Below are 48,278 nucleotides of genomic sequence, written 5' to 3'. Positions count from 1 at the left end.
AAGCTTAAGGTTTGCTTAAATTTATGGAGTGTTTTGAAAAATGTGCTGAAGTTGGAGGGTGTTTAGGAATTGAACCTTATTACAGAAGGCTTTTCTCGGGGGTTCTGATAAATTTCATCAATCTTTTGCAAGTAACGATTAAAATTGAATTTTAGGGCAAGAAACTCCAAAAATCTCTAAAACCACAAAAATATCCTACATCATTTTGCAAGCCCCATGGCTTAAATCTTTTTTTAAAACACCCACCCATAGTTAAAGAACACATTAAAATGACTAACCCCCTCTTTTAAAATAACATGCCCATAAGCATTAGGATTATTAAAGGCTACTTTCATATTCCTTTGAATCAAAGGTAAAGAAACCCCTATAGAATATTTTGATTTTTTACCCCAAAAATTAATCCCTCCTACGAATTCAATATTGCCGGTATTTTTATTTTGGTTTAATAAACTATAGCGATTGTATAGCCCTCTAAAACCACTAAAGATTCCAAAGTTTTTAGTAAAGTCTAAGAGAGCCTCAACTCCTATGCCTAATCCTACTTGATTGATTTTTTTAGCAAAGTTATTGGCTTTAGCATAATTGTATTTCACTATTCCATAATAAGATAACCCAAAATAGTTGTTAAAATATTGTTGGTAACCTAGTTTGAAGTTAAAGCCTAGGGTGGCGGAACGAGCGTTCTTGTTATTTATGCTTGTTGTAACTTCATTTAATTGCGTTTTTAAAGCACTAAGCATGAGATTAAAGGGTTGTTGATTAGAAAGTTCGTTATAGTTTATAGGGAGCTTGTTTTCTTTAGCTAGAGTTGTCCAAGCTTGAGCACTAACTCCTACAAACCCAGGAATCACACCCTTATTATTAATGCAATAATCCCCTTGCGGGCACGATGGAGTGGGGTTTGGGTTTTCAGGCACATTAGAATAGGTCATGTTGCCAGCCTTATGGTCGCTATCATAACCTTTAGTGTGAGAATATTCATGTAAAAATACTTCTAAATTAAAACGCTCATTAGCATCGCTAATCAAATTGGGGTCTTTTAAAATTTTGACATAATCAGGGTTTAAATATTCAGCTCGCATGCTCAAAGATAAAGTGGTTGAAAGCCCGCTAAAATTAGATGCATCCAAGATAGAAAGGTATAAAGTTTGGTTTCTAGGGGCTTGAAATTTATCAATAATTGTTTGTGGGGCTATAGTCTCTCCGCTACTAACTAATTGCCCATTAAGACCAACAGAAGAAGAGTTAGAAAAAACAAAAGGGGCTTTTAAGATAGCTTGCTCCCATGTATTAGAGCTTAATACATAGGCTAAATTGGCAAACATCTCAGCGTATTCTTGAGCATCTTTTTGCGTTATGGGGGCATACACGCTTTGACCATTTGGCTTCGTATCGCTTGTAAAACCTTTATCGCTAAAACCTAAAGGAATATCCACTTTAATCTGTCCTAAAGAATCAACAACACGCTTGGTAATAGAATCAGCAATTTGAGATGGCACAAGCTCTAATTCATATTCGCTATTAAACTTAGTGATATTATTAAGATAGGTTTTAAGGTCATTAGAATCAATTTTTGAATTGATAAAATCAAATTGAGACACATCTAAAGTGGTTTTAGAAAAATCTTTCAAACTCTCTAATGTTGCTAAAACAATCGGTTTATCCCCATTTCTTGGTCTTGCAACTAGATTAAGCCCATTTAGAGTATAAGGCAAATAATTAGACAACTCAATGCCATTCATTGTAAGCACGCTTTTTATTAAATGCATGGTGCTAAAATTATTGCTCGTATCGCTTAATTTTGTCTTAGAAAAAACGCTTTTTTGGTCGCTTGAAAGCTGTTTATTAGAAAGTAATGGTGCTGAAAGCATAGGACGAGAAATAACTTGATTGCGTTTGATTCTTTCTTCGCTCTCTAACATTCCGGTTTCAAACCCACCCTCTATAAAAAACCCATTCCTAGGGCTTGCCTCTAAGCCACTTAAACTCGCTATCATCAAAACGATACTTCTATTTAAAAACCCCATTTTTGTATATCTCACTAAAACACCCACCCATAGTTAAAAAACACATTGAAATGGCTCACCCCCTCTTTTAAAATAACATGCCCATAAGCATTAGGATTATTAAAAGCTACTTTCATATTCCTTTGAATCAAAGGTAAAGAAACCCCTATAGAATATTTTGATTTTTTACCCCAAAAATTAATCCCTCCTACGAATTCAATATTACCGGTATTTTTATTTTGGTTTAATAAACTATAGCGATTGTATAGCCCTCTAAAACCACTAAAGATTCCAAAGTTTTTGGTAAAGTCTAAGAGAGCCTCAACTCCTATGCCTAATCCTACTTGATTGATTTTTTTAGCAAAGTTATTGGCTTTAGCATAATTGTATTTCACTATTCCATAATAAGATAACCCAAAATAGTTGTTAAAATATTGTTGGTAACCTAGTTTGAAGTTAAAGCCTAGGGTGGCGGATTTATTGGCTTTTGAAACCGATTGCATCGCCGAAATACTTTCATTAATGGTGCTAATAAGCGTGTTAGCAGATGCTTGTGAGGGAAGTAATAAATCTTGTTGTTTGTCTAAATCTTTATAATTGATAGGCAGAGCGTTTTTGCCTAATAAATCATTCCATACAGAGCGAGTAACCCCTACAAACCCCGCAGGCACTTTCGCACAATTTGGGTAATTAGGGTGCGTAGCACACACATCATAAGTTGTATCATCAACTGGATAGGTCATGTTGCCATTGTGCGAATAACCTCTAGTGTGCGAGTATTCGTGTAAAATCACGCTTAGAGCGTATTGGATTTGCGTATAATCAGCATTATAGAGTTTGGAGGGTAAAAGATTGTAAGTTTCTATAGCCAAAGCCCCCCTAGAAGAATTACCCAAAGGAGTTCCATACCCCTCAACATTACTATCTTTTAATAAATGCCCCTCAATTGTCATGGTGTCCGTAAAATTTTTCACAATACTTTCTGGGGATACAAAGTATTCTTTGCTAGTGCCACTAGGTGCAAGCCCATTATCTTTAGGAGTTACGCAAGTGGATAAATCATCTTTATTGCAATCTGAGGGGCTATTTCTATTGGTAAAATCAAAAGGAGCGTTTAAAATGGCATTTTTCCATTCATCAGTGCTATAGACATACGCCATGTTTAAGACCAAATCTGTGTATAAACCCGCCCATTCCTTATTAAAAACCGCATTACAATCTATACCCTCCTTGCAATATAAGCCCGGACTATAAGACTGATTTTTATATTCTAAAAAAATATTAGCGCTAACTGCGTCAATAGCCCTAAACACCCTTTGAGTCATCTCGCTAGATTGACTAGAATGATTGACATTAAAATCAGCTTGATTTAAATCCACCCCCTTAAGGCTTTCAAAAGTCTCTTTAGGAATACTCATAAGAGATTGCTTAGGCAATGTTTCTAAAATACCCACATAAATCTCATGACCTTGAATATCTGTAACTTTAATTTGCACTTTATCTAAATTATAAGGCAGAAAGTTTTCTACTACAATAGCATTCTTTTGTGCATCAAATCTTATTTGAATAGGCTCTCTAGCTGAGAACTTAAGCTTTGCAATGCTATCAGCCGTTGAAAAAAGCTCAGAACCCATTTTTTGAATGGCTCCTAAAGGCACAAATGGCTCATTAATAGTCTTGGTAACTCTTTGGAGCACTTGTTGTTGTGTTTCTAACATTCCGGTTTCAAACCCTCCCTCAATAAAGACCCCACTTCTAGGGCTTGCCTCACATTCGCCAAAGAGACTTGCCAAAATCAAGCACATACTATTACTAATTCTTTTCAAAATATTTCCTTATATTTAGGTTTATCTATTTAATATCCATTTATTCTTATAATATTTTGATTGTCCTTATTGTATTGAAAAAACTTTAAAGTAGCTTTTAGCGAGAAAATTATTTAATGGGTTAAAAATTTTAAAGTTTTAAAATACCCATCCATAGTTAAAAAAGAGATTAAAATGGCTTACCCCCATATCAAAAGATGCCACACCCAAATAAAAAGGGGTTTGAAAATCCATTTTCATGTTTTGCTGGATAAGTGGTAAGGACGCCCCAATGCTATATTTAGAATGTTTATGGCGGTAGTTAAAGCCAAAAACAATGTTGATATTACCCCTATTTTTGGCTGTATTCATTAGCTGATAGCGGTTATAAAAAGCCCTTAACCCCATAAAAGTCCCCAATGAACTGATAAAATTACTTTCTTTATGATGCCTACTAGATGTATAGCTATTTAAAAAATCTAGCAATAAATCTGCCCCCACTCCATAACCATATTGATTGATAGTGCCAATATCTCCCTTAGCATTCGTGTGGTTATATTTAAAAATACCATAATACCCTAGACCTAAAAAATCATTAAAATATTGTTGATAACCTATCTTAATATCAGCACCTACTATCCCATTAGTATTTTGCGAAGAATTAAAATTCAATAATCTTGGTAAGCTGTATCCAAAACTTGGATTTTTTTGCAAATTAGGCGCTAAATTCAAATTGTAATGAGGGGCTTTTTGAGCGCTAAGCGTAGCGTAATTGATAGGTAATTTATCTTGCTTGGCTAGTTGCATTAAAACTTCTTCGCTTAAGCCCGCATAGCCCGCATGCACTTCATGGCAATTTGTATGGTCTGCCCCCTCACAAATATCATACATTGTTTTATTGTTAGGATAAGTCATATCGCCATTATGGCTATAGCCTCTTGTATGTCCGTATTCATGAAAAATATCATACAAAGGAAAACTATCTTTCCAATCCCATGTGTGCCAAATTTTATTGTTTTGATTGATGAAATCTTCATCTAAACCCAAGCTCCCAAACCACCCACGCCCATAGACATTTGCATTAGTATTAATCACGCCTAAGTTTAGTTTCACACTCCCAAAGTCTGTGCTGTTGTCATCTTTTAAACTCCCCTGAATATTCAAGCAATCATTAAAGCTTGCAGAACTATGTGTATTGTATCCGCATTGGTTAGTAAAGTTCTCCCACACTTGCTTAGGCGTCCATATATGACAACCTTGCGAATTAGGCTCTGCACACCATGCAGGAGCTTGTCCGTAGATATTAGGTGTGGCATCAGTTGTGCAAGTATCAAAATCAATCCTTTGCTTATCTTTGTTCAAACAAGGATTAGGGTCAAAAGGTTTCTCAGCGTTTACAAACGCAAAAGGAGCGTTTTCTAAAGCCACCTTCCATTCTTTAGAACTGAATAAATACGCCACATTCAGTAACACATAAATATAATCTCGTGCTAAAGCCCCGGTAACCGGCACATAATCGCTAACATTTACGGTTACTTTTTTACCATTTTTGGTCTCTACCCATGGATAAGTATCGCCTGTTGGCTCATTACTAAAAGTGCCAATGATATTAACCTTAATAGAATTGATAGCGTCTAAAACTCTTGTTGTATCCATAGAAGAATAAGCACTAGGCTCTATACTAAAAGAAATATTTGTATCATTTTTATATTGCTTGAGAATGGGAAAAGTATCTAAATTAAACTTTGCTAAACTAAATTGTGGGAGTTCTTGCAAATGTGTGATAACAATATCCTTACCACCTGCATGCATAACCAAACTGACATTAGATAAATCATAAGGCAAAAAGCTTTCAATTTGCAAGGTGTTATCTTTAATGATTGTTTGAATAATATTTTTTGTGCTAAAGGTTACGCCAGAGGCATTTTGATTAGGGGTTAAAATCTCGCTTGCATGCGATAAATAATAAGAACTATTCACACATAAAGCCTCATTACAAGGAATGCTTTCATGCCTTTGGATTTCTTTATGCTCTAGCATACCGGTTTCAAAACCTCCCTCTATAAAAAACCCATCTTTTTGGTGAGCGTTCAAAAGATTTGCTAATAAAACGCATAAAAATAAAAAGATTTTTAGCAAATAAGCACCCCCCCCCCCCCAAGAAACCTAAAAAAAGAAAAAGAGAATAGAGAGATAAAAGGTCTATAGAGAGATAATAGACTATATTCATTACAACACACCAAGCATTTTTTCATTGTAACCTCAATTTTATGTTTTAAAAAATCCACCCATAATTTAAGAAAATATGCATGTTTTTAGGAGTCTCTTGTAAGGTTACTTCACTGACTAAATCAGCGCTTTTGGCTTGAATCTTTTGATTGATTAAAGGCACACTAATGCCTAAAGAAAATTTTGAATGCTTATAGCGGTAATTCACTCCGGTTGTAAAATGCACATTCCCTAAATTCTTATTTTTCTTCAAAAGCTTGTAATTATTCCACACGCCCCTAGCTCCTGCAAAAATTCCAAAAGAACTCTTAAATTGTTTTCCATTATAGACATTGACAAAATCTAGCAATAAATTACTCCCTACCCCCAAGCCCATTTGCACCACATTACCTACAGAGCCCTTCATAGATGCGTGATTATAATTGAAAAATCCATAGTAAGACAAACCTATAACATTATTAAAATATTGCTGATAACCTAACATGGTATTAAAGCCTAGCATAGGGGCTTTTTGCTGGCTTGTTGTGGGGGTTATTTGAGTGTTAGAGCGAGTTTTTTGAACAATGTCATTTAAAGCAGTAGCAAAGCTTTGAACCGCCATAGAATTTTCTGGCTGTAAGGTGATAGGGTTGTATTGCCTACTTTTAGGAATATCTTTCATGGGGTCATATTGCCCGCTTGGAGCGTCTGTCATAAAGGGCAATTCACCACTACGCGCCATTTCTAGCCATACTTGAGTGGTTACTGAAGTAAAGCCTTCACCATAAGGTTGTAAATAACCACCATTATAAGTCATGTTACCATTATGTTTATAACCCCTAGTATGAGAATATTCATGCAAAAATTGATAAAACCTTTCTAAATACTTGTCTGCTGTCGCATTAGGGTCCCAAAATAAAGGGCTAGAATATTCGCTAAATACCGCACTCTCCAACGCATAAAGAGTAGAGCTACCAAGCCCTGCGATACCATTATTAAGCGAACGATTTAACTCTTGCAAGCGTAAATCTCTGCTATCGCCTCGCATGTTATCAATAACTTCTTGCTTTGGAATCTCTCTCCCTTCATCATGGAAAGTAAAGCTTGCCTGATTGATAGCATCTTCCCATTTTTGCGAATCTAAAACAAACGCTAAATTCAATAAATTCTTAGAAAACGCCTCCGCAAACCAAGGATCTACAGACTGAAAACAAGAACTACCATAAGAGCTACACCAATTCATATTTTGAGGTTGTCTAAGGTCTGTAAAATGCCCATGAATGTTGGTTGTAATCGTATTAAGACTATTGATAACTCTTATTGTTTCTTTATCAGCTTTATCTCCGGGTTTAATCACAAAATCGCTTGGGTCAATATGTCCTTGCAATTTTTCTAACGCACCAATTTTAGAGGCATCAAAAGTGGTGCTTGAATTTTTAGGCAAATTAACAATCGTAGCAATTTGAACTTCTTTGGTTTGTCCTTTTTCATCTTGCACTTTAACATACAAATCCACATCAGCTAAATTAACAGGAATAAAGCTTTCTAAACTCACTTGTTGATTAGCGCTATCATAGCTAAGACGCACCGGCGTTTTAGTAGAAAACTTAATACTCCCATTATTAAGTTTTTCTTTATCGTTAAAAAGTGAGCCTTCTGTTGGGTTATTCAAATCGCTTATACTAAGCTCTACAGAAGTGATTGGTGCACTATCTTTAAAAGTAAGAGAGTCATTAAAACTTGGCGTTTTAGGGATTTTATCTTGCTTTGGAGGAGTAACTTCTACTTTAGCAACCCCTTGAGGAACATTTTGCGTGGTTGGTGTTGGCGTGGTTGGTGTATTAGTTGGTGCATTATTAGGCGTAGTTTGAGGCGTAGTTTGAGGTGCTTTTGAACTCTGCTGATTGATTTTATTACCCACGCTACTAGAAGTATTAGTGGTGCTTGTTTTGGAATGAGATGTTTTAGGTGAGAAAAGGGGCTTAAAAATCTCGCTGTTAGAATAGCTTGTGAATTTAGGATATTTTTGCTCCCTAGTTTCTAGGTATCCACTCTCAAAACCTGCCTCTATAAAAAATCCGCTCTTTGGGTGTGCCTCACATTCGCTCAATAGCCCTACCAAAATAAAAGCTATGCTTTTAGAAAAAATCTTAAAATTCTTATTCAAAACTTTCCTTTTTTTGTTTGTCATTCATTTATCATTATAGTTTTTTACTTTCGTTTTATATTTTAATTCAAAAAACTTTAATTTAGCTTTTATTAAAAATTATTAAACTCTAAAAGACCTAAAATACCCATCCGTAATTAAAAAATACATTAAAATGACTGATTCCCTCTTTCAAAATCATTGCACCTTGATAATTAACATCATCAAAAGCAACTTTAATCTTATTTTGAATTAGAGGCAAATCTACCCCTATAGAATACTTGGAGCGTTTATGGCGGTAATTAAAACCGGTAACAAGATTTAAATTTCCGGTATTTTTAACTTGTTTGATTAAGCTATAGCGGTTGTATAAAGCCCTAAGACCTGTAAAGATACCTAATGAATTTAAAAGATTGTTTTGAGAATATGAATTGACAAAATCTATCAATAAATCTGCTCCAACGCCCAAGCCTAATTGTTGGACTTTTTTGGCAACATGATTTATCTTAGAATAGTTATATTTTACAATCCCATAGTATGATATTCCTAAAAAATCATTAAAATATTCTTGATAACCCATCTTAAAGTTAAATCCTACCATAGATGAGCGATAATTCTTAGTGCTAACACTACTAGAAGCACCTGAGCTAGAGCCTAAATTCTGCACAGCATTTGTTAAACTATTGATAAAAGATTGATTCATACTCGCGCTTGGGGTAAAATCATTACCAATCGTTTTATAATCAATAGGAAGTTTACCCTCTTTACCTAGCGTTTGCCATGCGCTCTGAGTAACCCCTACCATGCCCTTATAGTATCGCTTGCCATCATGGGTGCCATATTGATGGTTATCCCCACCATAACACCAAGTCCCCTTAACACTTCCATCAGCACAAGTTAAATTACCATCATGGTCATAGCCCTTTACATGCCCAAACTCATGCACTAAAGTTTGAAAATCAGTGCGCGAACGCTTATCGCTCATGTTTAACCCCTTTAAAAAAGGGTCAATATTAGGGTCAATAACTTTATCCATAAGCCCAAACATAGAGCAAGGCGGAGCACCTTGAATTACAACCGGACAATTCCCCATTAAACCAGCCTCTCCCCCTGATGCTGGCAAAACAAAGAGAATTAATTTTTCTGTCCTTCGGTATTGATTAACCAAAAAATCTTTATCAATTACTTTACCATTGTCGGTAAAATTTTCTGGGTAGCTCATTACCAAATCAGCCCATTCTTTAGAGCTTAACACATAAGCAAAATTATATAAAATATCAGCATAATATTTAGCTTGCTCTAAAGTGATATTGCCATCTCTGCTTAGATACTGATGCACCCAAGTCAAATCAAAACTCCCCTCTAAATTAACCTTAATATCTTGTAGACTTTGCAACACTCTTTGAGTGTTTTCATCAGAAAATGATGATGCCTCTAAGATTAGGTTGGGCTCATTTACTCCCTTAAGCATTTCTAAAACATTAGTATTTAGATTAACTTGACTTTGAGCATCTAAGCTTTCTAATCCAGCAATTACAATCTTTTTTCCATCGCCTCTATCCCATACCAAGTTAAGATTATGCAAATCATAAGGCAAATAATTTTTAATATTGAGCGTGTGAGTATTCTTATCAAGGCTAAGTTTTAGGGCGTTTGTAGTGCTAAAACCATTATTAGAATCTTGTAAATTTTTTTCTGTCCATATAGGTGCAGTGCTTTTAGAGATTGTGGAATTAGAAAAATAGGCTTTTTGGGGCATTTTTGCTAGCCTTATAAATTGAGGTCGTCTAACAACAGATTCTTTTAGTCTCTTTTCTTCTCTGCTTTCTAATAGTCCTGTCTCAAACCCACCTTCTATAAAAAAACCGCTTTTTTGATGGGTCTCGCATTCACCAAAAGCACCAAGCAAAGTTAAAATAATGGGAAATTTATTAAGATTTATTTGGGGTATAAAAAGTTGCTTTAATATTTTGTCTCCCCTACTCTTTTGCTTTATCATCGCTTACCTTTATAATTATTTTTAGATATGTTTTAACATTTTTGACCAACTTTAAAAATAAAAATCATCAAATAATAAAGATAGTGTTACCCTTTTTATCAAAGAAGTAACACTATGCAAACTAAAACCCTCTATAAAACCTATACATTGTATTGTTTCTGCTTATATGCAAAAAGAGCTTTTAACAAACCATTTTGATAGGCTACAGCTAGGAGTGCCACAACCACACCAAAAATTTGTAAGGCTGATAAGGTCTCGCCAAACAAGAATGGAGCAATAATGGCTACGGTGGCTACAGGACTTAAGATGAGTAATCCTGCTCCTAAAGTCGGATTCAATTTCACACTACCATATTGAGCAAAAGTCCATGCACATGCTTGACCTAGAACACACTCTATAAACATCCAAAACCAGCTCACACCATTAATAGGGTCGCCTGCGGTTACTGAGTGCGTAATGCTAGTTAATTGCTCAATTTCATCTTTAGGCAAGCGCATTTCTCTTAAACCTCTTATCATTTCACTAATATCCAAGCTTTGAGCCGTCTCTACCATAACGCCAGTTGCTATATCAAAACCATTTCCAGTAACTAAGTAAGCCCAAATTAAAGGAGCTATAAGCTGTGCAAAAGATGCAATCATAATAGGCTGAACAATTTGACCTTGATTGATTCTTCCAGCTCTTCTGCTAGCGAATAAATACACCCCATAACAACACCCTGAAGTCAAGCCACAAATCGTGCCTACCGCCATAATACTCATGCCAAAGACTTCTTGGGGTCCATTAGGGTCTACTATGCCATGCTCTAAAGCTCCGCCTGCTAAAATCACCCCTACTAGCATAATAGGAGCCAAAATATAATAGCTTAAAGGAATACGCTCTTTATCTATCATAAACGCTAATGCTGGCAAAATAATCACTTGGATATTTAACAAAATAGAAGCAATTCCTGAGCCTACAAAAAAGATAGAATAATTCCATGCAGTAAAGTCAATCCCCAAAACAAGCCCCGCTAAAATAGAAAGCCAAACACCTTTCTTATTCAGCCAGCCCTTGCTTTTTGCTTCTATAAAAGCAAATGGCACTAAACACAATGCACCCCCTAAGCAACGGATAAACGCTCCTGTAGCAGGGTCAAAATTAGACATTTTCTGCCAAGGGGCTGTAAAAGATAAAAATAAGATACCTAAAAGAAAAATAACATAAGTCATTGGGCTTATGCGTGTATTTGTAACATTATTCATAAAATCTCCTTTAGTTTTTAAGGCTTTCAATTATCTAAAAAGTTTTATTAATCAATTATTAAAAAAGTTGTGAATTTTTTAAGATTTTCTTAGAATAGACATGTTTTTGCTTTTATATTGGAATATTTTGTTTCGTATATACACTTTAAAAAATATTTTTACCAATAAAAATCCACTTTTTATTCTTCATATCATCTAGATATTTTCTAAGATTAGTTTTAGATGAGATTTTCTAACCTTTACAAAAAGATTAGATAAGAAAGTTATTTTCAAAAACTTAAAAAGCTAAATTTAGCTTTTTAACCAACACTAATGCTTTAAAGCAGTCAATGCACGCTCCAAACGATTGATGTCTTCTAGTAACTGCTCAATATTTCTATCTTGTTCTTCTAAATTTTTCAAAACCATTTTGCCATGAGTTTGATGCTTTTTAAACTCAAAACCCAAAAATACCACCACAACAACACTAAGCATGCCGACTACAAACTTCATAACAACTCCTTTATAAATACAATAATAAATTTTTTCAAAAATTGAAAAATGTTTATTATATCAAAAAAAAAAAAAAACAATGCCAACAGAACAACAATAAAAAGCTTTCTATACGAATAACTTTGGCTAAAATTACAAGATTAAAAATAAATATTAGAAAAACATGACTTAAAAAATAATCCCACCACCAATTCAAATACCCCTAGACTAAAATATCTCTTTGTATGACTGATAATAAGATATAAAATTACTAAGATTTAATTGAAATCCCTTTTTTAGGCTTATAAACCATTGATTAATTGTAAAAATTCATAAGTCTTACAAAGCCTTATTAAAAATGATTAGCAGTTTCTAAAAATTATTGTTTTCAAGTGTTAAACAAGTCTTGCAGTCAAATGCCCTATAGTTCTTAAATATGCCATTCAACAAACAAATGCTCAAAGACTTTTTTAAATGCAAAGCATCAAAACATGCCTAACAGAACTAAGAAAAAGTCAAAAATAAAAAACTATTCTTAATATTAAAAAGGCTCTACTTGTTAAAAATATTGATAGGTGTTATTTTAGATCAAATATATATAATTAAAAACTTTTATTTTTTGCGTTTCTTTTATTTGCTAACTTGTATTTGCTTTTTTAAAATTTTACTTATTTTCAAAAGACATCTTAGGGTGGCTAAAAGACTTATGTTTTTATTCGTTGTTTATTAAAAGTGCGTTTAGCACTTTTTAATAACGCTCGCTGATACTCCTTCCCACATCAAAACCCTTGCTTTAAAAGACATTTAGTTTTTAGCTATTTTTAAACAAAGTATTGGTGTTTTAAAAATAACAAAATAGAGTTTAATCAAATAAACTTTAATATAATAAATACTAATTTTTAAAAAGAATTAAAAACTCTTTTTTATAAAATATTTTTTATATTATATTAATAATATTATTAAAAAAGACAAGCTGTCAATACAATGTTTTAACAGAGCCTAGTTTTTTTAAAGTCCCCACACTTCAAAAAATAAAAGGCACTTAATTCCTTTTATATTTTTGTATTGCTTAAGAATTATTGCCTTGCCTCACAATTGCTATTACAAACTCTTTTTGTCATTAGTTCAAAAAACAACACCATTTGCAAATAGAGCCTATTAAAAATTACCAAAGATAAGAGAAACCCCTAAAAAATACCTTTAGGGGTTTAAGAAATTTTATAGAACGCTCAAGCGAGTTTAAGAAAAACTACTTACGCACTTCCTTAATTCTAGCTGCTTTACCCCTTCTATCACGCAAGTAATAAAGCTTCGCACGACGCACTCTACCGATGCGTAACACTTCAACACTCGCTAAACTCTCACTATAGAAAGGAAAGATTTTCTCTACGCCGATATTGTTAGCCCCCATTTTACGCACACAAAAAGTCTTATCCACACCATTACCCCTAATAGCAATACACACGCCTTCAAAATATTGTGTCCGTGTTTTTTCGCCTTCTTTAATGGTGATACCAAGTCTTAAAGTGTCGCCCGCTTTGAATTGCGGCATGGCTTTATCTTTTAATTGAGCGTCTTCAAACTGCTGAATGTAGCGGTTTTTCATCTGTTTTCCTTAATGTAAATTTTATGATTTGTGCTGACTAAATAAATCAAGGCGATGAAACTTTGTCCTTAACTTTGACAAATCAAGTTTTAGTTGCTTGATTTTAGCATGATTTCCTTTAGAATATTCTAAAGGTGCAGGAATTTTATTGATTTCTTTTGATTTAAAGGGTGCGTTAGCAAAATTAGGGGCTTCTAAAGAGTTATTTTCAAAACTCTCATTCTCTAAAGATTGAGCGTTACCTAAGACCCCTTGAATTTGACGAGCGACACTATCTATCAAGCATAACGCCCCAAGCTCACCGCCTGTTAAAATAAAATCGCCTAGAGAAAAGACTTCATCAGCATTAAGTTCTATAGCTCTTTCATCAATGCCATCATATCGCCCACACACTAAAACCACATGCTTTTTTTGAGCTAAACGCATCGCATCCATTTGCTTAAAAGGCTTACCTACAGCACTTAAAAAAATCGTGTGCTTGGGGGTTTTAATAGAATTTAGGGCGTTTTCTATCATCTCAGGGTCTAAAATTTGTCCTGCACCCCCACCTATTAAGGTATGGTCGGCTTTTTGATACTTGTTTGTGCTAAAATCTCTAAGATTTAATACTTCTAATTCAAAAAGATTTTTTTCTAACGCTCTTTTTAAAATGGAGTCTTGAAAATAAGGTAACACGAGCTGTGGGAAAAGAGTAAAAACACTAAATTTCACTTAACTTGTCTCTAAAAGCATTTTTGCATGGCTTGTTATTATCTTTTTGTCTTGCAAAATAATTTCTTTAATATAAAAATCTCTATAAGGGATTAAAAAAGTCTTAGCCAAATTTTTTTCAACCAAGCCAAGCGTGGTTTTTACAATAAAATAGTCAATTTGAGAAATCCTTTGGATTTCTACCACTTCGCCTAAAACTTCATTTTCTTCAACAATACTAAGTCCCACTAAATCACAATAAAAAAACTCACCTTCTTTCAAAACACAGAGTTTCTTGCTCTCTGTTTCACTCATAAAAAGCCCCAAGTTAGTAAGTTTTTTAGCCATTTCAAGCGTTTTTATATTTTCTAAGAATAGCAAGTTTTTAGCATGCTCATAAGAATGAATGATATAATCTTTAAAAGAAGAAGTGCGAGATAAGGCATTTAAGGGAGCGATGCTAACCCTAACGCCCTTTTTCAAGCACTCAGGAAAATCACTCTCTAAATGGAGTTTCAACCCCCCATTAAGCCCCACACTTTTACCAATTTTACCGACTAAGAGCATTAAGAAAGCGTTTCATCACCTAAAACATAAGGGTTTTTACTAGCAAAAACAACTATTTTATAAGAAAACCCATCTTTAGCTTTCACACCTGAAACAAACGCCTTAATCGCACTCACCATTTTGCCTTCTTTACCAATCACATGCCCCATGTCTAAGGGGTGGGTATAAATGGCGATTTGCTTGACTTTATCTTCTAAAAGCGTATGCTCTACACTCAAAACTTGGGGGAAACGCACGACTTTTTTGAGATATTTTTCTAAAAAAGTCGCCACACAATGCGAATAGTCCTTGCATTCAGCTTGAGAAAAAGGCGTTTTGAGAGAATCTAATTCGTGCATTTAATCTCATAAGACCTTAGGCTTTTTGAGAAAGTTTTTCCACTCTCTCACTCATTTTAGCCCCCACACCTTTCCAATAATTCAAACGCTCCATATCAATCTTAATATCCTTAGGCTCGCTTAAAGGGTTGTAATACCCAATAGATTCAATCCAGCCCCCATCTCTTCGTTTTCTAGAATCGGTTACCACCACTCTGTAAAAAGGCTTTTTCTTTCTTCCAATGCGAGTGAGTCTAATGACTGTCATTATAAAAATCTCCTAAAATATTCGTGTTAAATTTGAGATTATACAATAAAAGCCCCTAAAATATGCTTAAACCTTAACGCATTTTAGGGGGCATTTGATTTTTAGCTTGGCTCATTAAGTTCATCAAATCACTAATACCTTTTTTATTGCTTAGGCGTTTTGCCATTTTGCTTGCTTGGTCAAATCGCTTGATAATGCGATTGATTTCAGATACTTCTAAGCCACTCCCTAAAGCAATTCTCTTTCTTCTGCTACCATTTAAAATATCTGGGTTTTCTTGCTCTTTTTTAGTCATAGAATTAACCATGGCCTTGATTTTTTTCACTTCTAAGGAATTTTCTAAATCCGTGTCTTTTAAGGCGTTTGCCATATTCCCTAAGCCTGGAATCATAGAAATTAATGAACTCATAGAGCCTAATTTTTTAACTTTTTCAATTTGATTTAAAAAGTCATTGAAAGTGAATTGCCCTTTTTTGAGCTTTTTACTCAAATCTTTGGCTTCATTAGGGTTTAAAACGCTTGCGGTTTTTTCAGCTAGTGAGAGTATATCTCCAGCCCCCATTAAACGCCCTACAATTCTTTCAGGCACAAACACATCTAAATCAGGGATTTTTTCTCCGCTTCCAATAAAGCGTAAGGGTAAGCCTAATTGATAAGTAATACCTAATGCAATACCCCCCTTAGAATCGCTATCAAACTTGCTTAAAACCACCCCACTAACACCTATTTCTTCATTAAAAGTATTAGCACTTTTTACGCCATCTTGCCCGCTTAATGCGTCTGCCACATATAACACTTCATGGGGGTTTAAGATTTCTTTAACTTCTTTTAATTCATTCATAAGCTCTTTATCAATAGCTAAACGCCCCGCACTATCTACAATCAGCACATCAAATTGTGCTTCTTTAGCTCTTTTTAAGGCATTTTGTGCGATTTCTTTAACGCTTTTATTTTCTTCATAAAAGACTTCTACACCCACCTGTTCGCCTAAAACCTTTAATTGCTCCACAGCCGCTAGGCGTTGCAAATCACATGCACATAAAAGCACTTTTTTATTCTTAGTTTTTAAATAGTAAGCGAGTTTAGCAGTGGTGGTTGTCTTACCACTTCCTTGTAAACCTGCCATTAAAACAACTGTTGGGGGCGTGTTAGCAAAAGTAAAACCACTACTACCTTTGGTGCTTAAAATCTCTAATAGGCTTTTTTCTAAAGCGTCTAAAAATTGTTGCTTGCCAATGCCATTAGCCTTAGTTTGAGATTCCACCTTTTTTAATAGCTCTCTAGCGACTTTATGATGCACATCATTTCTTAAAAGCGTTTTTTTCAATTCATCTAACGCCCTATCAAGCGCTTTTTCATCATCTTGAAAGCGGATTTTATTTAACGCATTTTTAAACCCATCACTTAATGCCTGAAACATTTTTATCCTTCCATTATTGTTCTAGCAAATCTAATTCTTGCTTAATCTTACTTTCTTTTTCTAAAAGCGTTTTTAAATTCTCTTGTGCTTTTTCTAGCACATTTTTAGGGGCATTTTTCACAAAATTTTCATTGTGTAAATTGAGCTTTAATTTTTCTTTTTCTAATTTTTCTAGTTGCTTTTTTAAGCGAAGTATCAAAGGGCTTACATCAATATTCTCTAAATTCGCATGCGTTTGACACAATTCCCCCACATCACTCACGCTTTTTAAAGGCTTAGAGTTAATAACGCTTACTTTTTCTAATCTCGCTAATTTTTGAGCGTAGTTTTCTAAACGCTTCAAGTTTTCTAATTTCTCTCTTAACTCCACGCTTGCTTCTTTTAAAACAATCGGTGGCACTTCTAGCATGATTTTTAAACGCCTTAAAGACACAATGCTATCTTTAATCACTTCAAATTCACGCTCTAATTTTTCATCTCGCTTTAAATCCTTAGGATAAGGCATAACCATAATAGAACGAGCATTTTCTAATCTAGTGTTACTTAGCCTATGGTATAAAAATTCACTAATAAAAGGCATAAAAGGGTGCAAGAGTTTTAAACTCTCTTTTAACACACTCCCTAATTCATCAATGGATTCATTTTCCACTTTAGAAAATTCAATGAACCAATCGCAAAATTCCCCCCATAAAAAGCGGTATAACAAAGTCGTAGCGTCGTTAAAACGATAGTTATCTAAGGTGTTACGCACTTCTTTTGTAGCTAAATTCAAGCGAGATTTCGCATAACGCCCTAAGGGTGTAAGATATTCATTCAAGTACTCTCTGTCTTTAAAAGATTCTTTCTTAAGCTTTAAATAACTTACCGCATTAAAAAGCTTGTTAGCAAAATTCTTGTTATTTTCTAAATGCGTTTGAGAGAGCTTAATATCACGCCCTGTCGCACACAAATTCGCTAAAGTGAAACGCAAGCTATCCGCACCATATTTTTCTATCATCTCTAAGGGGTCTATCACATTCCCCTTAGATTTACTCATTTTTTCGCCCTTTTCATCTCGAACCAGTGCGTGCAAATAAATATCTTTAAAAGGCAATTCGCCCAAAAGCGATTCGCTACAAAAGAGCATTCTAGCCACCCAAAAAAAGAGTATGTCAAATCCTGTAATAAGCGTTGTATTAGGATAGAAGTCTTTTAAATCATTTTCATTAAACAAATCACTTTGTTCTTGACCCCACCCAAGAGTTGAAAACGCCCATAGCCCTGAGCTAAACCAAGTATCTAGCACATCTTTATCTTGCTCTAGTTTTTCACTCTTACAAGTAGGACAAAATAAAGGGGTATCCACACTCACAAATTGATGGTTATTTTCACAAGTAAAAACCGGTATTTGATGCCCCCAAAATAATTGCCTACTAATACACCATGGGCGTAATTCTCTCATCCAAGCGTTGTAATTATTTATCCAGTTAGGGGGGTAGAATTTAGCCAAACCTTTTTGAATTTTTTCAATAGAGTTTTTAGCGATTTCAGGTTTAACAAACCATTGCTTAGACACATAAGGTTCTACCACATTATGACAACGATAGCAATGCCCCACTTGATGCTTATGCTCTTCTATCTTTTCTAATAATTCGCATTCTTTTAATTTCTCTACCACCTTAACTCTTGCAACTAAGCGCTCTAAATTTTCAAACTCCCCACAAAGGGCATTTAAAATCCCTTTTTCATCAAAGATTTTAATCATTTCTAAATGATGGCGTTTGCCTACTTCATAATCGTTAAAATCATGGCTTGGAGTAACTTTCACACACCCTGTGCCAAACTCCATTTCCACATGCTCATCAGCGATAATGGGAATTGTGCGATTGATTAAAGGCAAGATGACATTTTGCCCTACTAAATGCTTGTATCTCTCATCATTTGGATTTACCATAACCGCACTATCACCAAATAAAGTCTCAGGGCGTGTGGTAGCCACCACTAAATAATCTTTTTGATTTTCCAAATAGTATTTAATGTGATATAACGCCCCCTTATGCTCTTCATACTCCACTTCAATATCACTCAACGCTCCATCTTTAGTGCACCAATTCACCATGTAATTATCTTGAGCAATGAGACCTTTTTCATACCATTTCAAAAACGCCACTTTCACCGCTCTTTGTAAGCCTTTATCCATAGTGAAACGAGTCCTAGAAAACGCCGCACTCACGCCTAAGTGCTTCATTTGTTCTAATATCGCCCCCCCACTTTTTTCTTTCCATTCCCAAACTTTTTCTACAAATTTTTCACGCCCTAAATCTTCTTTTTTTATCCCTTGAGCTAGAAGTTGCTTTTCTACAACATTTTGAGTGGCAATGCCTGCATGGTCAAGCCCTGGTTGATACAAGGTTTTATAACCATCCATTCGCTTGTAGCGAGTTAAAATATCTTGTAAGCTTAGAGTGAGAGCATGCCCTATGTGTAAGACGCCTGTAACATTAGGGGGGGGCATCATCAAGCAAAAATGCTTGTTTTCTTGGATTTCTTTATTGCCATCAATTTCAAAATACCCCCTATGAGAGCAAATTTCATAAATCTCTTTTTCTATCTCTTTGGGTTGATAGGTGTTTGTGTCTTGTTTCATCATTATCCTGTAATTTTAGCATTCCTTAACTTTTTAACTTTTGGAATGCCTTTTGCTTTTACGCCTTATGAGTTGCGTATTTTTTTTGAATTATACAACAAACAACATAAGCATTAAATATAAAGGATAGCCTAGTGAATTACTTTTTAAAAGCCCCTATCTTAGGATTTGAGCATATCAACGAGGTGCGTTTAGAAAAAATTGACCCTCTATTTAGCCGCCTGATTAGTCAAAACAATTCTCATCTCACGCTAGATATGGTCTTAGCTAACCCCTATTATTTACGAGAATATAGCTTTACTATACCCAAATACATAGAATTACTGCTAGAATTAGATTTAAATTCCAAAGTAGAGGTGTATTGCGTGGTTGTATTACAAAAAAATTTAGAAGATTCTATGGTGAATTTCTTAGCCCCCTTAGTTTTTAACCCTAAAAATGGCTTTGGGGCCCAAGTAGCTCTCTCTATGATGGATTATCCGGATTTTGGCTTTAGAGACCCTTTAAAAAGCTTTGTGATAAAAGAAAGAGAACGAGCTTAAGGATTAAAAGCTATGAAAATCGCTCTTACAGGGGGAGGCACAGGCGGGCATCTCTCTATCGCTAAAGCCTTAGCTCTAGAATTAGAAAATCAAGGCATAAGCGCTATTTACTTGGGTTCAACCTATGGGCAAGATAAAGAATGGTTTGAAAATAGCCCCCTATTTGAAGCATGCTATTTTTTTAACACTCAAGGTGTTGTCAATAAAAGCTTTTTTAAAAAAATAGGCTCTTTATTCTTGCAAGCTAGAGCCACTTTAAAAGCAAGAAAGATTTTAAAAAAACATAAAATCACCCATACCATTAGCGTAGGCGGTTTTAGTGCAGGTCCTGCGAGTTTTGCAAGCCTACTTAATGACACTCCACTCTATATCCATGAGCAAAATGCCATTAAAGGCACACTCAATCGCTATCTCTCCCCTAGAGCTAAAGCTGTGTTTTCAAGTTATTCCTTCAAGGATAAGGGCAGTCATATCCTAACCCCCTATCCGGTGCAAAACACCTTTTTTGACCTAGCTAGAACACGAACAGAAATCAAGCATATTTTATTCTTAGGCGGTTCACAAGGGGCAAAAGCCATCAATGAATTTGTTTTGCTCAATGCCCCTAAACTCACTAAAAAAGGGATTAAAATCTCTCATCAATGTGGGAAAGAGGCTTATGAAAGAATGCGTGCGTATTACCAAGATTTAGGCATACTTGACCAAATAGAATTGTTTGCTTTCAGCCATGAAATGCCTAAAATTATGTCGCAAGCAGATTTATGTGTTAGCCGTGCAGGAGCAAGTAGCGTATGGGAATTGTGTGCGAATGGCTTACCCACGCTTTTTATCCCCTATCCCTTCGCAAGCCATAACCATCAATACCACAATGTCCTAGAATTTGAAAAAGAAAGTCTCTCTTACATCGTGCCACAAAATGAGTTGCTACCTAAAAAACTCTTTGAAGTGGTTAGAAAACTCAACCAAAAAGACGAACAAGGGAATAAAAATATCGCCACTATCAGCCAGAAACTACAAAATAAAATCGCTCAAAATGGTGCTAAAACGATTATAGATTATGTAATGAATAGTTAAAAAAGGTAGAACTCGCAACTGCGAGTAAAACCCATGATTGTCGGAATTTCCCCACCCCACAATATACCAAAAATTCCCTTACCCCTTACGCTTTTCTACAATTTCCTTAGCAATATTGCTAGGCACTTCGCCGTAGTGGTCAAATTCCATAGAGTAAGTCCCACGCCCTTGAGTGGCTGAGCGCAAATCAGTAGAATAGCCAAACATCTCCACCAATGGCACAAAGGCATTGACAATTTTCAACCCTAATCTATCGTCCATAGAATTGATTTGCCCCCTTCTTCTGTTTAAGTCGCCAATCACATCACCCATATATTCTTCAGGAACCTCTACTTCTACTTTCATCATAGGCTCTAGTAAAACTGGATTCGCTGCACGACTTGCCTCTTTAAATGCCATAGAACCAGCAATTTTAAATGCCATTTCCGAAGAGTCCACATCATGGTAACTTCCATCATAAAGGGTAACTTTAAAATCTACCACCGGATAACCTGCTAGAACACCATTTTGCATAGCTTCTTGGATACCCTTATCCACGGCTGGAATATATTCTTTAGGAATCACGCCACCAGAAATTTCATTCACAAACTCATACCCACTACCTGGCTCTTTAGGCTCAAGCTTAATGAATACATGCCCATATTGCCCACGACCACCGCTTTGTTTAGCGTATTTATGCTCTTTGCTTACACTTGAGCGGATGGTCTCTCTGAAAGCAACTTGTGGCTGACCGATTTCAGCTTCCACCTTAAACTCTCTTTTTAATCTGTCTACGATAATTTCTAGATGTAACTCACCCATACCACCAATGAGAGTTTGTCCGGTTTCTTCTTGGGTCATCACTCTAAAGCTTGGGTCTTCTTCAGCAAGCTTTCCTAAAGCTACCCCCATTTTTTCTTGGTCTGCCTTAGTCTTAGGCTCCACAGCGATGTGAATGACGGGCTCAGGAAATTCCATTCTCTCTAAAACCACTGCATTCTTTTCATCACAAAGAGTATCACCTGTTAGCGTATCTTTTAACCCTACGAATGCACAAATCTCACCTGCATAAACTTCTTTAATATCTTCTCTCTTATTAGAGTGCATTTTGAGAAGTCTTCCTACACGCTCTTTCTTGTCTTTTGTAGAGTTATACACATAACTACCAGAATCTAGCTTGCCGCGATACACACGCACAAAAGTGAGTTGTCCCACAAAAGGGTCGGTCATAATTTTAAACGCCAAACCAGCAAACTCGCCATCATCACTAGACTTAACAAAGACTTCTTCTTCATTCTTAGGGTCAATGCCCTTAATGTCCATAACCTCCGTAGGAGCTGGTAAGTAATCAATTACTGCATCTAGTAAAGTCTGCACGCCCTTATTCTTAAAAGAAGAGCCACAAAGCATAGGAACAAGGCTCATGTTCAAACAACCTGTTTTAATGCCCTTTTTGATTTCTTCAATGCTTAGCTCTTCGCCGCCCAAATACTTCTCCATTAAGGCTTCATCTTGCTCAGCTACGGCTTCTACAAGCTTCTCTCTATATTCCTTAGCTTTCTCTAACAAATCGCTAGGAATTTCTTCCACATCATATTTCGCTCCCATAGCTTCATTATTCCAAACAATAGCCTTCATTTGGACTAAATCAATCACGCCAGCAAAAGTATCTTCAGCCCCAATAGGAATATTAATAGGCACAGGATTAGCCTTTAAGCGTTGCTTGATTTGATTTTCTACATTATAGAAATTCGCCCCAATCCTATCCATTTTGTTTACAAAAACAATTCTAGGCACACCATATTTATTTGCTTGACGCCATACGGTCTCACTTTGAGGTTGCACACCTCCAACAGAACAAAACACTGAGACCGCACCATCTAAAACACGCATAGAGCGTTCTACTTCAATAGTAAAATCTACGTGTCCCGGAGTGTCAATCAAATTAATTTGATAGTCTTTCCAAAAGCAAGTTGTTGCCGCAGAAGTAATGGTGATCCCTCTCTCCTTCTCTTGCTCCATCCAATCCATCGTCGCAGCACCATCATGCACTTCACCAATCTTATGGCTCACACCTGTATAGAATAAAATTCTTTCAGATGTAGTGGTCTTCCCGGCATCAATGTGAGCGGCGATACCAATATTTCTAATTCTATTTAATGGGGTTTTTCTAGCCATTCTAACTCCAATTACCAGCGATAATGTGCGAACGCTTTATTCGCCTCTGCCATCTTATGCACATCTTCTTTTTTCTTAAAAGCCGCACCTTTATCACTAGCCGCATCCATAAGTTCATTAGCTAATCTATCTACCATCATCCTTTCATTGCGTTTTCTAGTCGCTTCTAGAATCCAACGAATTGACAATGATTGTTGGCGGCTTGCCCTCACTTCTACAGGCACTTGATAGGTAGCTCCACCTACTCTTCTACTTCTAACTTCAACTAAAGGACGCACTCTCTCTAGAGCTTTTTCAAAAACTTCAATACCCTTTTCGCCACTTTTTTCTTCAATCTTATCAAAAGCCTTGTAGATGATTTTTTCAGCCACACTCTTTTTGCCATCATACATCATTTTGTTGATGAACTTAGTAACCACCTTGTTTCCATAAACAGGGTCGCCCAAAACTTCCCTAACGGGTGCTTTTCTTCTTCTCATGTCTCTATTTCCTTTTACTTCTTATCTGTTGCTTTAGCTCTCTTGGTTCCATACTTAGAGCGTGAAACCGTTCTCTTGCTAACTCCTGCAGTATCTAAGGCACCACGAACAATATGATATTTCACACCCGGTAAGTCCTTCACCCTACCACCACGCACTAACACGATGGAGTGCTCTTGTAGGTTGTGTCCTTCACCCGGAATGTAGCTAATCACTTCAAACTTACTAGTCAAACGAACCTTAGCAACCTTTCTTAAAGCCGAGTTAGGCTTCTTTGGAGTAGTTGTATAAACTCTAGTACAAACCCCCCTTCTTTGGGGGCATTCCACTAATGCAGGTGATTTAGTTTTTTTAACCACCTTTTTCCTTTCTTTTCTAATCAACTGATTGATAGTAGGCACTATTTTTCCTTATTCTAAAATTTCAAAATATAAGTTCTTCATTCTACCCTAAAATTTCTTTTAAAAATCTTAGGTTAGCTAATCTTTTTTGTTTCAACTTCCTTAGGATTGCTTTCATGCACTTTAACTACAACTTTCTTATTCTTGTAAAGTCCCGTTCCAACAGGAATCATTCTTCCTAGAACAACATTTTCTTTCAAGTCTTCTAAAAAGTCTTTTTTCATCGCAATACTTGCTTCGGTTAAGACCTTAGTCGTTTCTTGGAAAGATGCGGCTGAAATAATGCTATCACTTCCAATAGCCGCTCTAGTAATTCCTAAAAGTACTGGCTCAGCAATCGCTGGCTCGCCACCCAAAAGCTGAACGCGTGCATTCTCTTCCTTAAAGAGTTTCTTGCTAACTAAATCGCCCTCAATAAACTTGCTATCTCCGCTATCTAAAATACGCACTTGTCTTAGCATTTGAGACACAATGATTTCAATATGCTTATCTGCAATGCTTACCCCCTGCCTACGATACACTTGCTGGACTTCACTCACAATATATTTGTGCAATTCTTTTTCGCCACTAATTCTTAAAATATCATGACTAGAGACAATTCCATCAGTCATAGCCTCACCCGCATGCACAAATTCATCAGTATGCACTAAAATTTGCTTACCTTTATCTACAAAATACTCCATGCTACGACCATCTTTAGAAGTTACAATGATGCGTTCTTTATTGCGAATAGGCTTACCAAAACTAACTATCCCATCAATCTCAGAAAGAATAGCAACATCTTTAGGCTTAGGCTTTCTAGCTTCAAAAAGCTCAGAAACTCTTGGAAGACCACCGGTAATATCCTTGGATTTAACGGTTGCTTTAGGAATCTTAGCCAACACTTCAGCTTGCTCCACAAAAGCTCCCTCAGCCACCGCAATAGAAGTTTTTGGCTCTAGGAAATAACGCACTTCTTCGCCATTAGCCCCTTCTAAGAACAAGCTTGGTTTGTATCCACTTGGAATGTAGTCATTCACAACCAAACTTGTTATACCGGTATTTTCATCTTCTTTTTCAGCAACCGTAACCCCTGCAATAATATCTACAAACTTCACAGAACCTTTAAAATCTGCAATGATAGGGGTATTGTAAGGATCCCATGTTGCAATCGTGCTTAAAGCGTCTGTAGTGGGCTTAGAGATAATGCTATCAGAGGTTACTTCACTATCATCGCTAATTAAAATCTCAGAACCTCTAGCGATATAGTGGCGAGTAGCCTCTCTATTATTCTCATCAGCCACAACCGCAAACAAGCCTTTTTCACTAACAATATCGCCCTTTTTAATCCCCTGTGTACGCTCTAAGTGGTTGGCTTCTAGGACATAATACTTAATCACGCCCTTTTCTTTGGCACGAATATTTTGTGCGATAGGGTCATTATCTTTAACTAGCAATTCACTCGCATAAGGGATACGATTAGGCACATTCCAACCCTCTTTGATAATATCAGCGATACTTCCTCCATGCTTTACTTTATGCCCATTGGCATAAGGTAAATACACCTTGCCTTCAATTTTACCGCCAACCCCAGCCAATTCGCTTTGTTTTACAATATCGCTCTTTCTTAAGACAAACTTCGCCTCTTGCTCGCCATTTTTGACGCTCATAATGACCTCTTCATAGACCGTTTCAATATGCAACTCCCCATCAAAAGGTGCTTTAATCTTAGGCTCTACCACTAAAACAGAAGCGTTACGGCGGTTTGCTACAATGCTCTTGCCTTCTTTGTTAGTATAAGTTTTGAGATTGTAAAAACGCACAAAACCTTCTTTGCTTGCTACAATCTCACGCTCATCTTGACTCCTACTTGCCGTTCCACCCACATGGAAAGTTCTTAGAGTTAATTGAGTTCCTGGCTCTCCAATAGATTGAGCAGCTACCACACCTACAGCTTCACCTGGATAACTCATCTTGCCTTCGCCTAAATTTAAGCCATAGCATTTCGCACACACGCCTTTTGGTGCTTTACAAGTGATAGGAGTGCGAATGGTAATTGCCTTAATGCCTGCCTCAACAACCTTTTTAGCACTCTCTTCATCAATTAAAGTGTCTGCATAAAGCAAGATTTCATTTGTAATAGGGTCAATCACATCTTCTAATAAAACACGCCCAAAAATACGCTCTTCTAAAGGCTCAATCATTTCGCTACCTACGGTAATATCAGTGATTTCAACGCCCTCATGCGTGCCACAATCATCAGCTACAACCTTAACATTTTGTGAAACATCAATGAGCTTTCTTGTCAAATACCCCGCATTTGCTGTTTTTAACGCTGTGTCAGCCAAGCCCTTTCTAGCACCATGAGTAGAATTAAAATACTCTAAGACATTCAAGCCTTCTTTAAAGTTAGAAATAATAGGCGTTTCAATAATGCTACCATCAGGCTTAGTCATAAGACCCCGCATGGCTGAAAGCTGGCGAATTTGTGCTGCACTTCCTCTTGCTCCACTATCAGCCATCATATAAATGGAGTTAAAGCCCTCTTTATCCTGTGCGATAGCTGTCATCATTTCTTTACTCATTTTGTCATTGACTTCAGTCCAAGTATCAATAATTTTATTATATCGTTCTTGGTCAGTGAGTAACCCTTGGTCATATTGTTGCTGGATTTTCTTCACTTCAGCCTTGGCTTTTTCTACCATTTCTTGCTTGTCTTTTGGAGTGATAATGTCGTCCATAGAAATAGAAATACCAGCCTTTGTGGCATACCTAAAGCCTAGCATTTTTAAATTATCTAAAAATGTAGCCGTCATGCCAATGCCACCCTCTTTATGCACATAATCTACAAGCACGCCAATATCTTTCTTTTTCATAGGTCTATTCCACAAATCGGTTGGAATAAAATCAGGCAAGATAGATTTAATAATCATGCGTCCTGCACTTGTAGAAATGATTCGCCCTCTATCTAGCACTCTCACTTTGGCATGAATATCTAACTCTTTAGTATCAATAGCTGTAATAATTTCATTCACGCTAGAAAAAAGCTTATGCTCGCCCTTAACCCCACTCTTTTCTAAAGAAAGATAATAAAGCCCTAAAACCATATCTTGGCTAGGAATGGCCACCGCCTTACCACTAGCTGGTAAAAGAATATTCATAGAACTTAGCATAAGCACTTTACATTCTGCGATTGCCTCTTGACTTAAAGGCACATGCACTGCCATTTGGTCGCCATCAAAGTCTGCGTTGAATGCTGAACACACCAAGGGGTGCAATTGAATGGCTTTACCATCAATAAGCTTTGGATGGAACGCTTGAATGGATTGCTTGTGCAAGGTAGGGGCACGATTAAGCAATACCGGATAACCTTCTGTGATTTCTTGCAAGCACTCCCACACTTCATTACTCTTTTGCTCAATCATGCGTTTAGCCTGTTTGAGCGTAGTAGCATAGCCCCTTTCTTCAAGCTTGGATAATAAATGCGGCTTAAAGAGTTCTAACGCCATATTTTTAGGTAGTCCGCACTCATCCATTTTGAGATTAGGTCCTACTACAATAACGCTTCTGCCTGAAAAGTCTACACGCTTACCCAAAAGATTTTGCCTGAAACGCCCTTGCTTACCCTTAATAATTTCACTAAGCGATTTTAAAGGACGCTTGTTAGCTCCCTTGACCGCATTATTGTTGCGTCCATTATCAAAGAGCGCGTCCACAGCTTCTTGCAACATTCTCTTTTCGTTACGCACAATAATTTCTGGAGCGCCCAATTCCATTAAACGCTTTAAGCGTTGGTTACGATTGATAACACGACGATACAACTCATTCACATCGCTTACAGCAAATTTTCCGCCATCTAATGCGACTAGAGGTCTTAAATCTGGTGGCAATACGGGTAAAACGGTTAGCATCATCCACTCAGGTCTATTACCAGAATTTAAGAAACTCTCAACCACTTTCAAACGCTTAATAAGCTTTTTCTTTCTCGCATCAGAGTTGGTTTCTTTAACCTCTTCTTTTAAACTTTGCAACAAGAGCATTAAATCCATTTCTTCTAATAAGTCTTTAATTGCCTCACCACCCATTTGAGCCACAAAGCCCTTATCTTCATATCTTCGTGAGATATTTTGATATTGCTCTTCATTCAAAATATCATATTTCGCTACAAGCTTAGTGCCTTCATTATCGTAAGTAGCCTCACCCGGTTCTTTAACAATATAAGCTTCATAATAAAGCACACGCTCTAAGTCTTTCATTTTAACACCTAAAAGCGTGCCGATACGACTGGGTAAAGAATTGACATACCAAATATGCGCCACGGGGGTTGCTAATTCAATATGCCCCATTCTAAAGCGTCTTACTTTTGAATGTGTAATAGCCACACCGCACTTCTCACATGTGCCAATATCTTTGAAACGAGGTTTTTTATATTTACCACACAAGCACTCATAATCTTTAGTAGGGCCAAAGATTTTCATGCAAAACAAGCCATCACGCTCAGGTTTTAGGGTGCGATAATTAATAGTCTCTGGCTTTTTAACTTCCCCATAACTCCAAGAATGGATTTTTTCAGGGCTCGCTAAAGTAAGTTGGAAAGAACTAAAGTCCTTAGGCCTATCATCTTCTTTAATCACAATGGCTTTAGGTGCTCCATCTTCATCAACATCATCTCCAAAGATATTAATATCTAAAGCAAGTGATTGCAATTCTTTTGTCAATACATAGAAAGTCTCAGGAATTTCGCTCTCGCCTACTTGCTCACCCCTAGCGATAGCCCTATAGGCATTCTCTCTACCCTTAATATCATCAGATTTAATGGTAAGCATTTCTTTTAGAGTATGAGCCGCACCATAAGCCTCTAAAGCCCACACTTCCATTTCACCAAATCTTTGACCTCCAAAGAGTGCCTTACCACCAACTGGTTGGTGCGTTACCAAGCTATAAGGTCCTGTGCTTCTAGCATGGACTTTTTCATCAACCAAGTGGTGGAGCTTAAGCATATACATGTAGCCTACATTCACACGCTCTCTCATCTTCTCGCCTGTGCGCCCGTCATACAAATCCATTTTGCCATCCATGGCAATCTTAGCCAGCTCAAATAGCTTGTGGAATTTTTCTTGCGAGATACCTTCAAACACAGGAATAGCAAGCTTAACACCCTTGCTCCAATCTCTAGCGTATTCTAAAAGCTCTTCATCAGAACAACTTTCAAGAGTTTTAATGGTTAAAGGGTCTTTTTCATTGACAGCGTTAGCAATTTCTAACATTTTTGCACGCAATTCTCTAACAAAATCTTGAGTTTTATTTTCTAGCATGCAAGCGATTTGCTTTCCAAACTCTTTACCCACTAAGCCTAAGTGCATTTCTAAAATTTGTCCGATATTCATACGACTAGGAACGCCCAAAGGATTTAGCACAATATCTACAGGCTCTCCATCAGCGGTATAAGGCATATCAGCAACCGGCACAATATTAGAAACAATCCCCTTATTTCCATGCCTTCCTGCCATTTTGTCGCCCACTTTAAGCTTACGCTTAGTAGCAATATAGAGCTTGACTTTCTTAATCACACCATTAGGCAAAATATCATCTTTTTCTAAAATAGAAAGCTTTTCTTCATGCTCTTCGCCAAGAACTTTCTTTTGCTCCAAGAAATTATTTTTGGTTACTTCATATTGGTTTTGCACTTCTTTAGAATACTTTTTCACCAAACTTGCTAGAGTGAAGCGATTGATAGAGGCGATTTCTTCTTTAGGAACTTGCTCGCCTTCTTTATAGTCTCTACCATTATGACTGAATGGCTCTTCTAAAATCGCTTGTGAAAGAAGCGAGCTAATACGCAGTAGTTCTTCTCTATTAAGCATGGTCAAGCGGTCAAAATGCTCCATATCAAGCTTGGCTTTATCTTCTTCATACGCACTTAAGACTCGCGCATCTTTCTCATAGCCTTTTTTAGTAAACACCTTTACATCAATAACCGTGCCTTCTAAACTTGGGGGGCAATACAAGCTCTTATTGACCACATGCCCAGCTTTATCTCCAAAAATCGCTCTTAAAAGCCGCTCTTCTGGAGTACTTTTAATCTCACCCTTAGGCGAAGTCTTACCCACTAAAATCATGCCCGCACTAACATAAGTGCCTACCTTAACAATTCCGCTTTCATCAAGATGGGCAACTTCTTCTTCTTTCACATCAGGAATATCTGCTGTAAATTCTTCCACGCCATGCTTAAGCTCTCTGGCATCAACTTCTTTTTCATAAATGTGTGTGGAAGTGAAAACATCATCTTTAGTAATGCGTTCACTCACCACAATCGCATCTTCAAAGTTATAGCCATTCCAAGGCATAAACGCTACACGCACATTTTTTCCTAATGCTAATTCGCCCCTATCCATACTAGGACCATCAGCGATGATTTGCCCTGCTTCCACTCTATCGCCCACTCTAACAATAGGCACTTGATTAAAGCTTGTATTTTGGTTGGTGCGTAAGTTTTTTTGTAAAGAATATGCATCAATATAAGCTTCTTCTTTACCTTCGCCTAAGATATAGATATTTTTGGCATCAATTTTTTCTACTATACCGGCACGACTTGCTTTAATCGCTCCCCAAGAATCCCTAGCGATAATCTTTTCAATCCCTGTTCCTACAATGGGAGCATCACTTCTTAATAATGGCACTGCCTGGCGTTGCATGTTTGTTCCCATTAAAGCACGGTTCGCATCATCATGCTCTAAGAAAGGAATGAGTGATGCGGCTACGCCTACAAGCATGCTAGAGCTTAAATCCATCAAGGTAACCTTGCTCTTTTCATTGAGAACAATCTCGCCTTCCACACGAGTCTCAATCAAATCGCCTAAAATATTACCTTCTTCATCAATGGGGGTGCTTGCTGGAGCAATCACATGGCTGTCTTCTTGAATAGCGGTCAAATAAATAGTCTCGCCTACTACCTTGCCATCTACAACCTTCTTATAGGGGGCTTCAATAAAGCCTAAATCATTCACTCTTGTGAAAGTTGAAAGAGTGTTAATCAAACCGATATTTTGACCTTCTGGAGTCTCAATGGGACAAATTCTACCATAATGTGTAGGATGCACATCTCTAGCTTCAAACCCTACTCTATCTTTAACTAATCCGCCTTCACCAAGTGCTGAAAGGCGGCGTTTGTGCGTAACTTCACTCAAGGGGTTAGTTTGGTCCATAAATTGTGAAAGCTGACCACCCATGAAAAATTCCATAATGGTACTAGTAATCATTTTAGAATTGACTAAGTCATGGGGCATAAGCGAATCAAAGGCTCCACTCATGGTAGTAAGCTTGTCTTTAATGGTCTTTTGCATTTTCACTAAGCCTGAATGCAATTCATTGGCTAGCAACTCACCCACCGCTCTAATCCTACGATTGCCTAAGTGGTCTCTATCATCAATTTTACCCTGATTATTTTTAATTCTCATAAGATATTTAACGGTAGTAATGATATCTTCATGTGTTAAAGTCGTAATATAATCAGGCACATGCAAGCCTAATTTGTGATTCATTTTCATGCGGCCCACCATAGTCAAGTCATAGCGCTCTGGGTCAAAAAATAGTTGCTTGACAAATTGCTTGGCTGCATCAGTTGTAACAGGCTCACCCGGTCGCATAACCTTATAAATACGAATAGCAGCTAACGCGTTTTCATCATCAATTTTTTCAGTTTGCTTGAGTAATCTCAAAGACTCATAATCAGCCAAGAAAGAATGAATGATTGAAGCATCATGCCCTAGAGCTAAATCATTGATAATCACAAATTCTTGCACGCCTAAATCGTGGATTTTTTCTAATTTGTTCTTATCTAGCTGAGTGAGCATGTCTAATAAGATTTCTTCTCCTGCCATAATAGGCTCAGCTAAATAACGATTGAGTAAAATATCCATAGGGTATTCAACCCATTCTAAATGATTCTCTTTAAGCTCTTTAATTTTTCTTGAAGTGAGCTTTTTACCCGCTAAAAGGATAGTCTTGCCTTGAGGATCTTTTAAATCAAATTCCATTCTCTGATTAGCATCTAGAGAATCAAAAGGAATCAAATATTTATCATTTTCATAACGCACTTTTACAAGCGGATAAAACATTTTAATAATATCTTGCTTTTGATAATCCATAGCCCTAAATAGAATGGTAACAGGCACTTTACGGCGCTTGTTAATGCGAGCATACAAAACATCTTTAGAATCATATTCAAAATAGAGCCATGAACCCCTATCAGGAATAATTTGTCCTGTATAAATAAGCTTGTTTAAAGAAGTGCTAGACTCTTCTTCTTTAAAGATAACACCAGGACTTCTATGAAGCTGGTTGACAACAACACGCTCTACGCCATTGATAATAAACGAAGTGCGTTCTGTCATCAAAGGAATCTCGCGAATAAAAATACTCTGCTCTTTAATATCTTTAACGCCAACCTTCTCGTTATTTTTTGTTTCCCATAGAACAAGGCGAATTTTAATCTTTAGAGGCACAGAATAAGTAATGCCTCTCTCCATAGCCTCTCTTACGGTGTATTTAGACTTGCCAAACTCGCAACCTGCATATTCTAAAGTAATACGATTTTGCGCATCTTGAATAGGAAAAACAGATTTAAAAACCTTTTCAATCCCACTCTCTCTACCATCTTTGGAAGATAAAAAAGAATCGTAACTATCTCGTTGCAATAACAATAAATTAGGAACTTCTAAATCAGTGGGAGTTTTTGTAAAATCAGCTCTTAGGCGGTTTTTAAGGGAAATTTTTGTTGCCATAACTCATGCCTTTATCAAAAATCTTGAATTTTATATAATGCGTTTTAATTTAAATTAAGTAAGCATTGCAAAAGAATTTTACTTGAACTCAGTAGAGTTCTACAGATGACGAAAAATCAGAGACCAAAACTCGTCTGCAATACTAACCACTTAGGCTACATGCTCACAAACAAAATCATGGAGCAAATTTAAATTGCCATATCAATAGGCAAGGAAAGACTCTCAAGTCTTTCCAAAATTTAGGTTTTATTTAATTTCAACCTTAGCACCTACTTCTTCAAGTTTCTTCTTGATAGTTTCAGCCTCTTCTTTATTTACGCCCTCTTTAAGGACATGGGGGGTCTTTTCTGTAGCCTCTTTAGCCTCTTTCAAGCCAAGACCGGTAATTTCGCGAACTACTTTAATAACCTTAATTTTTTCAGCACCACTATCAGCTAAAACTACATTAAAGTCTGTTTTTTCTTCACTCTCAGCACCAGCACCACCTGCTACAGCACCACCTGCTACAACCGTAGGAGTTGCACTCACGCCAAATTTTTCTTCAAACATTTTTACTAATTCAGAAAGCTCTAAAACGCTCAATGAACCAATGTATTCTAACACTTCTTCTTTTGAAATTGCCATAATTCAATCCTTCAAATTTTATATCAAAGTCATAAATGACTTTTAATTTTCTTCTTTAGCTTTACGCAAATTATCCAAACCAGTAACAAAATATCGTGTTGGAGCTGTCCAAACAGAAAGCAACATTCCCATAAGCTCTTCCTTGCTTGGAAGTTTTGAAACCGCTTCCACATGGGCAACACTGACACTTTCTTTTTCAAATAAGCCCGCTTTCAAAGCAAAATGGTCTTTATGCTCTTTTTGAAAAGCAAACACAAGCTTAGATAGGGCGATTTGGTCATCTCCCCATAAAAACACATTAGTTTCTTTCAAATCTAAATGAGCACAACCAGCCTCTTCCATAGCAATACTTGCAAGAGTATTTTTAATTACTTGCACTTTAATGCCTTGAACACGAGCCTTGTTTCTTAAAGCTTCTAATTTACTAACACTAAGACCTTTATAATCACAAACCAAGATAGCTTGTGTATCAATAAATTGTGCCTTTAAATTAGCAACTAGCTCTACTTTATGTTGTTTTTGCATCTTTTCCTCCTTTCTAGACTAGACCTCTGCAAGGCTATCTTCCCTAAAAAAGATTAAATTAAGCCTCTATGCAAGCCCTTACGATCTTCAGCCTAAGATAAACTTTTAAATTAACTTACTTAATATCCATTAACTCTTGTGCATCTAGTTTTACTGAAGGCGACATGGTAAGCGACAAAGCACCATTCTTAATATACTTACCTTTCGCACTACTAGGCTTTAGGCGATTAATAGTTCTGACAAGCTCAAGCATGTTCTCCTTAATCTTATCTTCTGAAAAGCTTGCTTTTCCAATAGGAGCATGGATATTACCTTTTTTATCTACTCTAAAGTTCACCTGACCACTTTTAGCATTGCTCACTGCTTTAGCAATATCCATTGTAACGGTTCCAGTCTTTGGATTTGGCATTAAACCCTTAGGCCCTAAAATTCTACCCACCTTACCAACGACAGCCATCATATCAGGTGTTGCGATAACCATGTCAAAATCAATGCGACCATTTCTAATCTCTTCAGCAAGGTCATCTCCACCAACCACATCGGCCCCAGCATTTTTAGCCTCATCTTGCTTGATGTCTTTTGCAAAAACAGCTACTCTTACCTTTTTCCCTGTTCCATGAGGAAGCACCACAGCACCACGCACCATTTGGTCAGCATGTCTTGGATCTACTCCTAGTCTCAAAGCTACTTCAACCGTCTCATCAAATTTAGCAGAAGCAAGAGACTTGACTAATCCTACACCTTGTTCTACATCATAAACTTTATCACTCTCAATTTTAGAAAAAAGTTTCTCTAATCTCTTAAACACTTTCTTTGCCATCAAATTATCCTTAAAAAATTTCTACTTAATTACCAAAATAATTTAGAGAGTTAGTCCACAACCTCTACGCCCATGCTCCTAGCACTACCCATAACAATTTTTGTCGCTGCCTCCATTGTGCTAGTATTTAAATCTTCCATTTTGAGTTGAGCAATCTCTTCTACTTGCTTATGAGTTAGCTTTGCAATCTTATTCTTAAGAGGGTTGTCAGAACCTTTCTCAATTCCTGATGCCTTTTTAATTAAATCGGTTACCGGAGGTTTCTTAGTAATAAAGGTAAAACTCTTATCTTGATAAACCGTAATAATAACCGGAATATTAAAACTTCCCATATCTTTCGTTTTTTCATTGAAAGCCTTACAAAATTCCATAATATTGACACCTCTTTGACCTAGAGCTGGCCCTACGGGAGGTGATGGATTTGCCTTACCGGCGGGAATTTGAAGCTTGATTTCTCCGACTACTTTTTTAGCCATAATATCTCCTTAAAAAATTGTTATTTATATAATCTTTTCTACTTGCGAATGCAAAATCTCTATTGGAGTATTTCTACCAAAAATAGAAACATTGAGTTTGAGCTTTCGATGCTCAATATCATACTCCTCTACCGTAGCAGTAAAGTTTGCAAAAGGACCTTCTACCACTCGCACCACTTCCCCTTGCTCAAAAAAGACTTTTGGCTTAGGTGCTGCACGATTATTCATTTTTTCTAAAATATGCTCAATATCAGCCTCGCTCAATGGAGTTGGTTTTTTATTTTCCCCAATAAAGCGACTCACTCTTGGTAAAGATTGTATCTTATGCCACAAAACAGTGTCTAAATCTACTTTAATAAAAACATAACCCGGATAAAGACTTCGCTCTGTTACTTTGGTCTTACCTTTCTTTGAGGCCTCAATAATATCCTCAGTAGGCACAATAATTTCTTGGATTCTATCTTTGATATTATTATCGCTTACTAGGTTCTCAATCGCTCTCTTAACAGCTTGCTCACTTCCTGAGTAAGTTTGTATGGCATACCAATCCATTGTAACTCTCCTTATCTAAAAGCCACCATCTTTTTACAAGATGCTAGAGACAAATGCCCCTAGAGCGAAATCTAATAGAGCCAAGAATAGCGTAATAATGCTTACAACCACTAAAACAGAGATAAACGCATTGCGTATCTGTTCTTTAATAGGAAATATCACTTTAGAAAGCTCTTCCTTAGCTAATCTATACTGCATAAGCCATTTACCCATTGATTTTCGCCTTTATCTTGCATACTAATGAATTTTTAATTATATCTCAAAAAACTTAAACTAAAATTAAAATAAAAGACTTTTAACCAAGCCAACCTTGATTATAAGAAAACTATATGTGAAGTATTTTTATGGCAGGCCAGGAGGGACTCGAACCCCCAACAACCGGTTTTGGAGACCGACGCTCTACCATTGGAGCTACTGACCTATTCTAACAATCCCCCTCCAAAAAGAGAGAAAATTAGCTTTTTAGCTTTACTTCTTTATGGAGTGTGTGCTTATTTTCTCTAGGGCAGAATTTCTTAAGCTCCAGTTTTTCTGTGTTAGTTTTGGCATTCTTAGTTGTGCTGTAATTGATGTCCTCACAATCAGAACACTTCAACCCAATTTTAACTTTCATAATGACTCTTCTTTTCTGTTTCTAAAAAGCAAGATTACTCAATAATCTTGCTTACCACACCAGCACCAACTGTTCTTCCACCCTCACGAATCGCAAACTTTGTTCCTAACTCTAACGCAATAGAACTAATCAACTCTACGGTAATTTTTACATTATCGCCGGGCATAACCATTTCTACACCTTCAGGAAGTGTGATAGAGCCAGTTACATCAGTTGTACGCACATAGAACTGAGGGCGATAGTTTGTAAAGAACGGGGTGTGTCTTCCACCTTCATCTTTAGAAAGAACATAAATTTCACCCTCAAATTTCTTATGTGGAGTAATAGAACCTGGCTTACATAGAACCATACCACGCTCTACTTCCTCTTTCTTTGTTCCTCTTAAAAGCACGCCAACATTATCGCCTGCCTCACCCTTGTCTAGCTCTTTTCTAAACATCTCTACACCTGTTACGGTAGTCTTTTGTGTGTCTCTAATACCAACAATTTCTACTTCATCGCCTACTTTTACTACACCTCTTTCAATTCTACCTGTAACAACAGTTCCTCTACCTGCGATAGAAAATACATCTTCAACTGGCATTAAGAAAGTTTTTTCAGTGTCTCTCTCTGGAGTAGGAATATAAGCATCTACTTCAGCCATAAGCTTAAGCACTTTTTCACCCCATTCACCAACATTACCAGTCTTCGCTTCTTCTAAAGCCTTTAAAGCTGAACCAGCTACGATAGGAGTATCATCACCAGGGAATTCATAAGCACTTAATAACTCACGCACTTCCATTTCTACGAGCTCTAATAATTCTTGGTCATCAACCATATCTTGTTTGTTTAAGAACACAACAATATGAGGCACACCTACTTGGCGAGACAATAAGATGTGCTCTCTAGTTTGAGGCATAGGACCATCTGCTGCAGAAACAACCAAAATCGCTCCATCCATTTGTGCTGCACCTGTAATCATGTTTTTTACATAGTCAGCGTGTCCCGGACAATCCACATGCGCATAGTGTCTGTTCTCTGTCTCATACTCAATATGAGAGGTTGCAATTGTAATCCCTCTTTCTTTTTCTTCAGGGGCATTATCAATATTATCGTAGTCTTTCATTTCTGCAAGACCTTTCAAAGAAAGCACTGCAGAAATAGCCGCACTCAAAGTTGTCTTACCATGGTCAACATGCCCAATAGTTCCGATATTAACATGTGGCTTGGTTCTATTAAACTTCTCTTTTGCCATTTGTATTTCTCCTTAAAATTTTAATGGATTTTAGCGAATCTCACAAAAATCCCTACTCCAATACCATTTGAAGTATTTGGATATTTTAGTTGTTTTTATCACCATTCAAGAGATTATAAAACTGGAGCCTATAAGCGGAATTGAACCGCCGACCTCTTCCTTACCAAGGAAGTGCTCTACCCCTGAGCTATATAGGCGTCTCAAAAAACTTTCCCAAATTATGGAGCGGGAAACGGGGCTCGAACCCGCGACCCTCAGCTTGGAAGGCTGATGCTCTAGCCAACTGAGCTATTCCCGCATCTTAAAAACATGGTGGTGAGACGTGGATTCGAACCACGGAAGACATAGTCAGCAGATTTACAGTCTGCCCTCGTTGGCCACTTGAGTATCTCACCTAAAAATTTTAAAATAACATTCTACTGGAGCTGGCTAAGGGACTTGAACCCCCGACCTGCTGCTTACAAGGCAGCTGCTCTACCAACTGAGCTAAGCCAGCAATTTTATAAAATACGATTAAGACTTGGCATTATACCCACTTTGCATGGTAATTGTCAAGCTAAAAGTAAAAATCACAAGATTTCCTTAAATAATGTAATTAACTAATTCCTCCAAAGCAAACACTAGATAATACTTTTAATCCATTTGGTTTTATGCTGTTTAGAGCAATAATTCTTTAAACGCCTAAAAAAATTAAGCTTTATTATTGTATTCTTAAGCAGAAAATCAAAACGCTATCTTTTTGTTTCAACTAAAACATATTGAGCGTTTCGTAATTCTATCAATAAACACTTAAATTTTAGATTCAAGGGAATTCAATTTAGCTATGGCAAAAAATAAAAATAATATTTTAAAATATTTCTTACGCTCTATTAAACAAATTTCTATGCTAATTACCAAGCGAGATAAAACTATCTTTCTGCTACTTACCCTTATGTCTATAACAGCCTCTCTCATTGAAGTATTCTCTATCAGCATGATTATGCCTTTTATTACATTAGCCTCAAATCCGAGCTTTATTACAGACAATCGTTATGCTAAAATTATCTATGATTTTTTGCATTTCTCTTCTCCAATCCATTTTATGTATCTGTTTAGCTTTATCCTTGTAGGGCTATACTTTTTTAGAATGTTTTATGGTATTTTTTTTGCCTACCTAAGAAGTCGTTTTTCTTATAAAAAAACTCATACCCTCAAACAACAGCTATTTCTCTACCATATTAAAGCACATTATTTAGAACATCTTAACTATAGCATAAGTCGCTTGAATAGCATTATTTATGGTAAAGTCCATGATATCATTATGAGTTTCAATGCTTTTTTAGGCATGCTTACAGAGCTATCTATTATCTTATTTCTTTATATACTGTTGCTGATAACCAATTGGAAAATGACTTTAGTGTTCACTTTAATTTTAGTAGTCCAAGTCTTACTCATTACTAAAAAAGTTACAACCCTCATTCAAAGAAAAGGGAAAATTGTCGCAGTTTCCAAAGAAAATGCACTCAAAATCTTTTCTAGATTCTTTAATAATTTTAAAATCACTAAGCTTAAGGATAACCATGAAGAGGCTCACCATCTTTTTGAGAAAAACAGTCTTGATGCCCATCAAAATGAGATTATCTATTCCACACTACAAGTAATCCCTAGATATATCTTAGAGACAATAGGCTTTAGCTTGCTAATTCTTTCAGTAGCCTACATTCTCTTTAAATATGGGGAGGCTCAAATGGTCTTGCCTGTTATTTCTATGTATGCCTTGGCTCTTTATCGTATGCTCCCCTCCATCACTAGAATTTTGGGTCATTATAATGAGATTATCTATTATCAACAAGCCGTCAATATAGTTTTTAAAAATCTCTCTAGACCAGCTACCAATGAAGATTTAATCCCTATAGATTTTAAAGAGGAAATTGCTCTTAAAAATATCTCTTTCTCATACAAAACCAACCACCCTATTTTAAAAAACTTTAATCTCACTATTGAAAAGGGGCAAAAAGTAGCTTTTATAGGTCCTAGTGGTTGCGGAAAATCCACGCTAGTGGATATTATTATGGGAATCATCTACCCCAAAAGTGGGGAAATTTTTATTGATAACACTCCCTTAACCAAAGAAAATATCCGCTCATGGCGCAAAAAAATTGGCTATATCCCTCAAAATATCTATCTATTTGATGGCAGTGTAGCTGAAAACATTGCTTGTGGGAGCACTCTTAATGAAGAACGCCTTATTAAAGTGTGTAAAATGGCACACATCTATGACTTCTTATGCGAACATGAGGGCATTAATACCCAAGTGGGCGAAGGAGGTGTAAAGCTCAGTGGAGGTCAAAAACAACGCATTGGTATTGCAAGAGCTTTGTATGATAATCCTGAAATTTTAGTGCTAGATGAGGCTACTTCAGCCCTAGATAATGAAACCGAAAGTAAGATTATGGACGAGATTTATCAGGTTGCCAAAGATAAAACTCTGCTAGTAATTGCCCATCGTTTAAGCACTATTGAAAGATGTGAAGTCAAAATTGATATGAGTAAGCATAACAATCAATCTTAATTTGTCAAAATATTTTTTAAAGGGCATTCGGTGGGTTTTTATAATTTTCTCAAATCAAACCCCCTAAAACTCTCCAAATACTTCCCTTTATAGCCCTCTTGATTTACTAAGCTTTTTAAAACTTCGCTGTTATAGCCCAAAAATGCCACTTCATTAGCTATAGCACTTTCATAGTCGTTCTTACTATCGCCTATCATTAGCATATTGCTTGGCTGGTAAGAATATTTTTGAATGATATTGGCAATGATTTTGGGCTTACTTGGCGGACTTCCTTCAATACTCTTAAAATATTTTATAATCCCTAGAAACTCGCATAATACTTGCAATTCACTATGCAGAGCCGCTGAGGCAATATGAAAAGTATAATTTTGATAATTTTTATCAATAAACGACATAACTTCACTATTTAAATGCACCCTATCAAAAAGCTTTTGCTCCATAATAGCACCAAATTCTAAAGCTAATTTATCAATCTCTTCTTGGGCTATGGAAGTCTTTAAAATTTCATTGTAAAAATATTTGATTTTTTCACTCCTTGAAATCCCCCCGCTTTTATAATGATAAATCTCAAATTTTTTTAAATCCTCTTCATTATTTTTTCCATGCAATCTAAACAACGCTTTTAGTCCCTCGCATTTCAAATGCATGCTATCAAAAATCACACCATCAAAATCCCATAGAACCACTTCTATTGCCATTTTTTCTCTCTTAAACATTAATAAAATTAAATTTTACACCATAAAAACAGCACAACCAACTACTTTTTCGGTATTATTATCCTAGTGTGTCTATCACATTATTATAAACAAAGGATTAATATGAAACATATACTAAAAAATAAATTAAGTATTTCTGTCTTGCTTTTAGCTTTTTTTACCCCTAGTGTGATTTTTGCCAAAGAGCATGACCACGCCTACAAACATTCCCAAAAAATGAAAGATTTTTCGCACTATAGTAATGAAGAATTATTAGACTTTTTAGGAAAAATTGAGCCTAAAGATTTTCCAGCCTTTAAAATGGAAATGCGAAAACGCACTTCTGCAATGGATAATGAAACTTACCAAAAGTTCCATGACCAAATGCGTGAAAAAGCCACCAAAAACACTCAAAATCTCAGCGATGCAGATTACAAAAAACGCCAACTTGAAATTAAATCCATGATTAAAAAAACGGCGAGCAAAATGTCTCCAAGAGAGCTAGAAGAAAGCAAACTTTTAAGCATGCGTTGTGATTGTGATGATGAAGAGCATACCCACAGAGAGCCTTATTATTTAGAATACTCTAATTAACATGTTTGCTAATACGACCCTCTTTGTGTTCTGCTATCATCTAAAAAACCAATCATCTCTTTATTATTGATAAAGACAATCAAATACTATTATAAAAAATATTTTTTATAATAGTATAAAAACAAGCCTATTCTCTTAAAACTATTCTGTTATACAAAATAAAATGCAATCCGCCATTTATTCAATGTAGATTAACCAATCAGTTCAGTTATTCAAAGGCGGGTTTTTAGCCCCTATCTTTAAAACACCCACCCATAATTCATAAATACATGCATGTTGTTAATGTTTTCATTTAGAGCCACTTCATTAATCACTTCTTCTGTAATAAGTTGTGCTTTAATGCTTTGTTTAATAAGGGGCATACTAACTCCTAGAGAAAATTTAGAATGCTTATAGCGATAATTTAATCCTGTAGTAAAATACACATTACCTTTATTTTTACTTGCATTGATAATGCCATTAAATTGATAGCGATTATACAAACCCCTAGCTCCAGCAAAAACTCCAAAAGAAGATTTAAAATCTTTTCCTGCATACACATTGATAAAATCTATTAAGAGATTGATTCCACCGCCCACTCCATATTGCTGTGTTTTATTTAATAAGCCTTTTCTTTTAGAAGTGTTGTAATTAAACATTGCATAGTAAGAAAGACCAATGACATTATTAAAATAGTTTTGATAGCCTATTTGAGTGTTAAAGCCTAGCATAGCGTTTTTAGAAGTTTCATTTTTAATGGTTTGGATACTTTCTAAAAGAGTGGCGCTGATAGTATTTAGGGCTTGACTAAAATTATTTAATAAAGGTTGTTGGCTAAAATTTGGAGCTACTGCAGCACAGTTGTATAAACTACGCTCATAGGGTTCGCACTCATCATAAGCATTATTATAACTACCATTATAGCTACTATTACTATCATAATAAGTAGTAGGATTTTGATAGCTTGTGCTTGTGGTTGCAGTGCTAGAAAGCTTTTTATAATCAATAGGCAATTTATTTTCGTTAGCTAAATCCATAAAAATTTCAGCGCTAAGACGGCTAAAACCATTTCCATTCCACCAATCACTACGCCAATCTTTATAGCCATCGTTATAGGTGAAATTACTCTTATGCCCCCAGCCTTTAGTATGCCCAAATTCATGAAAAAAGACATGGAGTGCTTGATGATTTTTGGGGTCGTTTTTATCAATATTTTCCTCTCTAAGAATATTGTCTGCCAAATCAAAAAACCTTGCATATACCGCCATATTCTTAGAACCAGCCCAACCAGAAGGGCCATACTCAACGATGCTTACTTTCAAATCTCTACTATCTTGCCTAAATTGGTCTATTATAGATTGTTTGTCAATATCTCTATGCATCGTTTGGTCAAGGTCATGACCCCAAAATTTAAAATTTGCTTTTAATATAGCATCTGCCCATTCATCAGAATCTAAAGTGCTAGCTAGATTGAGAAACATATTCACATAGCCTTGTGCCTCATTAGCTGTAGGGGTAGCAAGACAGCCTGGGCTAGACATACAATCATATCTTCTTTTATTTCCTTCTACAAAAGTGCCATGAATGTTAGTTGTAATTTTATCTAAAGCGTCTAAAACCCTTTGAGTTTGCTTTTCATCAGTGTTAGCTGCATCAATACTAGCATTAGTTCTAAACTCAAAATTTTGGGTGTTTACTCCTTGCAAATCAGCGTTATTGAACGCTGGAATTTTACTTGTATCTAAAGTGATGTGCGAACTAGCTGAAATATTGTCAAAAGTAGCTAGTTCCACTTCTTTGTAGCCTTGCTTACTATTATCAGCGACTTTAACCACTAATTTTACACTATGCAAATCATAAGGCAAGGAATTTTTAATATGGATTTTTGAATCTTTTGTTTCAAAACTTGTTGCTATAGGATTAGTGGTAGAAAAAGTTTGTCCCACAACATTATCATCTTTAAAGAGGGCTTGTTTTTCACTATCTGTGATAACAACTGCTTTTGAGGAAATATTGTCTGTATTAATACTTGCATAAGGGGGTCTAGGCTCTAATTTTTTAGCAAGGGGTGCACATGTTATGAAACCTGTCCTTCTGTTATAACACTCTTCTTCTTTAGTGGCAACATCATCTTTTGCAATAGGGCTAGACACTTGAGCTACGGGCGTGTTAGCAGTAGGACTTGTATCACTTTCACCAATACGATTAGAATTGTTTGAATTAATAGATTGTTTATTCTCAGCAGAATTTAAATCTTTCTTTAAATTATTATCGTTATTTAAAGATGGTTTAGTCGTTTTGCTTTCAGTGTTTATGACCCCTTGTGGAACATCATAATTATTTGCTCCTTGTGTTTTATGGAGCTTAGAGGATTTTTGCAAATTTAAATTCAAAGGACGCTTTCTAGCGCTCTCACTCATAGAAGTCATGCCTGTTTCAAATCCCGCTTGGATAAAGAACCCATCTTTTGGGTGTGCCTCACATTCAACAAGCACCCCCACTAAAACCAAACAAGCATTTTTGCTCAAAAATCTTAATTTCTTCATATAAAAACCATGTGTTTTTTCACTGCTCATAATAATTAAACCTTTTTTATTTAATGATTGTTTATTATTATAAAAACTTTTATATCCTAAGATTATACTACTCAAGCACCTTAAAAATTATGAATCTTTGTGTAATTCCACAATAATAAACCGATGAATATTAGAAAATACACAAAATTGAGATGGTTTGGGGGAATATTAAAAGGATAAAGAATTATTAAAATATAATATTTTTAAAAAATAATTAATCCCATGTTTTGAAATAAACAAATATGAGCATTAGTCATAATAGGCATCATAAGAGTATTGGCAAAATCTAAAATAGATGTATTAGACCATTAAAACCATTATCTCTTATTTGTTAGCAATATTCTATTGGCTATTACAGATTTTTTTTCTTATTTTCATTATCTACAAACCCTATATAATAACTTATTTGATGCGGACTTAAAATTCTCATAGCATTAATGGCAATCTTAGCAAATCCTTGCACTTCTTTGAGTGAAACCTTACTTGGATTAAATAAGTCCGAGACACTACCATGGCTTTCCTCATGTAAACCTTTTGTTATTTTTAGTATTCTCTCAATAAGCATATTCATATTTTCTATTTTATATGGATAAAATATTGTCTTTGAAAAATCAAATCCAGCATGCTTTTTGACTTTTGAAAATATCTTTAAAAGTTCATCGTGCTTAAATTTACTAAATTCAATAAAATTGATTTTTAAAAAACTTTCCAATAAAATTCTTACCCTATTGCCATAATTAATGGCTCCTTCAAAATCGTTTTGTATCTTTTCCTCTTTCTCTTTAGCAAAAGGTGCGTTATGGTATAAAAAATCGCTATTATAGATTTCAACTTTAAAAGGGATATTATCATTATTGCTGTTTGGTTCTATTGTATAACTACCATTTTCAAATTCAAATTCAATGTTTGGAAGTTCACTAGAAGAAATAGTGCGGTATTTTTCAATGTGATTGTTTTTTGGAATTAACAATTCAAATGCTCTTGTTAAACTTGTTTTTCCACACCCATTATTTCCAAAAATTACATTGTAGTCCTTAAAATTATCCCCTTCAACCTCATCTAAACCACAAAACGCCTTGAGAGATTTTATCTTTTTGATATTGATTGCCATGTTTTTTCTCGCTTTTTCCTTCAATATTTCTTATACAACTCATAAAGTTTTATGCGAGATTATATCACTTTTAATCCCCATCAAACCCTAACTCCAACGCCTTCACTTGCCCTATAGCATTACCAGCAATGCCCTTAATAGAGCCATACATATTAATGGTGTTATCTAACACTTTTTCAATTTGTTTTTCCCTACTTTTCCAAATCCTAGCCATAGAGCGTTTTTCGCTTTCTAAATCCGCTTTCATTTGGCTAAACCCTTCCACAATCGCCTCCACTTGCATAACAAATTCAGAGCTTGTGAGATAATGATAGAGTAAGCTCATTTTATCGCTTTTATTTTCTTGACTTCTTTTTGCCAAACTCACTTTAATAACCCCCTCTCTTAATACCGCACTTAACCCCTTAAACTCTTCAAAAGAACACACCCACACCCCTTGAACTAGCCCCATTCTATCCATTTCTTTGGGTAAGACTTCACTCACAATAACCCCCACATCAGCCCCAATCTCTCGCATATCGCTTTTAAGCTTTTCAATCCAAGTTTTTTGAAACTCTTTGGTGCGTTTGCTCTCATAATAGATTTTTCCACAATTTTGAAACTCATTAGTATGCACCACTTGAATACAATCGCCCCCCCTTTGCCCTTTTTTGACTTCTTCAATACAATCTAGGGGAAATTTTTGAATCAAATACTCTTCAATCGCTAATTCTTGCACTTCGCCTTGGAGTTGCTGTGAGCCTAACTCGGCTTTTCTTTGAGCGTTTTTCAACTCGTTTTTTAGCATTTCTAATTGCTCTTCTTTTTGCTTGAATTTAAGCTCATTTTCTTCAAGCAAGGCTTTTTGTATTTTTTCTCTTTCTAAAATTAACTTTTCATTCAACCTTTTCTCATTTTCAGCTTTTAATTTGCTTTCTACTTCATTATTTTCTCTCTTTAATCTCTCAATTTCAGCTTCTTTTTGGTGTAGTTCTTGGACTTGTTTAGACTTCTCATCTAGTTCTTTTTTTAATAATTCTACGCTCTTTTGTTGCTCTAAAAAAGCGTTTTTTCTAGCTTCTTCAATGATTTTAAGCCTTTCATCTTGTAAAGCTAACGCACTCGCTCTTTTGACCTCATCATCAAATCTTATTTTTTGGTCTTGCTCTTGTTGTTTTAATGCTTGTTCTTTTTGTTCTAAAGCTTTCAAATGGTTTTTATATTGCTGTCTTTTCTCGTTTATTTCTTTTTCAAACTCTTTTTGCTGAGTTAAAAACTTGTTTTGATTTTCTAGCTCCACCTGTTTGTATAGCACTTCACTCACATTGATTAGTGCTTGACACTTAGGACAAGTAATATGATTTTCTTGCATGATTTTTCCTTAGGATTGATAAAGTTTTAAATTTTAACATGTTAGAATAATTGTTGTTTCAAACCATACTCACAACATTAAATGCTAGGACACTTATCATGACAACTTCACTCATACAATTCTTTAAAACTCTTTTTACGCCTAAAAATAGCGTAACCTTAGATAATCGTTTCTTTTTGATGTTCTCAATCGCTATTATCTCTTGTGCTTTTGCCTCGCGAACAAGATACGAATATACTGACTCTTTTTTCATATTCAAAGAAACTTTTAAAATAGCATTTTTTGGGTTTTTTATATTATTTTTATGTTATTTAACTCTTAATTGCATTAAAAATAATCAAGTTAATAATTTTTTGAAAAACACTCTCTTGATTTCCATATGTTTATTAGGTGTTGTAGATATTTTTAATTCTTATTATTTCAACTTGCCTATTTCTACTATTATGATACAAACTATCCTAGCCACAAACCCTAGCGAGAGCAAAGCTTTTTTTGAAAGCGTAATTCTTGCTAGACCTTTAATCCCCATTCTTTATATTTGCTCTTGTATCCTTTTTCTATACTTTATTCGCTTTGAAATTGAAATCACACCAAAGAAAGCTCATTTTATTAATGGCTTTCTTACACTCACTATTCTTTCACATGGTCTTAAAAGCTTAATCACCCAACACACTTTATACTACACTACTAATTCTCTCGTTAACTCCACACCCTTAACAAAAAGTCTTTATGCTTTTTATCAAGCCCAAACAGAACAAGCCGTTGGATTAAAGTTCTTAAAGAACTTAAGCAATTTTTCAAAAAAAGATTATTTAGCAATAGAAGAAAATCATATTCCTAATGTTATCTTAGTCGTCGGCGAGAGTGCGAGCAGAAATTTTATGCAACTCTATGGTTATAACGCCCCCAATAACCCCTTATTAAGCACACTTGCCAACGAGAGAGAGAGAGAGAGAGAGAGTAAAGCACCCTCACTCTTTGTCTTTAAGAATGTTGTTTCTAGCGAGGCTTATACTTTAGAGAACTTCACACGCCTTTTAACTTATAGCGATTATGAAAATAGAGACACCCCATGGTATCAATTTAATAATCTTGGCAATATTTTCAAACAAGCCAATTATAAAACCTTTGATTTAGACAATCAAGAGGGCGTGCAAATGGGGGAGCGAAAATTAACCCCTTTTTATCTATTATCTTTGTCCTTTAATATACCATACAATCCTAACAATGGTTGGTGGCAACTAGATGGCTACCTAGTTAAAGACTTAAAAGATAGGGTTTTACCAAACCTTAAGGCTAAGAACTTTATTCTCCTGCACTTAGTTGGCAACCATTACTACTACAACGAGCGTTTCCCCAAAAACTTTGCTAAATTCAAAATAGACGATTTGGTCTATACTGACTTGCATATCAAAGACGATAAAGACAAGCAAATTGTCGCTGACTATGTTAATTCGCTTTATTATAACGATTATATTCTCAATGAAATTTTTAATCTCTTTAAAGATAAAGACGCCATAGTGTTTTATCTAAGCGACCATGCCCAAGATATTTTTGAAAGTGGCGCTACTTATGGGCATAAATGCTCCAAAGCGGGCGTAGAAATTCCTTTTATGATTTATGTGAGTGATATTTTTAAAGAAAAACACAAAGAAAAAGTAGAATTGATTAAAAGTGCTTTGAATAAACCCTTTATGAGTGATGATTTAATCCACTCTTTATTACCTTTAGTAGGCATTCATACCAAAGACAATATAGAGAGTAAAAATCTTTTTAGCCCTAAGTTTGA

At 35.8% G+C, this 48,278-nt stretch carries 34 protein-coding genes, 5 tRNA genes and 1 pseudogene; 5 read left to right on the top strand and 35 right to left on the bottom strand.

What is annotated here, in order from left to right; translation table 11 throughout:
- Positions 1-233: 233 nt before the first annotated feature.
- The 14 genes from C6H25_RS04330 to valS form a co-directional block, all read right to left on the bottom strand.
- Positions 234-2,042: a hypothetical protein gene (locus tag C6H25_RS04330; RefSeq protein WP_158653871.1), complete on the bottom strand. Its 1,809-nt coding sequence runs from the start codon at positions 2,040-2,042 to the stop codon at positions 234-236.
- The gene (locus C6H25_RS04325) at positions 2,042-3,832 is read right to left on the bottom strand and encodes a hypothetical protein (RefSeq protein ID WP_104748233.1); all 1,791 of its coding nucleotides are present in this window, start codon (positions 3,830-3,832) and stop codon (positions 2,042-2,044) included. Before C6H25_RS04325 ends, C6H25_RS04330 begins: the two co-directional genes overlap by 1 nt.
- A gap of 138 nt (positions 3,833-3,970) precedes the next feature.
- Positions 3,971-5,950 (bottom strand): hypothetical protein, encoded by a 1,980-nt coding sequence (locus C6H25_RS04320; RefSeq protein WP_104748232.1) that lies wholly within the window; start codon positions 5,948-5,950, stop codon positions 3,971-3,973.
- Positions 5,951-6,086: 136 nt separating this feature from the next.
- Positions 6,087-8,186, bottom strand: a complete 2,100-nt coding sequence (locus tag C6H25_RS04315; RefSeq protein WP_104748231.1) for an outer membrane beta-barrel protein — start codon at positions 8,184-8,186, stop codon at positions 6,087-6,089.
- A gap of 118 nt (positions 8,187-8,304) precedes the next feature.
- On the bottom strand, positions 8,305-10,164 hold the full coding sequence (locus C6H25_RS04310) for an outer membrane protein (RefSeq protein ID WP_233707327.1): 1,860 nt from the start codon (positions 10,162-10,164) through the stop codon (positions 8,305-8,307).
- Positions 10,165-10,304: 140 nt separating this feature from the next.
- Entirely contained in the window at positions 10,305-11,408 is a 1,104-nt protein-coding gene (locus tag C6H25_RS04305) for a DMT family transporter (protein ID WP_104748230.1), read from the bottom strand.
- 309 nt (positions 11,409-11,717) lie between these two features.
- Positions 11,718-11,900 (bottom strand): hypothetical protein, encoded by a 183-nt coding sequence (locus C6H25_RS04300; protein WP_104748229.1) that lies wholly within the window; start codon positions 11,898-11,900, stop codon positions 11,718-11,720.
- Between the two features lie 1,228 nt (positions 11,901-13,128).
- A complete protein-coding gene (gene rplS, locus C6H25_RS04295) occupies positions 13,129-13,485 on the bottom strand; it encodes a 50S ribosomal protein L19 (protein WP_104748228.1) in 357 nt (118 codons plus the stop codon).
- Positions 13,486-13,506: 21 nt separating this feature from the next.
- Positions 13,507-14,196: a tRNA (guanosine(37)-N1)-methyltransferase TrmD gene (gene trmD, locus C6H25_RS04290; protein WP_104748227.1), complete on the bottom strand. Its 690-nt coding sequence runs from the start codon at positions 14,194-14,196 to the stop codon at positions 13,507-13,509.
- The gene (rimM, locus tag C6H25_RS04285) at positions 14,197-14,742 is read right to left on the bottom strand and encodes a ribosome maturation factor RimM (RefSeq protein ID WP_104748226.1); all 546 of its coding nucleotides are present in this window, start codon (positions 14,740-14,742) and stop codon (positions 14,197-14,199) included.
- A complete protein-coding gene (locus C6H25_RS04280; protein WP_104748225.1) occupies positions 14,742-15,080 on the bottom strand; it encodes a KH domain-containing protein in 339 nt (112 codons plus the stop codon). Before C6H25_RS04280 ends, rimM begins: the two co-directional genes overlap by 1 nt.
- Before the next feature lie 16 nt (positions 15,081-15,096).
- Positions 15,097-15,327 (bottom strand): 30S ribosomal protein S16, encoded by a 231-nt coding sequence (gene rpsP / locus C6H25_RS04275; RefSeq protein WP_014660035.1) that lies wholly within the window; start codon positions 15,325-15,327, stop codon positions 15,097-15,099.
- 73 nt (positions 15,328-15,400) lie between these two features.
- Complete coding sequence (gene ffh, locus C6H25_RS04270; RefSeq protein WP_104748224.1) at positions 15,401-16,747, bottom strand: signal recognition particle protein; 1,347 nt, start codon at positions 16,745-16,747, stop codon at positions 15,401-15,403.
- Between the two features lie 13 nt (positions 16,748-16,760).
- A complete protein-coding gene (gene valS / locus C6H25_RS04265) occupies positions 16,761-19,373 on the bottom strand; it encodes a valine--tRNA ligase (RefSeq protein ID WP_199768939.1) in 2,613 nt (870 codons plus the stop codon).
- A 134-nt stretch (positions 19,374-19,507) separates the two neighbouring features.
- Between valS and fliW the strand changes: the two genes are divergently transcribed.
- Entirely contained in the window at positions 19,508-19,915 is a 408-nt protein-coding gene (fliW, locus tag C6H25_RS04260) for a flagellar assembly protein FliW (protein WP_104748222.1), read from the top strand.
- Positions 19,916-19,927: 12 nt separating this feature from the next.
- Positions 19,928-20,989 (top strand): undecaprenyldiphospho-muramoylpentapeptide beta-N-acetylglucosaminyltransferase, encoded by a 1,062-nt coding sequence (murG, locus tag C6H25_RS04255; protein WP_104748221.1) that lies wholly within the window; start codon positions 19,928-19,930, stop codon positions 20,987-20,989.
- Between the two features lie 78 nt (positions 20,990-21,067).
- Here the strand turns inward: murG and fusA are convergent, their stop codons facing one another.
- From fusA to C6H25_RS04170, 17 genes are all read right to left on the bottom strand, one after another.
- Positions 21,068-23,146, bottom strand: coding sequence for an elongation factor G (gene fusA, locus C6H25_RS04250; RefSeq protein ID WP_104748220.1), 2,079 nt, complete (start codon positions 23,144-23,146; stop codon positions 21,068-21,070).
- Positions 23,147-23,157: 11 nt separating this feature from the next.
- Entirely contained in the window at positions 23,158-23,625 is a 468-nt protein-coding gene (rpsG, locus tag C6H25_RS04245) for a 30S ribosomal protein S7 (RefSeq protein WP_104748219.1), read from the bottom strand.
- 14 nt (positions 23,626-23,639) lie between these two features.
- Positions 23,640-24,026, bottom strand: coding sequence for a 30S ribosomal protein S12 (gene rpsL, locus C6H25_RS04240; protein WP_014659103.1), 387 nt, complete (start codon positions 24,024-24,026; stop codon positions 23,640-23,642).
- Positions 24,027-24,100: 74 nt separating this feature from the next.
- Entirely contained in the window at positions 24,101-32,788 is an 8,688-nt protein-coding gene (locus C6H25_RS04235; RefSeq protein WP_104748218.1) for a DNA-directed RNA polymerase subunit beta/beta', read from the bottom strand.
- A 246-nt stretch (positions 32,789-33,034) separates the two neighbouring features.
- On the bottom strand, positions 33,035-33,412 hold the full coding sequence (gene rplL / locus C6H25_RS04230; protein WP_104748217.1) for a 50S ribosomal protein L7/L12: 378 nt from the start codon (positions 33,410-33,412) through the stop codon (positions 33,035-33,037).
- A 42-nt stretch (positions 33,413-33,454) separates the two neighbouring features.
- The gene (gene rplJ, locus C6H25_RS04225; RefSeq protein WP_104748216.1) at positions 33,455-33,937 is read right to left on the bottom strand and encodes a 50S ribosomal protein L10; all 483 of its coding nucleotides are present in this window, start codon (positions 33,935-33,937) and stop codon (positions 33,455-33,457) included.
- Positions 33,938-34,052: 115 nt separating this feature from the next.
- The gene (gene rplA, locus C6H25_RS04220; RefSeq protein ID WP_104748215.1) at positions 34,053-34,757 is read right to left on the bottom strand and encodes a 50S ribosomal protein L1; all 705 of its coding nucleotides are present in this window, start codon (positions 34,755-34,757) and stop codon (positions 34,053-34,055) included.
- 50 nt (positions 34,758-34,807) lie between these two features.
- A complete protein-coding gene (gene rplK, locus C6H25_RS04215) occupies positions 34,808-35,233 on the bottom strand; it encodes a 50S ribosomal protein L11 (protein WP_104748214.1) in 426 nt (141 codons plus the stop codon).
- Positions 35,234-35,257: 24 nt separating this feature from the next.
- Positions 35,258-35,785 (bottom strand): transcription termination/antitermination protein NusG, encoded by a 528-nt coding sequence (nusG, locus tag C6H25_RS04210; protein ID WP_104748213.1) that lies wholly within the window; start codon positions 35,783-35,785, stop codon positions 35,258-35,260.
- A gap of 33 nt (positions 35,786-35,818) precedes the next feature.
- Entirely contained in the window at positions 35,819-35,998 is a 180-nt protein-coding gene (secE, locus tag C6H25_RS04205) for a preprotein translocase subunit SecE (protein WP_104748212.1), read from the bottom strand.
- Between the two features lie 132 nt (positions 35,999-36,130).
- A tRNA-Trp gene (locus C6H25_RS04200) sits at positions 36,131-36,206 on the bottom strand.
- 33 nt (positions 36,207-36,239) lie between these two features.
- Positions 36,240-36,398, bottom strand: a complete 159-nt coding sequence (gene rpmG, locus C6H25_RS04195) for a 50S ribosomal protein L33 (protein WP_000865160.1) — start codon at positions 36,396-36,398, stop codon at positions 36,240-36,242.
- Between the two features lie 34 nt (positions 36,399-36,432).
- A complete protein-coding gene (gene tuf / locus C6H25_RS04190; protein ID WP_014659111.1) occupies positions 36,433-37,632 on the bottom strand; it encodes an elongation factor Tu in 1,200 nt (399 codons plus the stop codon).
- Between the two features lie 122 nt (positions 37,633-37,754).
- A tRNA-Thr gene (locus tag C6H25_RS04185) sits at positions 37,755-37,829 on the bottom strand.
- A gap of 24 nt (positions 37,830-37,853) precedes the next feature.
- A tRNA-Gly gene (locus C6H25_RS04180) sits at positions 37,854-37,930 on the bottom strand.
- 12 nt (positions 37,931-37,942) lie between these two features.
- Positions 37,943-38,027, bottom strand: a tRNA-Tyr gene (locus C6H25_RS04175).
- A 25-nt stretch (positions 38,028-38,052) separates the two neighbouring features.
- Positions 38,053-38,128 (bottom strand) — tRNA-Thr (locus C6H25_RS04170).
- Positions 38,129-38,455: 327 nt separating this feature from the next.
- Between C6H25_RS04170 and C6H25_RS04165 the strand changes: the two genes are divergently transcribed.
- Positions 38,456-40,183, top strand: a complete 1,728-nt coding sequence (locus C6H25_RS04165) for an ABC transporter ATP-binding protein (protein ID WP_104748211.1) — start codon at positions 38,456-38,458, stop codon at positions 40,181-40,183.
- Between the two features lie 38 nt (positions 40,184-40,221).
- On the opposite strand, the gene C6H25_RS04160 is transcribed toward C6H25_RS04165, so the two are convergent.
- Positions 40,222-40,881, bottom strand: coding sequence for an HAD family hydrolase (locus C6H25_RS04160; protein ID WP_104748210.1), 660 nt, complete (start codon positions 40,879-40,881; stop codon positions 40,222-40,224).
- A 120-nt stretch (positions 40,882-41,001) separates the two neighbouring features.
- On the opposite strand from C6H25_RS04160, the gene C6H25_RS04155 reads away from it, so the two are divergent.
- Positions 41,002-41,472 (top strand): DUF1104 domain-containing protein, encoded by a 471-nt coding sequence (locus C6H25_RS04155; protein ID WP_104748209.1) that lies wholly within the window; start codon positions 41,002-41,004, stop codon positions 41,470-41,472.
- A gap of 239 nt (positions 41,473-41,711) precedes the next feature.
- Here the strand turns inward: C6H25_RS04155 and C6H25_RS04150 are convergent, their stop codons facing one another.
- The 3 genes and pseudogenes from C6H25_RS04150 to C6H25_RS04140 all read right to left on the bottom strand — a co-directional run bounded on the left by C6H25_RS04150 (position 41,712) and on the right by C6H25_RS04140 (position 46,489).
- Positions 41,712-44,027 carry a hypothetical protein gene (locus C6H25_RS04150; RefSeq protein ID WP_233707326.1) on the bottom strand — a complete coding sequence of 772 codons (2,316 nt, stop codon included), beginning with the start codon at positions 44,025-44,027 and terminating at the stop codon, positions 41,712-41,714.
- A 778-nt stretch (positions 44,028-44,805) separates the two neighbouring features.
- A pseudogene (locus C6H25_RS08850) lies at positions 44,806-45,138 on the bottom strand (AAA family ATPase); the annotation flags it as partial.
- 70 nt (positions 45,139-45,208) lie between these two features.
- A complete protein-coding gene (locus C6H25_RS04140) occupies positions 45,209-46,489 on the bottom strand; it encodes a DUF2130 domain-containing protein (RefSeq protein ID WP_104748208.1) in 1,281 nt (426 codons plus the stop codon).
- A 98-nt stretch (positions 46,490-46,587) separates the two neighbouring features.
- Here C6H25_RS04140 and C6H25_RS04135 point away from each other — a divergent pair.
- Positions 46,588-48,278 (top strand): phosphoethanolamine transferase (locus C6H25_RS04135; protein ID WP_233707325.1); only part of this gene is annotated, 1,691 nt, incomplete at its 3' end.

Origin of the sequence: Helicobacter cetorum, assembly GCF_900198405.1 — a bacterium.
Lineage (GTDB): Bacteria > Campylobacterota > Campylobacteria > Campylobacterales > Helicobacteraceae > Helicobacter > Helicobacter cetorum_C.
This window is presented reverse-complemented; position numbering and strand designations above follow the sequence as displayed.

Excerpts from the sequence above, each read along its gene's own strand:
- fusA (WP_104748220.1), bottom strand. The coding sequence starts at position 23,146 with ATGGCTAGAAAAACCCCATTAAATAGAATTAGAAATATTGGTATCGCC.
- valS (WP_199768939.1), bottom strand. The coding sequence starts at position 19,373 with ATGAAACAAGACACAAACACCTATCAACCCAAAGAGATAGAAAAAGAG.
- C6H25_RS04310 (WP_233707327.1), bottom strand. The coding sequence starts at position 10,164 with ATGATAAAGCAAAAGAGTAGGGGAGACAAAATATTAAAGCAACTTTTT.
- rplJ (WP_104748216.1), bottom strand. The coding sequence starts at position 33,937 with ATGCAAAAACAACATAAAGTAGAGCTAGTTGCTAATTTAAAGGCACAA.
- ffh (WP_104748224.1), bottom strand. The coding sequence starts at position 16,747 with ATGTTTCAGGCATTAAGTGATGGGTTTAAAAATGCGTTAAATAAAATC.
- C6H25_RS04140 (WP_104748208.1), bottom strand. The coding sequence starts at position 46,489 with ATGCAAGAAAATCATATTACTTGTCCTAAGTGTCAAGCACTAATCAAT.
- secE (WP_104748212.1), bottom strand. The coding sequence starts at position 35,998 with ATGGGTAAATGGCTTATGCAGTATAGATTAGCTAAGGAAGAGCTTTCT.
- tuf (WP_014659111.1), bottom strand. The coding sequence starts at position 37,632 with ATGGCAAAAGAGAAGTTTAATAGAACCAAGCCACATGTTAATATCGGA.
- C6H25_RS04280 (WP_104748225.1), bottom strand. The coding sequence starts at position 15,080 with ATGCACGAATTAGATTCTCTCAAAACGCCTTTTTCTCAAGCTGAATGC.
- rpsG (WP_104748219.1), bottom strand. The coding sequence starts at position 23,625 with ATGAGAAGAAGAAAAGCACCCGTTAGGGAAGTTTTGGGCGACCCTGTT.
- C6H25_RS04160 (WP_104748210.1), bottom strand. The coding sequence starts at position 40,881 with ATGGCAATAGAAGTGGTTCTATGGGATTTTGATGGTGTGATTTTTGAT.
- nusG (WP_104748213.1), bottom strand. The coding sequence starts at position 35,785 with ATGGATTGGTATGCCATACAAACTTACTCAGGAAGTGAGCAAGCTGTT.
- rplS (WP_104748228.1), bottom strand. The coding sequence starts at position 13,485 with ATGAAAAACCGCTACATTCAGCAGTTTGAAGACGCTCAATTAAAAGAT.
- C6H25_RS04235 (WP_104748218.1), bottom strand. The coding sequence starts at position 32,788 with ATGGCAACAAAAATTTCCCTTAAAAACCGCCTAAGAGCTGATTTTACA.
- C6H25_RS04165 (WP_104748211.1), top strand. The coding sequence starts at position 38,456 with ATGGCAAAAAATAAAAATAATATTTTAAAATATTTCTTACGCTCTATT.
- rpmG (WP_000865160.1), bottom strand. The coding sequence starts at position 36,398 with ATGAAAGTTAAAATTGGGTTGAAGTGTTCTGATTGTGAGGACATCAAT.
- C6H25_RS04300 (WP_104748229.1), bottom strand. The coding sequence starts at position 11,900 with ATGAAGTTTGTAGTCGGCATGCTTAGTGTTGTTGTGGTGGTATTTTTG.
- murG (WP_104748221.1), top strand. The coding sequence starts at position 19,928 with ATGAAAATCGCTCTTACAGGGGGAGGCACAGGCGGGCATCTCTCTATC.
- rimM (WP_104748226.1), bottom strand. The coding sequence starts at position 14,742 with ATGCTCTTAGTCGGTAAAATTGGTAAAAGTGTGGGGCTTAATGGGGGG.
- rplK (WP_104748214.1), bottom strand. The coding sequence starts at position 35,233 with ATGGCTAAAAAAGTAGTCGGAGAAATCAAGCTTCAAATTCCCGCCGGT.
- C6H25_RS04155 (WP_104748209.1), top strand. The coding sequence starts at position 41,002 with ATGAAACATATACTAAAAAATAAATTAAGTATTTCTGTCTTGCTTTTA.
- rpsP (WP_014660035.1), bottom strand. The coding sequence starts at position 15,327 with ATGACAGTCATTAGACTCACTCGCATTGGAAGAAAGAAAAAGCCTTTT.
- rplA (WP_104748215.1), bottom strand. The coding sequence starts at position 34,757 with ATGGCAAAGAAAGTGTTTAAGAGATTAGAGAAACTTTTTTCTAAAATT.
- C6H25_RS04150 (WP_233707326.1), bottom strand. The coding sequence starts at position 44,027 with ATGAGCAGTGAAAAAACACATGGTTTTTATATGAAGAAATTAAGATTT.
- C6H25_RS04305 (WP_104748230.1), bottom strand. The coding sequence starts at position 11,408 with ATGAATAATGTTACAAATACACGCATAAGCCCAATGACTTATGTTATT.
- rplL (WP_104748217.1), bottom strand. The coding sequence starts at position 33,412 with ATGGCAATTTCAAAAGAAGAAGTGTTAGAATACATTGGTTCATTGAGC.